The organism is Selenomonas sp. ND2010, from assembly GCF_000702005.1.
In the GTDB taxonomy this organism is placed as follows: domain Bacteria; phylum Bacillota; class Negativicutes; order Selenomonadales; family Selenomonadaceae; genus Selenomonas_A.
In genome coordinates, this window is record NZ_JNKI01000021.1 from 1 (window position 1) to 52766 (window position 52766).

General features: G+C 51.6%; 49 protein-coding genes, 1 rRNA gene and 1 riboswitch. Of the genes, 48 read left to right on the forward strand and 2 right to left on the reverse strand.

Going from position 1 to position 52766, the window contains the following annotated elements; translation table 11 throughout:
- The 6 genes from rrf to T504_RS0108780 all read left to right on the forward strand — a co-directional run.
- Window positions 1-93: ribosomal RNA gene (rrf, locus tag T504_RS13915) — 5S ribosomal RNA — on the forward strand; the annotation flags it as partial.
- 119 nt (window positions 94-212) lie between these two features.
- Window positions 213-1352 carry an HD-GYP domain-containing protein gene (locus T504_RS0108760; protein WP_033170704.1) on the forward strand — a complete coding sequence of 380 codons (1140 nt, stop codon included), beginning with the start codon at window positions 213-215 and terminating at the stop codon, window positions 1350-1352.
- Window positions 1353-1445: 93 nt separating this feature from the next.
- Window positions 1446-2759, forward strand: a complete 1314-nt coding sequence (locus T504_RS0108765) for an LCP family protein (RefSeq protein WP_033170705.1) — start codon at window positions 1446-1448, stop codon at window positions 2757-2759.
- A gap of 70 nt (window positions 2760-2829) precedes the next feature.
- Window positions 2830-4809 carry an ABC-F family ATP-binding cassette domain-containing protein gene (locus tag T504_RS0108770; protein ID WP_033170706.1) on the forward strand — a complete coding sequence of 660 codons (1980 nt, stop codon included), beginning with the start codon at window positions 2830-2832 and terminating at the stop codon, window positions 4807-4809.
- Window positions 4810-4827: 18 nt separating this feature from the next.
- Window positions 4828-7041, forward strand: a complete 2214-nt coding sequence (locus T504_RS0108775; RefSeq protein ID WP_051635298.1) for an SF1B family DNA helicase RecD2 — start codon at window positions 4828-4830, stop codon at window positions 7039-7041.
- Window positions 7042-7124: 83 nt separating this feature from the next.
- Window positions 7125-7931, forward strand: a complete 807-nt coding sequence (locus tag T504_RS0108780; protein ID WP_033170707.1) for a hypothetical protein — start codon at window positions 7125-7127, stop codon at window positions 7929-7931.
- Window positions 7932-8003: 72 nt separating this feature from the next.
- On the opposite strand, the gene T504_RS0108785 is transcribed toward T504_RS0108780, so the two are convergent.
- Window positions 8004-8198 (reverse strand): hypothetical protein, encoded by a 195-nt coding sequence (locus T504_RS0108785; RefSeq protein ID WP_156033511.1) that lies wholly within the window; start codon window positions 8196-8198, stop codon window positions 8004-8006.
- Between the two features lie 138 nt (window positions 8199-8336).
- Between T504_RS0108785 and T504_RS0108790 the strand changes: the two genes are divergently transcribed.
- From T504_RS0108790 to T504_RS0108845, 12 genes are all read left to right on the forward strand, one after another.
- Window positions 8337-9026, forward strand: a complete 690-nt coding sequence (locus tag T504_RS0108790) for a response regulator transcription factor (protein ID WP_033170709.1) — start codon at window positions 8337-8339, stop codon at window positions 9024-9026.
- Window positions 9023-10648, forward strand: a complete 1626-nt coding sequence (locus T504_RS14930) for a sensor histidine kinase (protein WP_051635299.1) — start codon at window positions 9023-9025, stop codon at window positions 10646-10648. Before T504_RS0108790 ends, T504_RS14930 begins: the two co-directional genes overlap by 4 nt.
- A 59-nt stretch (window positions 10649-10707) precedes the next feature.
- Window positions 10708-11673 (forward strand): type I phosphomannose isomerase catalytic subunit, encoded by a 966-nt coding sequence (locus T504_RS0108800; RefSeq protein WP_033170710.1) that lies wholly within the window; start codon window positions 10708-10710, stop codon window positions 11671-11673.
- A gap of 7 nt (window positions 11674-11680) precedes the next feature.
- Window positions 11681-13030 carry an MATE family efflux transporter gene (locus T504_RS0108805; RefSeq protein WP_033170711.1) on the forward strand — a complete coding sequence of 450 codons (1350 nt, stop codon included), beginning with the start codon at window positions 11681-11683 and terminating at the stop codon, window positions 13028-13030.
- A gap of 100 nt (window positions 13031-13130) precedes the next feature.
- Window positions 13131-14450 carry a Na+/H+ antiporter NhaC family protein gene (locus T504_RS0108810; RefSeq protein ID WP_033170712.1) on the forward strand — a complete coding sequence of 440 codons (1320 nt, stop codon included), beginning with the start codon at window positions 13131-13133 and terminating at the stop codon, window positions 14448-14450.
- Window positions 14451-14609: 159 nt separating this feature from the next.
- The gene (locus T504_RS0108815; RefSeq protein WP_033170713.1) at window positions 14610-15569 is read left to right on the forward strand and encodes an L-lactate dehydrogenase; all 960 of its coding nucleotides are present in this window, start codon (window positions 14610-14612) and stop codon (window positions 15567-15569) included.
- 136 nt (window positions 15570-15705) lie between these two features.
- Window positions 15706-16584: an aldose 1-epimerase family protein gene (locus tag T504_RS0108820; RefSeq protein WP_033170714.1), complete on the forward strand. Its 879-nt coding sequence runs from the start codon at window positions 15706-15708 to the stop codon at window positions 16582-16584.
- A 206-nt stretch (window positions 16585-16790) separates the two neighbouring features.
- Window positions 16791-17915: an ABC transporter ATP-binding protein gene (locus T504_RS0108825; protein ID WP_033170715.1), complete on the forward strand. Its 1125-nt coding sequence runs from the start codon at window positions 16791-16793 to the stop codon at window positions 17913-17915.
- Window positions 17908-19557, forward strand: a complete 1650-nt coding sequence (locus T504_RS0108830; protein ID WP_033170716.1) for an ABC transporter permease — start codon at window positions 17908-17910, stop codon at window positions 19555-19557. Before T504_RS0108825 ends, T504_RS0108830 begins: the two co-directional genes overlap by 8 nt.
- Before the next feature lie 41 nt (window positions 19558-19598).
- Window positions 19599-20645 carry an ABC transporter substrate-binding protein gene (locus T504_RS0108835; RefSeq protein WP_033170717.1) on the forward strand — a complete coding sequence of 349 codons (1047 nt, stop codon included), beginning with the start codon at window positions 19599-19601 and terminating at the stop codon, window positions 20643-20645.
- 129 nt (window positions 20646-20774) lie between these two features.
- Window positions 20775-22490: a sensor histidine kinase gene (locus T504_RS0108840; protein ID WP_033170718.1), complete on the forward strand. Its 1716-nt coding sequence runs from the start codon at window positions 20775-20777 to the stop codon at window positions 22488-22490.
- Window positions 22484-23278, forward strand: a complete 795-nt coding sequence (locus T504_RS0108845) for a response regulator transcription factor (RefSeq protein ID WP_033170719.1) — start codon at window positions 22484-22486, stop codon at window positions 23276-23278. The genes T504_RS0108840 and T504_RS0108845 overlap by 7 nt, the downstream gene beginning before the upstream one ends.
- Window positions 23279-23322: 44 nt before the next feature.
- Here the strand turns inward: T504_RS0108845 and T504_RS0108850 are convergent, their stop codons facing one another.
- Entirely contained in the window at window positions 23323-24666 is a 1344-nt protein-coding gene (locus T504_RS0108850; RefSeq protein ID WP_033170720.1) for an MFS transporter, read from the reverse strand.
- A gap of 204 nt (window positions 24667-24870) precedes the next feature.
- Between T504_RS0108850 and T504_RS0108855 the strand changes: the two genes are divergently transcribed.
- The 30 genes from T504_RS0108855 to T504_RS0109000 all read left to right on the forward strand — a co-directional run bounded on the left by T504_RS0108855 (window position 24871) and on the right by T504_RS0109000 (window position 52347).
- Complete coding sequence (locus tag T504_RS0108855) at window positions 24871-26283, forward strand: GDSL-type esterase/lipase family protein (protein ID WP_051635300.1); 1413 nt, start codon at window positions 24871-24873, stop codon at window positions 26281-26283.
- Window positions 26284-26368: 85 nt separating this feature from the next.
- A complete protein-coding gene (locus T504_RS0108860) occupies window positions 26369-27040 on the forward strand; it encodes a hypothetical protein (protein ID WP_033170721.1) in 672 nt (223 codons plus the stop codon).
- 108 nt (window positions 27041-27148) lie between these two features.
- Window positions 27149-27610, forward strand: a complete 462-nt coding sequence (locus T504_RS0108865; protein WP_033170722.1) for an MFS transporter — start codon at window positions 27149-27151, stop codon at window positions 27608-27610.
- A complete protein-coding gene (gene rbsK, locus T504_RS0108870) occupies window positions 27591-28571 on the forward strand; it encodes a ribokinase (RefSeq protein ID WP_231473886.1) in 981 nt (326 codons plus the stop codon). The genes T504_RS0108865 and rbsK overlap by 20 nt, the downstream gene beginning before the upstream one ends.
- A 188-nt stretch (window positions 28572-28759) precedes the next feature.
- Window positions 28760-30535, forward strand: a complete 1776-nt coding sequence (locus T504_RS0108875) for a methyl-accepting chemotaxis protein (RefSeq protein ID WP_033170723.1) — start codon at window positions 28760-28762, stop codon at window positions 30533-30535.
- Between the two features lie 332 nt (window positions 30536-30867).
- Window positions 30868-31215: a YezD family protein gene (locus tag T504_RS0108880; RefSeq protein ID WP_033170724.1), complete on the forward strand. Its 348-nt coding sequence runs from the start codon at window positions 30868-30870 to the stop codon at window positions 31213-31215.
- 246 nt (window positions 31216-31461) lie between these two features.
- Complete coding sequence (locus T504_RS0108885; RefSeq protein WP_033170725.1) at window positions 31462-32493, forward strand: sulfate ABC transporter substrate-binding protein; 1032 nt, start codon at window positions 31462-31464, stop codon at window positions 32491-32493.
- A 21-nt stretch (window positions 32494-32514) separates the two neighbouring features.
- The gene (cysT, locus tag T504_RS0108890; RefSeq protein ID WP_033170726.1) at window positions 32515-33345 is read left to right on the forward strand and encodes a sulfate ABC transporter permease subunit CysT; all 831 of its coding nucleotides are present in this window, start codon (window positions 32515-32517) and stop codon (window positions 33343-33345) included.
- A 9-nt stretch (window positions 33346-33354) separates the two neighbouring features.
- Entirely contained in the window at window positions 33355-34176 is an 822-nt protein-coding gene (gene cysW / locus T504_RS0108895) for a sulfate ABC transporter permease subunit CysW (RefSeq protein WP_156033514.1), read from the forward strand.
- Window positions 34166-35230 carry a sulfate/molybdate ABC transporter ATP-binding protein gene (locus T504_RS0108900; RefSeq protein WP_197018703.1) on the forward strand — a complete coding sequence of 355 codons (1065 nt, stop codon included), beginning with the start codon at window positions 34166-34168 and terminating at the stop codon, window positions 35228-35230. Before cysW ends, T504_RS0108900 begins: the two co-directional genes overlap by 11 nt.
- 19 nt (window positions 35231-35249) lie before the next feature.
- Window positions 35250-36938 carry an adenylyl-sulfate reductase subunit alpha gene (locus T504_RS0108905; RefSeq protein ID WP_033170728.1) on the forward strand — a complete coding sequence of 563 codons (1689 nt, stop codon included), beginning with the start codon at window positions 35250-35252 and terminating at the stop codon, window positions 36936-36938.
- Window positions 36922-37233, forward strand: coding sequence for an indolepyruvate ferredoxin oxidoreductase subunit alpha (locus T504_RS0108910; RefSeq protein WP_033170729.1), 312 nt, complete (start codon window positions 36922-36924; stop codon window positions 37231-37233). Before T504_RS0108905 ends, T504_RS0108910 begins: the two co-directional genes overlap by 17 nt.
- Before the next feature lie 24 nt (window positions 37234-37257).
- Window positions 37258-38058 (forward strand): sulfate adenylyltransferase subunit CysD, encoded by an 801-nt coding sequence (cysD, locus tag T504_RS0108915; protein WP_033170750.1) that lies wholly within the window; start codon window positions 37258-37260, stop codon window positions 38056-38058.
- Window positions 38058-39785 (forward strand): sulfate adenylyltransferase subunit 1, encoded by a 1728-nt coding sequence (locus tag T504_RS0108920; protein ID WP_033170730.1) that lies wholly within the window; start codon window positions 38058-38060, stop codon window positions 39783-39785. Before cysD ends, T504_RS0108920 begins: the two co-directional genes overlap by 1 nt.
- A gap of 46 nt (window positions 39786-39831) precedes the next feature.
- A riboswitch (TPP riboswitch) is annotated at window positions 39832-39952 on the forward strand.
- Between the two features lie 68 nt (window positions 39953-40020).
- Window positions 40021-40215 (forward strand): sulfur carrier protein ThiS, encoded by a 195-nt coding sequence (gene thiS / locus T504_RS0108925; RefSeq protein ID WP_033170731.1) that lies wholly within the window; start codon window positions 40021-40023, stop codon window positions 40213-40215.
- 43 nt (window positions 40216-40258) lie between these two features.
- The gene (locus T504_RS0108930; protein ID WP_033170732.1) at window positions 40259-41035 is read left to right on the forward strand and encodes a thiazole synthase; all 777 of its coding nucleotides are present in this window, start codon (window positions 40259-40261) and stop codon (window positions 41033-41035) included.
- An 11-nt stretch (window positions 41036-41046) separates the two neighbouring features.
- A complete protein-coding gene (gene thiH / locus T504_RS0108935; protein WP_033170733.1) occupies window positions 41047-42297 on the forward strand; it encodes a 2-iminoacetate synthase ThiH in 1251 nt (416 codons plus the stop codon).
- On the forward strand, window positions 42290-42934 hold the full coding sequence (locus T504_RS0108940) for a thiamine phosphate synthase (RefSeq protein ID WP_081823419.1): 645 nt from the start codon (window positions 42290-42292) through the stop codon (window positions 42932-42934). Before thiH ends, T504_RS0108940 begins: the two co-directional genes overlap by 8 nt.
- 226 nt (window positions 42935-43160) lie before the next feature.
- Complete coding sequence (gene thiS, locus T504_RS0108945; protein WP_033170735.1) at window positions 43161-43370, forward strand: sulfur carrier protein ThiS; 210 nt, start codon at window positions 43161-43163, stop codon at window positions 43368-43370.
- A complete protein-coding gene (locus tag T504_RS0108950) occupies window positions 43367-44188 on the forward strand; it encodes a HesA/MoeB/ThiF family protein (RefSeq protein ID WP_033170736.1) in 822 nt (273 codons plus the stop codon). The genes thiS (T504_RS0108945) and T504_RS0108950 overlap by 4 nt, the downstream gene beginning before the upstream one ends.
- Before the next feature lie 12 nt (window positions 44189-44200).
- A complete protein-coding gene (locus T504_RS0108955; RefSeq protein ID WP_081823420.1) occupies window positions 44201-44614 on the forward strand; it encodes a M67 family metallopeptidase in 414 nt (137 codons plus the stop codon).
- Between the two features lie 30 nt (window positions 44615-44644).
- Window positions 44645-45505, forward strand: coding sequence for a 4Fe-4S binding protein (locus tag T504_RS0108960; RefSeq protein WP_033170737.1), 861 nt, complete (start codon window positions 44645-44647; stop codon window positions 45503-45505).
- Window positions 45502-45756, forward strand: coding sequence for a sulfurtransferase TusA family protein (locus T504_RS0108965; RefSeq protein ID WP_033170738.1), 255 nt, complete (start codon window positions 45502-45504; stop codon window positions 45754-45756). Before T504_RS0108960 ends, T504_RS0108965 begins: the two co-directional genes overlap by 4 nt.
- Window positions 45753-46982: an O-acetylhomoserine aminocarboxypropyltransferase/cysteine synthase family protein gene (locus T504_RS0108970; protein WP_033170739.1), complete on the forward strand. Its 1230-nt coding sequence runs from the start codon at window positions 45753-45755 to the stop codon at window positions 46980-46982. Before T504_RS0108965 ends, T504_RS0108970 begins: the two co-directional genes overlap by 4 nt.
- Before the next feature lie 160 nt (window positions 46983-47142).
- The gene (locus T504_RS0108975) at window positions 47143-48099 is read left to right on the forward strand and encodes a serine O-acetyltransferase (RefSeq protein WP_033170740.1); all 957 of its coding nucleotides are present in this window, start codon (window positions 47143-47145) and stop codon (window positions 48097-48099) included.
- Between the two features lie 317 nt (window positions 48100-48416).
- Complete coding sequence (locus T504_RS0108980; protein WP_051635301.1) at window positions 48417-49901, forward strand: putative sulfate exporter family transporter; 1485 nt, start codon at window positions 48417-48419, stop codon at window positions 49899-49901.
- Between the two features lie 19 nt (window positions 49902-49920).
- A complete protein-coding gene (locus tag T504_RS0108985; protein ID WP_033170741.1) occupies window positions 49921-50109 on the forward strand; it encodes a hypothetical protein in 189 nt (62 codons plus the stop codon).
- Between the two features lie 345 nt (window positions 50110-50454).
- A complete protein-coding gene (locus T504_RS0108995; protein WP_033170743.1) occupies window positions 50455-51129 on the forward strand; it encodes a trimeric intracellular cation channel family protein in 675 nt (224 codons plus the stop codon).
- 89 nt (window positions 51130-51218) lie between these two features.
- Window positions 51219-51383, forward strand: coding sequence for a hypothetical protein (locus tag T504_RS14595; protein ID WP_156033512.1), 165 nt, complete (start codon window positions 51219-51221; stop codon window positions 51381-51383).
- 181 nt (window positions 51384-51564) lie between these two features.
- Entirely contained in the window at window positions 51565-52347 is a 783-nt protein-coding gene (locus T504_RS0109000) for a hypothetical protein (protein WP_033170744.1), read from the forward strand.
- The last annotated feature ends 419 nt before the right edge of the window (window positions 52348-52766 follow it).

Consider the following 52766-nt stretch of genomic DNA (forward strand, 5'->3'; position numbering starts at 1 on the left):
CCACCTGTTCCCATACCGAACACAGTAGTTAAGCACATATACGCCGAAAGTACTTGTCTGGAGACGGACTGGGAGGATAGGGAGTTGCCAGTTAAGTTAAGCATTCACGTTTGTGAATGCTTTTTTTGTACATTCCTTTTCATTTCCTTCGAAATACGTTATCATAATAATAGTGTAACTATGAATCTTTGGGGAGAAGGGATTGATAGATAATGCTACGCCTTTCGGTGAAAAATCTCAAGCAGGGTATGATAATTGCGCAGAGTATCTATAATCGACGTGGAGCTTGCTATTTGGTAAAGGGGCAGCCGATTACCAATGAATATATCCGACAGCTTGAGAAAATCGGTATTCCAACCGTAGCGGTTACTTCTGCGAATCCAAATTTTCAGTTGATGCCACCGGAGGATATTGTCCAGGAAAAAACACGCATCAATGCAATTGAGAAGGTTTATGATACCTTCCAAAGTGTCGAGAAGCAAGGTCAGCTGGATGTGGATGCTATGCAGGGAATTTCGGAAAATATCATTTTCGATATTATTGACCGCCGTGAGAATCTTGTCCAATTGACCGATATTCGCCTTCATGATACGTATACATTTGCCCACAGTGTTAATGTAGCAATTTTGTCGGCAATGCTGGGAATGCTTTGCCATTATACCAAAAAAGAGTTATTGCTATTGACGCTTGGAGCGCTTTTGCATGATTTAGGAAAAATCGATGTTCCCGTAGCGATCCTGACCAAGACGACGGGGCTTTCCGATGAGGAGTTTTCCGTTATTAAACGTCATCCTTTGGAGGGTGCGAAGCGTATTAAAGACATGGAACTTAGTCTGCCGTCTCCCGCAATTTTAGCGGCCATTGCATCGGAACATCACGAACATATTGATGGCAATGGTTATCCACGGGGAATTCGCGGAGATAAGATCCATCGCTATGCGAAAATCGTCGCGATTGCCGATGTGTATGATGCATTGACCAGTGAACGACCTTATAAGAAGGCGTATACTCCTAATATCGCCTATAATATCATGAAAACGGTCAATCAGGGACAGTTTGACCAGGATTTGCTCAAATTGTTCTTTAATAATGTGTCCCTCTATCCCACGGGAACGGTGCTGAAGACTATCTATGGTTATGGTATTGTCAAGGAGTGCAGCTTTGGCAAAACGCAGACCCCGACAATTGTTCTCTTTGCGGATGAGGAGGCAAATATTCTTAGTGTTCCCCATACGGTTGACTTGTCAAAAGATCCAGCGGGTAATCAGGCGATTCAATTAGTCATAAACGACAATGACCTGCGTCATTTCATACATGAAGTCAATATTGACCCATCGATTTATCTGGTTTGATGAAATCTTTCGAAAAGGCCGTTTCTGTTTGCGGAGAGGGCCTTTTTTTGTTATACTAATGGGGTTAAAATAAAAGCTAAGGAGCGCGATGGGATGCGGCAAAAGCGCAGACAGAAACGCAGTTATAAGCGCGTCAAGATAGTATTGATGCTGCTGCTCGTGATATTGGTTGCTGTCATGGGAGTCGTCTGGGGACAGCATGTAAAAGAACATAATCAGGCTGGTATTGATGCGGCGGTATCCGATGATGAGATTGTCCATGTGATGATTCTGGGTATCGACAGTCGACAGGGCGATACGGGCCGTAGTGATACTATGATGGTTACAGCTGTTGATACGGATAAGGGAAAGGCAGCTTTGATGTCGGTGCCGCGCGATACGCGTGTACCCATTGAGGGACATGGCTACGAAAAAATCAATCATGCTTATGCTTATGGTGGCCAGGAGCTTACACAGAAATCTGTCGAATCATTGCTCGGCGTGAAGATTGACCACTATGTATTGATCAATACCACGGCCTTTGAACGCATCATCGATGCATTAGGCGGTGTGGATATTGATGTGGAAAAGCGCATGCATTATGAGGACCCATGGGACGATAATGGCGGTTTGGTCATTGACCTTTACCCCGGGGAACAGCACATGGATGGCAAGAAGGCAATCCAGTATGTGCGTTACCGCGATGGTGAGGGGGATATCGGCCGCATCGGCCGTCAGCAGAAATTCGTCAAGGCATGTCTGGAAAAGATGATTTCGCCGCAGATGCTGCCGAGACTGCCGAAGCTGATAGAGGAAATCAATTCGGCGGTTACGACGGATATGTCGCTTACAGAATTGCTGCAGTTTGCCAAGCTCATGAAGAGTGTCCATGATAACGGCCTTACGGCACAAATGGTCCCGGGGCAGCCGGCTTATCTTCAGGATGTCAGTTATTGGATTCCGGATATCACAGATCTAAGACAGCTCATCATGGAGGAGTTAGGTCTTGAGTTATCGGATGAAGCGAAGGCCAAGGCTCAGGCAGATGAAGAAGAGTACATGAAGTCGTTGCCGAAGAATATGCAGATCCTGGCGGAGTCTAAGAATTCCTCAGGAAAGATTCAAGAGGAAGCTGTGGCGAAAGAGCAGGATAAAAAGCCGATGAAGCCGTCGCAGATTTCTGTTATGGTTATCAACGACAGCGGCATTAACGGGGCTGGCGCAGAAGTAGCAGGCATCCTGCAGCGTAAAGGGTTTATCATTTCGGGTGTGGAAACGGGGATCACTAGTTCCCGCACGCAGACGACTATTACCACGTCTACGCGTAATACCGATGTATTCTACGGTATGCCATTTAAGTGTGTAATCATGGATGGCGGTAGCTCGAATCAGGCGGTAGTACATATAGGTGTGGATTATCGAAAATAAGCAGAGGTTGACGGAGCTAGGCTCCGTCAACCTATATTAGACGAACAAATATTCTTGAGGTGAAATAATTTTGGGTATATTGAGAGTCAATGGGCTGGCCAAGGCCTTTGGCGTGGAAGAGTTATTCCATGATGTAAACTTCGAGGTGAGACGAGGGGAACGCGTCGGCTTTGTCGGTGCAAATGGTGCTGGCAAAAGTACCTTGATGAAAATTCTCATGGGGCAAGTGGAAGCAGATGGTGGTCAGATTCAGTTTGACAGTGCGGATACCATTGGATATGTAGAGCAGCAGTCTGATTTTGGCGAGGGCACGCTCTACGATGAGTTCCGCCGCGCCTTCGATGATATCATTGAATTGGGCGAGCGCAAGCGCGCTTTGGAAAAGAAGATTGCTGTAGTACATGATGAGGAAACTATGGCTGCGTATAGCAAAGTGGTCGAGCAGTTCGAACGACTCGAAGGCTATGATTATGAGAGCAGAATCCGCCGGATTGCTTTTGGCCTCGGCTTTACCGAAGAGGATTTTGCCAAGGATGTTCAGCATTTTTCTGGTGGACAGAAAACCCGTATCTGCTTGGTCAAAGCTTTGCTGCGGGAACCGGATTTCCTGTTCCTTGATGAGCCGACCAATCACTTGGACATTCATATGATCGAATGGCTGGAAGGCTTTCTCAAGAGCTATAATGGCGGGGTGCTGCTCATCTCGCACGACCGTTATTTCTTGGATAAAGTGGCGACTCGTATCATTGAACTCGAGAATAAAACGGTTACGAGTTATGAAGGCAATTATACGTATTTCATGAAGGTCAAGACGCAGCGCCGCGCAGCTTTGCAGTCCGCTTATGAAAAACAGCAGGAACATATTCGGAAAACTGAGGAATACATCCGAAAATACAAGGCGGGAATCAAATCCAAGCAGGCCCGTGGACGTCAGAGCCAGCTCAACCGTTTGGAACGGATTGTTCTTCCGCCAGAGGACGCTTCCTTTAATTATTTCGCGCTCAACACGCCACCGGAATGTGCGCAACGCGTAGCAGAGCTCGAAGATGTATCGATGTCATTTGGCGCGCGCGAAATCTTCCAGCATATTTCGCTGTTGATTCGCAATGGCGATGGCGTAGCGCTCGTAGGACCAAATGGTGCTGGCAAGACAACGCTCCTGCGTGTACTGGTAGGCGAACTGGAATCGCCTACTGGCCGCGTGAAAATTGGCAGCCGGGTAAAGATTGGTTATTTCTCGCAGCAGCATGAGGGACTTCATATGCAAAATACTGTACTTGATGAAATCATGTATGAGTATGGCATTGGCGAAGAGCAGGCGCGAAAATATCTGGGAGCATTCTTATTTCATGGCGATGAAGTACTTCGCCGTATTGGCGATTTGTCTGGTGGAGAACAGTCCCGGGTGGCTTTTTTGAAACTCATGTTAACGGGGGCGAATTTCTTGGTGCTCGATGAGCCGACAAACCATTTGGATATTCCGGCCCGGGAGGCAGTGGAGGAAGCACTCATGGCGTATCCGGGCACGTTCTTGGCCGTTTCTCATGACCGTTATTTCCTGGACAAGGTGGCAAACTGTACCTTGGAGTTGGAAAATGGTTCCATTACGGAATATATGGGCAATTACAGCTATTACCTGATGAAAAAGGAGTTGGCTGAAGCCGAGGCCGAGGAAGAACACCTGGAAGCGGAAAAAGCGGCGAAAATCCAAGAAGCACGAGAGAAAGAAAAACGTGCCAAGGCAAGGAAGAAAGCTGGCGAGACTGGTTCTTCTGCTAACGAAGACAAGGCTAAAGCAGAGGAGAAGGCTAAGGCAGAATTAGGGCGCATCCAGAGCATGAGCGATGCCAAGCGAACGGAAATGATCCAGCGGGCAGAGGCAGAAATCGCCATGGCTGAGGCAGAACTCAAGGGGCTGGAATATCAGATGAATGATCCAGCAGTTCAGGCCGATCCCGTGAAAAGCCAGGAGATTGCTGAGGCTTATGCGGCCAAAGAAGAGGAAATCGAGCAGCGCTATGCGAAGTGGGAACGTTTGACAGAAGCGTAACGAAAGGAGCAGCAGGCTATGGCAAATTCGGAGTATCAGCAGATATCACTGGGACTACAGGACGAAGAAGAATTGGAAGGTCTTGTGGACAGCATAATTTTTGCCAGTGATGATGGACAATTTGCTGTATTTCGCCTGCGCCCGACGCATCAAAACAGCCGTGTCAACGTGACAGTGGGCTGTGAGCCGCCACTGGTGGGGCAGCAGATACATCTCAAGGGGAGTTGGATTACCCATCCCAGATTTGGCCAACAGTTCAAGGCTCGCAGCATGCGGCTTGAAGCGCCGACCAGTGTAGAGGGAATCGAACGATTCTTGGGGTCGGGCGTGATTGACGGTGTAGGTCCGGCCATGGCCAAACGCATTGTAGCGAAGTTTGGGGCGGATACGCTTGATATCATCGAGAAAAAACCGCATCAGCTGGAATTGGTGGAAGGCATTGGGCATAAGACCGCCGAGAAAATCGTGGCCTCTTATATGGACCAGTCAGAGCTACGGGATATTATGGTTTGGCTGGAAAGCCATGGCGTTTCGGGGTCGTTTGCAGCACGTATCTATAAAAAATACAGTTCCTTTGCGCTGGATATGCTGGAGAGTCATCCCTATCAACTGGCGCAGGAAATCGAAGGCATTGGCTTTGCTACCGCAGATGCTATTGCGGCCAGCTTGGGGATGACAAGGGATAATGAAGATCGGATCGCTGCTGGCATTGATTATGCCTTGCAGCAAATCTCGCTGAATGGACATTGTTGTATTCCCGAGGGGCCATTGGTGGAGAAGGCAGCAAAGCTTTTGCAGGTGGAACGGGAAAGTGTCCGGATGGTGATGAAAAAACAGCTGGATATGCAGCGGCTTTCGGTGGAATACGTGGGGGCAGATGCCTTGATTTATCCGCCGTATCTCTATCGGGCAGAAAAGAAAGTGGCCAGAAAACTTTTATATTTGCAGAAATATGCCAATCCGCTTTCGGTAGCGGATCCGGATAAGCTCGTGACTGAATGGGAGACGATGACAGGACTCGATTTGGCGAATGAGCAGCGGGAAGCGATGGCAGCGGTACTCACCCATGGCATTTTCGTGCTGACTGGTGGTCCAGGTACCGGTAAGACTACCGTAGTTCGTGGCATGCTGGATATGCTGGAATTAGCAGGACTGGAAATCCTGTTGGGAGCTCCGACGGGAAGAGCGGCAAAGCGCTTGGCGGAGGCAACGGGACGTAAGACCATGACCATCCATCGCATGCTTGAAGCGCAAGGTGGACGCCAGGAAGATGGTGGATCCCTGTTTGCTAAGGATTCCGATGAGCAGCTAGAAGCCGATGCCATCATTCTCGATGAGGTCTCGATGATGGATATTGTGCTCATGCAGCATTTCTTAGAGGCTGTTCCGGATGGCTGCCATGTCATTTTGGTAGGAGATGTGGATCAGCTGCCGGCAGTTGGTCCTGGATCGGTACTAAAAGATATCCTGCGCTCGGGAACGATTCCCAGCGTGCGCTTGACGGAAGTATTCCGTCAAAACGAGGAAAGCACGATTGTGCTCAACGCGCATGCCATAAATGCGGGACGACTGCCCGAGTGCCGTCAGACCGGGGACTTTCAGTTTATTGAGTGCCAGGACGCACAGCAGACGGCAGAAGTAATCGTCCGTCTTTGTCAGGAAACGTTGCCGGATATGGGATATAATCCTTTGACGGATGCACAGGTATTGTCGCCGATGCATCGTCAGGAATGCGGAGTAGCGAACCTCAACAAGATGCTTCAAGAAGTGTTGAACCCCAAAAGTCCCCATAAGGCAGAATTTGTCAACAGTGTGCAGACTTTCCGGTATGGGGACAAGGTCATGCAGACGAAAAACAATTATACGAAGCAGGTATTCAATGGGGATATTGGTTTTATCACAGCAGTGGAGCCGAGCCATATCACTGTGAAATTCAGTGAAGAAATCAGCGCGGACTACGAAAAAAGTGAGCTTGGGGAATTGATGCTGGCCTATGCCATGAGTGTTCATAAGAGCCAGGGCAGTGAATATCCGGTTATCATCCTGCCGCTGACACCAGGGCATCACATCATGCTGCAGCGCAATTTACTCTACACGGCGGTGACCAGGGCCAAACGTCTCGTTATTTTGGTGGGAAGTAAGGCTGCTTTGTCGGTAGCCGTGGAAAATGACCGCACGCGCAAACGATACACATTACTGGCTGAACGATTGAGCCAAAAGCTGGAAAGTTGATTATTTTAAGCCATAGGTCCCATTTACCCAAAACTTTGTCAATGATAGAATAATAAGAGTGGTTCAATTCTAAGGGGGATACTATGTCGGTATTAACAATTATGTTGTTTTTGGCTTGTCCATTACTGGTTTTTGCAGTCGGAGGCATTTTCTTGCGCCGCCGCCGTTATCCGTTAGCTGCTCTGGCAGTTCTGCTCGGTGTGTCAGCTGCTGTTATCGGTGGTATCAACGGATTTCATGAGATGAAGGCACAAGTCGTTCACGAGTACAGCCAGGAATTGGATGGAGAATACAAGCAAGCTTTAGCAAAGAAATACCAGCAGGCGGTAAATATTTTGCAGGGGCTGTCGTTTACGAAACCGGACCCGGAACAGATTGATAAAGCGCTGGAACTGTTGCATGATTTTGATAGTGCACAAATTGCCGAAAAAATGGCCGATGACTGCCCGAATGCCGATGTGCTTATCACCTATGCCAAGGCGATGAAGCAGGTCAGCACCTATGGTGGTCATATGACGAATATAAACGTCAATGAGAACGCAGAGCTGCAGAAGCTCGTAGCTTCATTCCCCGACAATTACAATGGGGTTTTGCAGGATAAAATCATTCCGTTCAAGCGGCTGATTCTCGGCATGGAAAAGGAAGCCAAGAAACAGGCCAAGCTCGATGCGGAAAACGCAGCGTCTCACCAGCAGTCCATGAAGGAAGGGCAGTATGGAAACATTCGCCCTGGGGACCCGGAGGAAAAGATTCCGGCAGCGATGGGACAGCCAGACCATGTGAATTCCAGCAAGACCAGCGATGGGGAAATCAAGCAGTATGTGTTTAATCACAATGGCAAGAATTTTTATGTCTATACGAAAAATGGCGTTGTAACTGAAGTACGCTGAGAATCGGAAAATTATGAAGATAGTTTTGTGAAAAAAAGAGCCGTTGACTTTTAGTCAACGGCTCTTTTTCGGTTATTTGTCGTTGCGGAAGCATCCGTGGCCGTAGCGGCCATGATTTTTCCCGTCTGCATCGTTGCAGTAGTTGTGCTGGCGGCAGTAGCCAGGGCCATAGTCGGTTCCCTCTTTGCTGCTGGAAGCGGCAAAAGCCGGGACTGCTGTTAGGACCATAAGGCCGGTGAGAAGCGCTGCCAATTTCTTTTTCATCATGAATTCCTCCTGAACTATAAATTTCTTATCGTTTCTGACCTTAGTATAACAAGCAGTTGTGACAAAACTGTTACAGAAATATTTATTTTTTATTTTCAGAGAAAGATTTTATAATGGTCAAGGTGAGGAGGCGATGCTATGCGGCTTTTGATTGCAGACGATAACGATGCAATTCGCGATATATTGGATAATTTTGCGCGGGCGTCCGGTTATGAAACCGTTCTGGCGGTGGACGGACAGGATGTTCTCGCTAAATGGGAAGCAGGGGGAATTGATCTTATCCTGCTCGATGTGATGATGCCGAAGATTGATGGGTTTGAAATTTGCCGAAGAATCCGGCAGCAGTGCGAGGTGCCGATTATCATGATTACGGCACGTGGCGAGGATTATGACCGGATTATGGGACTGGAAATCGGCGCCGATGATTATGTGGTGAAACCTTTTTCGGCGCCGGAAGTCATGGCGCGAGTCAAAGCAGTTCTTCGGCGGCTGCAGATAAATCAGCAGGAAACGTCATCAATTCGTGGCCGCAAACTTGGAAATATGGTACTGAATGAGTCTCAAGGTGCGGTCGAGGTGGCGGGCAAGGGTGTCCGGCTGACACATAAGGAGTTTGATATCCTGAGGCTGCTGGCAGAATATCCTGGACAGTTATTTTCCCGGGATAAGTTGCTTGATTCCGTTTGGGGCTTTGATTACACGGGAGATATTCGTACGGTTGATACCCATATACGGCGCTTGCGGGCGAAGCTTGAGCAGGCAGGTCTTAAGGACTGTTCAATCGGTACGGTTTGGGGACGGGGATATCGTTTGGAGGTTCAGGCATGAGGAAAAAACGTCTGACCAAGCGATTGATTCTTTATTTTTCCGTGACGCTGATTCTGTTCGCACTCATAATGGGCGGCGTGTTTTCGTGGCTGTTTACCCATTATAATCAACATGTTCATGAAGAAGAAACCATGCAACGGGCTATGACGCTGGCGGCGGCTATTCCTGCCATGAAAGACAGCAGGCAGTTCTTGGAGGCAGCAGAAGCTGAATCCGCTGCTGACAGCGATGAAGGTATGCGGCCGATGATGCGCCATGGGCATCATGGCAGAATGGTGCACCAAGAGGCACGGGAAAATGGTGCGGTAAAGCGGGAGATGGACTGGTGCCGTCAGCAGTACAGCGTTCATGATTCTGCCGGCAGGGAATCGTCCCAGCAGGCTGGAGAATTTTTGCTGCAGTTGGATTCTTTAGCTCAGGGTAAAGTTTGGTTGGTAGCAGAGAAGAGTCATACCATTTTGGCGTATGGAGAAAATACTGGTGAGGAACGCGGACAACTGCCGTCACCCGTCAATGATGTGTTGCAACAGGTGCTCGCAGGGCAAACGGCGGTGAGTCATGATTTTGGTGCCTTGCTGGACGTGCCAGCGGTCACGGTGGGAGCACCAATCAAAGATGAGAATGACCGGGTGATTGGTGCGGTGTTAATTCATCGTCCGCTGGAAGATTTGCAAAATACAATAAACGGTGGTCTTCGGCTGTTGGCTCTTTCGGTAATGCTGGCATTGATTTTGGCGGGAATTTTGGCAGTACTGCTGGCTCGTCGGTTTATTCGCCCGCTTTATCGCATGCAGCATGTGTCTCAGGCGTTTGCGCAGGGGAATTACGACGAGCGGACAGGAATCTGCCAACAGGACGAGATTGGAATGCTCGCGGCGGATATCGATGTGCTGGGGGGAAAACTAGCGCAGGCAGAGCAGGAGCGGGCAGAGCTTTCCCGTCAGCGGCAGGAGTTTTTGGCCGCTGTTTCGCACGAGTTGCGGACGCCCTTGACGGTTCTTCGCGGGACCGTTGAGCTTTTGTTTTCCGGATTGGTAACCGAAAAGGCCGAGCGGAAGAAGTATCTGAACCAGGTAATGAATAATCTGTCGGCATTAGAACGGCTGGTGGGAGATTTGCTGGAACTCACACGGCTGCGGAATACAGGGTTCTCGGTGGGCAAAGAACCGTTAAATCTTTGCGATGCCTTTGAAGATGCTGTGGAACAAATGCGGACGGCGGCGGCGCAGAAAAATCTGCAGTTGCGCGTGGATTTTGATGGGCCGCTGCCTATTCAGGGAGATTATGGGCGGCTTCGCCAGCTCATGCTGATTCTTTTGGATAATGCCGTGAAGTTTTCCGATGATGGTGGTGCTATCCTTATTCAAGGGCGGCACCATGGGGAAAAATGGCAGGTCGTAGTGGAAGATCATGGCTGTGGGATTTCCCCTGCGGAATTGCCGCATATCTTTGACCGGTTCCGGACGAATCGAAACCGCAATGAACAGGGGACTGGCTTAGGGCTTGCCATTGCCCGGGAAATTGCTGGCCGACATGAAATGGAAATAACCTGTGAAAGCGAGGTTGCACAGGGCACGCGCTTTATCCTCTCAGGGATTTTTCCGCTGGTAAAGCCTGAATAATGGCGTTATAATTATTTATACTTATGGGAATGTGTAAGAAGATAAGGAGGGCTTCTTTGATGTTATATCCGATGAAGTTGGAAGCACCATTAAAAGATTATCTTTGGGGCGGTACGCGGCTCAAAGAGGAGTACGGAAAAGAAACAAAGCTTGAAAAGGTGGCCGAGAGTTGGGAGCTTTCCTGTCATAAAGATGGTGAAAGCATTATAAAAAATGGCGAGGCGGCAGGCCAGACGCTTTCTGTTTGGCTGAAAAAGGCGGGCAGCAGTGTCCTGGGCAGTAAAGCCGAAAAATTCCCGTATTTCCCGTTGCTCATCAAGCTTATCGATGCCAAGGGAAGCCTTTCGGTACAGGTTCATCCGGACAATGAATATGCCATGCGGGTAGAGGGCGAATACGGCAAGACTGAGATGTGGTATATCGTGGATTGTGAACCAGGCGCAAGTCTGCTTTACGGTTTTAATCGCGAGATTACCAAAGAAGAGTTCAAGCGGCGCATTGAGGATAATACCTTGCTTGAGGTATGCAACCGCGTTCCGGTTCATAAGGGGGATGTGTTCTTTATTGATTCGGGCACGTTGCATGCGATTGGCGAGGGAATTTTAATTTGTGAGATTCAGCAGAGTTCCAATTCGACGTATCGGATTTATGACTACGGCCGCGTGGGCAGCGATGGGAAACCGCGAGAACTTCACGTGGACAAAGCCCTTGATGTGACGAAACTAGAAGTACCGACGCGGGGGACAAAGCCGCTAGCTCATATTGATATCATCCCGGGTGCCAAGATGGACCTGCTAGCTGAGTGTGAGTATTTTACGGTTTATCATGGAGATTTGATGGATTTGTGCAGTTTAACCGTGGGACGCGATTCGTTTCAGTGTGTTACGGTCCTGCAGGGAAACATGCGGGTAGTAAAGGCTGGACACGAATTAGAGCTTGCTAAGGGAGAAACGGTATTTTTGCCGGCTGGTCTCGGTGATTATTCCCTGGTGGGCCAAGCAGAATTTATTTTGAGTAAGTTGTAATAGGAAAATGAGAGAAAAACATACAATTGACATGCTTCATGGGCCGTTGGTAAAACCTATGGTCCTTTTTGCCCTGCCACTGGCATTGACGGGGATTTTGCAGCAGTTATTCAATACTGCCGATGTGTTGGTGTTGGGGCAGTTTGTGGGTACTACTGCCTTAGCTGCCGTGGGCAATAACTCCCCCATTATTGGCCTCTTGGTCAATCTCTTCATGGGAGTGTCTTTGGGGGCAAATGTGGTTATTGCCCGGTTTATTGGCGCCCATAATTTAAAAGAAACGACACAGGCGGTGCATACGTCATTTTTGCTGGCTTTGATTTTAGGTGTGGCAATGGCTGTGTTGGGCGAGCTGATGGCCGCTCCTATGCTGCAGGCATTGGGAGTGCCATCAGAAGTTATGGCGCCGGCGGAATTATACCTTCGCGTATATCTCCTGGGGTTGCCTGCTATGGGACTTTATAACTTTGAGTCGGCAATTTTTCGGAGCCGTGGGGATACGCAAACGCCTCTCAAAGCGTTAGCGGTCGCCAGCGTCTTGAATATCGTGTTGAATCTGGCGGCAGTAGCTGTGCTGGATTGGGGGATTGCAGGCGTGGCTGCGGCTACGGCGATTTCCAGTTATGTAAGTGCCTGGATGCTTTACGATAATCTCTGCCATGCTCATGGAATCATCCGCATCGAACCCGGTGCTATCCGGATGATATCTTCTTATGCCAAAGAAATCCTGCGGATTGGCGTTCCGGCGGGAGTTCAGGGAATGGTGTTTTCCCTTTCAAATCTCGTCATCCAGGCGGCAATCAACAGTTTGGGCGCTGAAGTTATGGCGGCCTCAGCATCGGCCTTTATCATTGAAATCAATATTTATGTATTCCTCATCGCCTTTGGTCAGACTGTTACGACTTTTGTAAGCCAGAATTACGGTGCGGGTAATTTACCCCGCTGCCAGAAGGTTACTAGGGTAGGCATGCAGGTAGCTATGGTTGTCATCGTATTCTTGTCGGGGATTGCCTGCCTGTTTTCGGATGCGCTTTTATCGTTGTTCAATGAAGCAGCGGCGGTTATCGAGATTGGCCGCATCCGCGTATGGTATATTGTTGGCTTTTATTTTGTCTGCGTATTTATTGAGGGGCTTTCAGGAGCTATGCGTGGCTATGGCTATTCCCTGCCGCCAGCGCTGTTGATGCTCGCTACAGTTTGCGGCGTACGCATCGTATGGATTTATACGGTCTTTGTGGAAAATCACGATTTTAAGACCATTATGTTGTGCTATCCCATCAGCTGGACAATTACAGCGGTGATGCTGGTAGGTATCTATCGGTTCTATCGGAAACATATCAAGGTGATTCATTTATGAGAGGGTAAGGGGATTTTTTCCCGCACAGTCTTGCCTGAGTGAATCTTCCTGCGTATAATATTGAACGGTATAGTATAACGAGGTAAAGGAAGATGTAACTATGGAACAGAATACAAGCCAACCCAAAGCACGCGGGATTGCGCTGCTGCCAATTCTCGTTTTTCTGGTGCTTTATTTGGGTGCGGGTATTTGGTATGAGTATATTGCCCCCATTGAGGGGAAAATGGGCTTCTACGTGATGTCAGTTGTCGTGGCCTTTGGCGTGGCACTTATTGTGGCATTCCTGCAGAACCGGAAAAGACAATTTATTGGCAATATCCAGCTCTGCGCGAAGAGCATTGGAGATGTCAACATTACGATTATGCTCTTTATCTTTTTGATGGCTGGAGCATTTAGTGGCATCGCCAAAGCGGCCGGTGGGGTGGAGAGCACGGCGCATCTGCTGCTCAATCTGGTGCCGGCGGCATTTGCCGTTCCCGGGCTTTTTATCATTGCGTGTCTGATTTCCATGTCGATGGGAACCAGCGTAGGAACGATTACGGTTCTGGTTCCGATTGCTGCTTCGGTGGCCGAGAATGCTGGGTTCAGTTTGCCGCTTATCGTTGGCACGGTGGTGGGCGGAGCCATGTTTGGCGATAACCTTTCGTTTATCTCCGATACCACCATTGCGGCTACGCGTACGCAGGGAACTCGCATGCAGGATAAATTTTTTGCGAACCTGAAGGTGGCACTGCCGGCAGCAATGGTCACCTTGGTGGTACTCATGGTGGGGGCCTTCCATAGCAATGTTGCTGAGCTTGGAGCCTTTGATTATTCGCTGCTTTTGGCAATGCCGTACTTCGTCGTCTTGGTGCTGGCTATTACCGGAATGAATGTCTTCACCGTATTGGGAACGGGAATATGCCTGTTCTTGGTGCTGGGGATTGCCACGGGGGTTACGAATTTCTCGGAAGCGTTTTCGGCTATGGGCGTTGGTACCAATGGCATGTTTGAGACCATGATCGTCACGATTCTGGCGGCATCAATCAGCGCCATCATGCGTGATGGCGGCGGCTTTGAGGCGATTCTGTCCTTTATTCGCAGGAATTTTAAGGGCATCCGCGGTGGGCGGTTAGGAATTGGTCTCCTGACGGTGCTTATGGATATCGCTACGGCCAACAATACCGTAGCCATCGTAGTAGCTGGTCCGATTGCTAAGACCATCAGCGAAGAATATGGCATCGATCCGAAGGACAGCGCTTCGATTCTTGATACGTTTTCCTGCATTGCCCAGGGAATCATTCCTTATGGGGCGCAGCTCTTGATTGCTTCGGCGTTGGCAGGCATCACCAGTCTCAGTATTATCCCGTATCTCTTTTATCCGTTCTTCCTGGCTGCATCGGTCAGTCTTTGGATTCTGTTGTCAGCGCGGAAGGTATGAGGCGCATTTCCAAGGAGCTATGAAAACAAGTGGTTAATAAACCGTTGGTTTTCATGGCTCCTTTTTTGTCCATACGCAAAAGAATTTTCACAGATGCGGGTAAAATGTTTCTTTACAGAGGAATGTGTGTTACAATGTTTCTAAAGGAGATGTGTAAAGATGTTAAAAACGCACAAATTAGCAATTATTGGTCTGGGGCATGTTGGTTCGGCGGTACTAGCGAGGGCGATTGCCTGTCAGCTGGCTGCTGAGATTGTCTGCATCGATATCAATCCGAAGGTAGCACATGGTGAAGCAGTGGATGCAACGCATTCGATTGCTTGTGCCTTGACGCCGAACGTTCATGTATATTCTGGTGGTTTTGAGGAAGTAAAAGACGCCGATGTCATCATTTGTGCGGCTGGTCCAAGTATTCTGCCTGGCGGTGTTATGGACCGCCTGACGCTGGCCAAGGAGAACATCGCCGTTATCCGCAGCATCATGACAGAAGTTACGAAGTATACGCGCGAGGCGATTTTCATCATGATTACCAATCCACTCGATGTTACCACGCATGTGGCAGCTACGGAGTTTGGTTATCCCAAAGGAAAAATTTTCGGCACGGGCACGACGCTGGAGACTTTGCGTTTCAAGAGCATTTTGGGAGCACATTATCATGTGGACCCGGCGGATGTGCAGGGTTATATGCTCGGTGAGCATGGCAACTCGGCTTTCCCGGCTTGGAGTACCGTCAGCATCGGCGGCGTAGCGTTGGATAAACTCGACGAATTCTTCGACCATGAAGAGAGCTTTGACCGCGAGAAAGTCGGCGGTGAAGTTGTCAATACGGCGTACGATGTGCTGAATTCCAAGGGGTGGACCAATACGGGCATCGCCATGGGCGCCTGCCGTCTGGCCAAGGCCGTGCTCTATGATGAGCATGCGGTACTGCCGGTATCGATGCCGTTTTCCGGGGAATATGGCATTGCGGATGTATCGCTGTCGCTGCCAAGTGTCATTGGCAAGGAGGGCGTACTCAAACGCGTGCCGCTGCCACTGCCTGCCGAGGAAGAAGAAGCGCTCCGCAAGAGTGCCGAAAGTGTAAAAGCTGTCCTTCGTGGTAATGGCGTTATCGCTTGATGTTTCGTGAGCAAGATTTGGCGGGATAATTTGTCCCGTCAAATTTTTTTGGAAAAACGCAGGCAAAAATTGGAAACCTGCTACGGTTTTTTCATGGTAGAATAGATATAGCATAAAATGAAGGGAGTATTTTCGGATGCTTTATACACTGGAAAACAAAAAGCTCTGCGTGTTGGTACGCAGTCAGGGCGCAGAGCTGCGTTCTATCAAGGAACGCGAAGATGAGACGGAATATCTTTGGGATGGCAACCCGGAGTGGTGGAAATACAGCTCGCCGGTACTTTTTCCGATTGTCGGGAAACTGCTGGATGGCAAATATACGGTAGACGGTAAGGAATATAAACTGCCGGGACATGGGCTCGGGCGTATTTCGGAATTCGAGCTGATATCCCGAGAGGAGACACGCATCGAGTTCGCTTTGAAATGGACGAAAGAGACGCTAGCGGTCTATCCGTGGAAGTTTCAGCTAAACATTGCCTATGAGTTGGATGACAACCAGATTAAAGTCATTTGGAAGATACAGAATCTCGACGACAAGCATATGGTCTATTCCATTGGCTCTCATGGTGCATTCCGTTGTCCTATCGTGGCAGGGGAGCGCTTTGAAGATTGCTATCTCGAATTTAATGCCAGTGAGGATATGAAAAATCTGCCCATCGATAAAAAAGGACAGATACAGCATGAATATGGCGATCAGGCAGTCACGGGAACGAAACTGCCCCTTAATTATGAGATGTTCCAAAATGATGCCTTGGTCTACGATGCGCAGAAATCCGATACGGTCAGCATCTGCTCGACGAAGAGTGAGAAAAAGGTGACGGTTCAGGCCAAGGGATTCCCTTATTGGGGGTATTGGACGCCGGATCGGGGCGGTGCGCCATTCCTCTGCATTGAACCATGGCATGGTCATGCAGACTACGTGGACTTCCAGGGGGATTTCAAGGATCGGGAAGGCAGCGAGACGCTGGCTCCGGGCGAGCAGAACCAAATCAGCTACACGATAACGATTGGTTGATGGGGCAGCGATTCGCTCCCCTTTTCATTTTGACGATACAAACGCCGGCAGGTACGACCTGTCGGCGTTTTGTTTTTGCGGAAATTCGGTTCATTTTTTCGGATAATTATCCATTATTTTGGATTGTTAGCTATTTGTTTATTGGATAATATATAAATATGATAAAGAACAATAAGATACACGATGGATGAAACGGAGGATCCCCTATGAGTGTAGCGATAAATGTGGACAATGTGGTCAAGAAGTACGGCGATTTGACGATTATTCCCGGACTTACGGAGCACATCAAAAATGGAGAGTTCTTCACGCTTCTCGGGCCGTCGGGCTGTGGCAAGACGACGCTTCTTCGCATGATTGCAGGCTTCAACAGCATCGAGGGAGGTAAAATCAAGTTTAATGAACAGGTCATCAATGACATTCCTGCGCATAAGCGCAATATCGGTATGGTGTTCCAAAGCTATGCGATATTCCCGCATCTTACCGTACGGGAAAACGTCGAGTATGGTTTAAAACTTCGCAAGATGCCGAAGGATGAGATGAAGCAAAAGGTGGATAAGATTCTCGATGTGGTTCAAATTACCGAGTACCAGGATCGTCTGCCGGAGCGGTTGTCGGGCGGCCAGCAACAGCGTGTAGCACTGGCGCGTGCCATCGTCATTCATCCCAGTGTATTGTTGATGGATGAGCCTCTTTCCAATCTCGATGCCAAGCTGCGTGTGGAAATGCGGTCGGCAATTCGGGAGGTACAGAAGCAGGTGGGAATTACTACGGTCTATGTCACCCATGACCAGGAAGAAGCCCTTTCGATTTCGGATCGCATCGCGGTCATGAAGAAAGGTGTCATCCAGCAGACGGCTTCGCCCCATACGATTTACACCCGGCCGTATAACGTATTTGTCTCCACCTTTATCGGCCATTCCAATCTATTCAAGGGGCATATCGAGGCAGCCGCTGGCGAGAAGCTGGTGGTATTTGCCGATGGCTATCGGATGAAGATGACTACATTGAGCGAAGAAGCCGCCGATGGGCAGGAGGTGGTTATTTCGGTTCGGCCGGAAGAATTTTCTATTTGTACGGAGGGCGAAGGTGTCCGCTGTCAGGTAGCGACGAAAGTCTTTTTGGGCAAATATGTCAATTATAGTTTGGATTTCCCGGAAGAGATGCTGGTTCCTAATCAACCATCCATCGAATACAGCCAGGATCTTGGCCATGCCGAAAAACTTCTGGAAGTAGGTGATACGGTTTATCTGAAACCGAATGCCATGAAAATCAATATATTCGTAGCCGATGGCAGCCGCAGCTTGATGGAAGGTGTGGTGGAAAATGAATAAGCGATTTCAATGGGATTTTTGGGCATGGATTACCCTGCTCTCTATCGTGGTTTTTGGCCTGTTTTTGATTTATCCGTTATTTTCCTTGTTTGTCAGTGCGTTTCAGGATGCCGCAACGGGAAACTGGTCGATGCAGAATTTCGTGCACTTCTTTGAGCGCAAGTATTATTACCAGTCCATGATAAACAGTTTCACCGTAACGACTAGTGTTACGATACTGGCCGTGATAATCGGAACGGCATTAGCGTATTTTATGACGCTTTATCGTGTGCGCTGCAAAAGTGTCGTGGAAATCTGTATCATCATTTCATTGCTGTCCCCACCGTTTATCGGTGCGTATTCGTGGATTTTGATTGGCGGGCGCAGTGGTATCCTGACGCGTTGGCTGGCTGAGTATGGCATTGATTTTCCGTCGATTTACGGTTTTGCGGGCATTTTGCTGGTGCTGACCTTAAAGCTTTATCCGTTTATCTATCTCTACGTGGCAGGGGCTATGAAGAATATCGATTCTGCTCTTATCGAGGCTGCTGAGAGCCTTGGCTGCAGTGGCATCCGTAAGGTGGTAACGATTATCCTGCCGCTGATTACGCCGACGATTCTTGCGGGAGCCTTGATGGTATTCATGAATGCTATGGCTGATTTCGGTACGCCGATGCTCATTGGCGAAGGCTTCAACGTCATGCCAGTCATGATTTATTCCGAGTTCATCAATGAGGTCGGGGACCAGGCTAATTTTGCCGCTGCCATGGCGGCAATCATGGTACTTATCACCTCGACGATTTTCATGCTGCAGAAATACGTGGTAAATCGTAAATCGTTTACGATGAGTTCGCTGCGTCCCATGCAGACCGGAGAGCTTCATGGAGGGAAAAATGTGATAATGCATGCCTGCATTTATCTGCTGGTGGCTCTTTCGATGATTCCGCAGATGGTGGTCATCTACACTTCGTTCCTCAAGACAAACGGCTCGATTTTTGTGGATGGGTATTCGCTGGACAGTTACATCCGAATTTTCAATGAACTGGGCACGGCGATTTCCAATACGTATATTTTCAGTACGGCAGCTATGGCAGCGATTGTTTTTCTTGGCATGACGGTGGCCTATCTCACCACGCGCCGCAAGAGCTGGCTAACAGATATCATCGATACGCTTACGATGTTCCCCTACATCATCCCCGGGTCTGTCCTCGGTATCACCCTGCTCTTGGCTTTTAACGAAGAACCTATGCTGTTTTCGGGTACGGCGCTTATTATCATCATTTCGTTGGTCATTCGCCGCCTGCCCTATACGCTGCGCTCGAGTTCAGCCATTTTGTATCAGCTGAGTCCGAGCCTGGAAGAGGCGTCTATCAGCCTGGGGGCATCACCCGTAAAGACATTTTTTAAAGTCACGGCAGTCATGATGCTTCCCGGTGTTATGAGTGGTGCTATCATTTCTTGGATTACCGCCATCAACGAACTGAGTTCTTCGGTTATCTTGTTTACCGGCGCTACCAAGACGATGTCTGTTGCCATCTACACGGAAGTTATCCGTGCCAGCTACGGCACCGCAGCGGCACTGTCGACCATCCTGACGTTAACGACCATCACGGCCATGGTGATCTTCTTTAAGGTATCCGGCCGCCGGGATGTTACGTTATAAATCCGTATAAGAGGTTATAGGGAACAAAGGAGGAATTATTCATGAAACTCAAAAAGATTATTGCTACGCTCTTGGGCGCAGCAATGCTGACTACCTGCTTTGCCGGCTGTGGCGGTGACAAACAGGCCGCCAAGGGATCGGCAGGAAGTGGCGATGACGAAAACAAGATTGTCATTTACTGCCCGCATCCCCTGTCCTTTATCAATCCGCTCGTGGAAGAGTTTGAAAAGGAAAGCGGCGTCAAAGTGGAAGTCGTGGCAGCAGGTACCGGTGAGCTGTTAAAACGCGTGGAATCCGAGAAAGCCAATCCGCTGGCCGATATCTTCTGGGGCGGTTCCCTTTCGACGATGAAACCGAAGGCTGACCTTTTTGAGCAGTATAAATCGGTCAACGAAGACCACATCCAGCAGGCTTTCAAGAATGAAGAGGGTTCCATCACCCGCTTCACGGATATCCCGAGTGTAATCATGGTCAATACGGACCTTATAGGCGATATCAAGGTTGAGGGGTATGAAGACCTCCTGAATCCGGCGCTCAAGGGGAAAATCGCCATGGCTGATCCGTCAAAATCCTCGTCCTCCTATGAGCATCTCATCAACATGCTCTATGCCATGGGAAAAGGGAATCCGGATGATGGCTGGGATTACATCAAGAAATTCTGCGCCAACCTCGATGGAAAACTGCTTTCCGGTTCATCGGCAGTTTACAAAGGCGTAGCGGATGGTGAGTATGCCGTAGGCTGTACCTTTGAAGAAGGCGGTGCAAAATACGTAGCCGATGGTGCTCATGTAAAACTCGTCTACATGAAAGAAGGCGTTATCTCGAAACCAGATGGCATCTATATCATCAAAAATGCCAAACACATGGAAAATGCTAAGAAGTTTATCGATTTCATCACGAGCAAGAATGCACAGACCCTGATTACGCAGAAACTGCATCGCCGCAGTGTCCGCGATGACGTCCCGGCACCAGTTGGCCTCCTGGAAAAATCGCAGATCAACACGATTACGGACAATGAGGAAGTCGTCAACAAGAACAAGAAATCCTGGCTGGATAAATTCAAAGATATCTTTACTAGCGTACAGTAAAAAATAAGAATCAAAAAGATGGTGTTTTCATATCTTGGGATATGGAAACACCATCTTTAGATTCAAGGATGGTGTTGTCTGTATCAATAAGATATAATAAGAACAAAGATAAAATTAGGGGCGAGTGATATGCAGCATAGATTTCAAGATGAGGTCAGAGGAGCGCTGATAAAATATGCATTGGTTCCGGTCTTTGTTTTGGCTGTGGTGGGGGCGGTGTTGATGCTGTTTAGCTGGAAGCATTATGTAACCGATGCGAACCACGCGCAGCGCGAGATGGTAACCGATGTCATGCATGGTATTTTTTCCGATTATTGGCGTCGGACTGAGCAGGCAGTGGCAACATTGTCCGTGGAAGCAGACCTTAGAGAATGGCAGCTTAATCCAGGGAAGCGGGCGGAAATCTATCAGTATCTCTATCATGAGGTAAATATCGCTCATGATGGGACGCAGTTTTATCTGCTGGATACCCAGGGAAATATCTTGCTGGGCAGTCAGGAGACGCTGCCCATGGCGCTGCAGCCATTCCATCAGGAGTGGGGAATCCTGCATCGCATGAGCGAGCAGGAAAATGAGCCAGTGGCAGAATTTGTGAGCCGGGGAGATACCGGCCGGCACGATTTGCTTATTGGGCAGGCAGTCGTGCATCAAGGCAGGCAGGAGGGCTGGTTTTTTTTCTTGATTCCAGGAGATTATTTGGCGCGTAATATCGTGTCGGGCAATACGGATTTTATCCTGGCAGACGCCTTTGGCAATGCGCAAATCGTGACGGGAGCGGCTGCGGCCGTAAAGCTGGGAAAGGTGACAGAGCCTTTTGACTCAGCGGAAAAAGGCTTGGTGCAGGTGCGCAATCGGGAATATTATGTGACGTGCGAAACGGTACCTCCGGTTGAGTCCGTGCAGGGATACAAGGTTTACGCGATATCGCCGGTAACGGATTTGCTGCTGCGGTATGCTCTTGGTGTCGGTATCCTCCTGGGGATTGTGTTGATCATGGTGCCTATCATTCTCGTGAGTGCGCGGCGTGAGAGTTTTGCTCGTTCGCAAGCTGTGAATGATTTGGTGGATGCGTTTGCGGCGGTTAAGGAGGGGCGGCTGAACAATCGGCTTGAGGTTCATGCCGGCAGTGAGTTGGCAATTATCGAAGAGGAGTATAATCGCATGACGGAGAGCCTGCGAAAGCTTATCCGTCAGAATGAAGAGGAGACACGGGCCTCGGTTATCTCGGAAGTGCGTCAGCTCGAGTCGCAGTTCAATCCGCATTTCTTGTTCAATACGTTGGAAAATATCAAGTTTATGGTAACGATGGATAGTGATGCTGCGAGAAAGATGATTCACGCACTTTCCTCCTTGCTTCGGTATAGTCTTCATGAGGAAACCCGCCGGGTGGAGCTGGCAAAAGACATTGAGTATCTGCACAGTTATATGGAGATTCAGCATTATCGCTTTGGCGACAGGCTCCACTATAGTGAATTTATTGACGATACGGTAAGGGATTGTTTGATTCCCAAGCTGCTGTTTCAGCCTGTTTTGGAAAATGCCATCAAATATGGAGAAGATGATGATGGGCGGATTGAGGTGCGTTTGAGTGTTACGGCGATGGAAGGTGACCTTCTCGTCATTGTGGAGGATAAAGGACTCGGCATGTCGAAATCTGTATTTGAACATCTGCAGAAGCTTCTTCATGAAGGCGAGAACAATACGGTACATAAAGGTATCTACAATGTCCATCGCCGCATCCAGTTGATGTTTGGTGTGGCTTATGGGGTAAAACTCATCCAGCCACCTGCGGGGGGGACCCGAGTGGAGATGCGGCTGCCGAGACAGGAGGGGGTATCATGCTAAAACTCTATATTGCAGAGGATGAGGAAATCATTCGCCGGGGGCTCGTTTGCACGGTGGATTGGCTGCGCCTAGGCGTCAGGGTGGTAGGCGATGCTCCTGATGGCCGGACGGCACTTATGGGAATTCGGGAGACAAAACCTGATGTGGTGCTGACAGATATCAAAATGCCGCGCATGGATGGATTGACACTTGCCCGAGAACTGCAGGCGGAGCATAATCCTGCAAAAGTCGTTTTCCTGACCAGTTATGCCGATTTCGACTATGCACAGGAAGCGGTTCGTTTGCAGGCGGCCGATTACCTGTTAAAACCCATCGATGAGACGGAACTGGCAAGTGTATTGAAACGGCTGGAAAATGACAAGGACGAAACTCTGCCAGAGGATTCAGAACCCGTGGATGGGGTGGAAAAAGACTGGAGGAGTGAACTCATACGTGAATATTATAGTGGCAATCCCTATGTAAAACATGTATTGGCAGCGATCAAACAGGGATACCAAGGGAAGATGAGCATTGAGACACTAGCCGCTGAGCAAGGGGTGTCGATGAGTTACCTTTCGCGGAAAATCAAGGAAGAGACTGGCATGACATTTGGCAGTCTCTTAGCAAAGTATCGGCTGAAAAAGAGCTTGGAATTGCTGGCAGCTGGCACATGGCGCGTTTATGAAGTGGCTGAGCAGACTGGATTTGGTGATTATAAAAACTATTGCATCGTATTCAAAAAATATCTGCACACCACCCCAAAGGCTTTTATGCAGCAGGTAGCTGCTGGATTGAAGCTGGAGGAATAAAAAAAGACCAACCTGCAAGAGTTGGTCTTTTTTTTGCCAAAATATTAAGAATCAAGAACGGTTTCGAGTTCTTCCAGGGTTTTCTGCTTGCTTTCCTTGCCCAGGCCGATGACAATTGCCGATACGATGATGAGCACGGAGGCAAACATCATGAAAATAGTATTCATGCCCATAGCGCTTCCCAGCATAAGCCCGACGAGCATCGGTGCAAGCATACCGCCAATGCGGCCAAAACCTGCGGCCCAGCCGCTGCCAAGTGCGCGGATGGTAGTCGGATACTGTTCCGGCGTGTACGTGTAGATGACACCCCAGGCACCGAGGTTAAAGAAGCTCATGGCTGCCCCCCAGGCGAGAAGCGATGTGGCATCCGCTGCGCTGCCGAAGAAGAAACTGCAGATACCGGAGAGCAGCAGGAAAAGCGACAGCGTGTATTTGCGGCCGATGATATCAACGAGCCAGGCGGCAGCATAATATCCCGGCAGCTGGGCGAGCGTCATGATGAGTACATACTCGAACGTCTTGACGACGGCAAAGCCCTGAGCGTAGACGATGGACGGCAGCCACATGAAGATGCCGTAGTAGCTGTAGACGATGCCGAACCAGGCGAGCCATAGCATTGCGGTCCGCTTGCGGAATGGTTTGGTCCAAAGCGTGGCAAATTTTGGCGCAGCGGCAGCATTTTTGCCTTTTTCCGTATCGCTGAGTTCTGCCGCAAAAGGCTGACTGTTTACGTGCAGTTTTGCTTCAAGATCAAGGATAATCTGCTTGGCATCGTCGATGCGGTTTTGGGAAATCAGGTAACGAATGGATTCCGGCATGTGCAGGCGAATCAAAAAGACATAGAGCGCAGGGAGCGTGCCGATGGCAAAGGCGATTTTCCAGCCGAAGGCCGGAATCAATAAGTACGCGATGCAGGCAGCGACGAGCCAGCCAATGCCCCAGAAACTTTCAAGCAGGACGATAAAACGGCCGCGCAGATGTGATGGCGCGTATTCGCTCATGAGCGTAGCTGCTACGGGCAGTTCACCGCCGAGGCCAAAGCCAACCAGGAAGCGGAAGAACAACAGGGATTCATAGCTCCAGGAGAGTGCGCACATACCTGTCGAAAGGCTGTAAAGCAGTACCGTAATGGTAAAGACTTTTTTGCGGCCGATGCGGTCGGCAAGTGTTCCTGCCAGCACAGCACCGAGTGCCATGCCGATGAGTCCAATGGAACCAATCCAGCCAACCTGTGCAGGAGTAAGGCTCCATTCTTTGGTCAATACGGGCAGGACAAAGGCGATGAGTCCTGTATCCATAGAGTCGAAGAGCCAACCAAGGCCCGTGATGAACAGAAGCTTGTATTGGAAAGAACCTACGGGAAGTTTTTCCAAGCGTTCAAGTATCATGAGATAACCCCTCTTTCGTATAACATGTCAGTTTACTGCTGACAAGACAGTTGATGCTTTTGTATTATAAACTGTCTTGTCACATAGGGCAAGTATTTCGGTCAGAAAAGTTTTTGTCGTTGGCAAATTAGGAACAATGGCGTTATAATAATGGATGTTGTCAATGAAAAAGAAGATAGTTAGGATGGAGTTTTATACAATACCATGAAGATAAAGCTGAGTAAGAAAAAATGGCTGTTGATAGGGACGATTTGTCTGGCGGCTGGGCTAGTGGCAGAAACGACTGCGGCAGCTGCGACGACGAATTCGACGACGAGGCGTGTGATTCAAAAGTCGGCATCGATCCCAAGGGTGATTGCTTTTGGTAAAACGGACGAAAAGCAATCATCGGTGAAGACAGTGGATGAAACACAGGTGAAACCTATGGCGATGAGAATCGGTAAAATCCGTTTGATTTGGCCGGAGCGGCCAAGTGCGGTGCAGTATCAGGTGGTGGTATTGCGTTCTGAGCAGGATGTGGAATCCAATATCGCCATGACGAAGGAACAGATTTTTACCAATGGTGTGGATTTGGATTTGAGCCGTTTCGGGGAAGACGCGGGCAAATTCTATTGGAAGGTCTGCGCGCTGGATTATAATGGCAATCCGATTGGTCATTTTTCTAAGCCTAAGTCCATCTTGGAGGGCAGTGAGCGGAATCCCATCGCGCCGAAACCGACTACCCAGTTTGAGCAGATGGATTATGCACCGGTTTATCCGGTATATTCCTGGATTCCTACCGAAGGAGCAAAACATCATGAAGTTCAGGTGTACAGCACGTCGCCAGATGGCGATCGGCTGGTTCATTCCCTGCAGGCCGGAACGTATGATGTCTACGAAGACGGTGGCTATACGACGCCAGGGAAATATTATTGGCGGGTTCGTGCAGTAGATGCGTATGGCAATGGAATCAGTGAATGGTCTGGCAGGAAGTATTTTACCGTTACGGCTCCTACACCGATTGCTGCCCTTGGCGACAGCATTACCCATGGGGGAGGTGCGATGTCCGTGCCGCCGGGGTATTTGCTCTATAATTGGGAAACGTACTGCAGTGTGCCGGTAAAAAATATTGGGTTCAGTGGCAATACGACGGGAGATATGCTCGAACGTTTTGAGCGGGATGTATTGCCGTTTTCCCCGCGGGTGTTGGTCATCATGGGCGGCGTCAACGACTATCGCGCTGGTACCAACGGCTGGCATATTGTGCAAAATCTCAAGGCGATTAAAGAGAAATGCGATGCCTATGGAATCATTCCGGTATTTTTGACGCCGACGCCCATCAATCCGTCGCTTATGGTCAAACGGGCTCATATCGATCAGCCGCCTTATGATTGGAAGACACATCAGGATTATGTCAACGACTGGATTATGCAGCAGCCATACCATTTGGATATTGCCTCGATGTTGACGGACAGCAGTGGTTGGCTCAACGCCAGTTATACAACCGATGGACTTCATCCAGATTATTTTGGCAAAAAGTATATCGGGGAACAGGTAGGAATGTATCTGAAACAGCATTTCCCCTGGATTACCAATACGTTGACGAAAAAGCCGGTTCCGCAGTATATGGGGCATTGAGCCGTCGCTTATTGGACCAATTCATTTTTCTTACAGGCAGGCATGATAGAGTAGGGAAAAATGTGGGGATTGAGAGGAGGGTATCATGCGCAGAAAAAATATCCTGTTGATTCTATTGTTGCTGTTATTGGCAGCTGGCGGTGGTATCGGCTACACCTATCAAGCAGAACGGACGCCGGAATATGCTCTGGCGCAGTTGGTGGATGGTGTTAAATCGCGGGACTATGATAAAGTCAAAAAATATGCCGACGTGGACCGTCTTATTACGAGCACTTATGATGAGAGTACGGCTGTTTTGGCGGATAATATACAGGCTTTGCACGAGACCTATCCGCAGGATTGGTTCTTTCGCCATGATACGGCCTTTATGAAGAATTATATTGCTGAGCGCCGAAGTGATGATATCGTTTTTATTCAGCGCTCGTTGGAATTCTACATGGATCCTAAATTGATGCCCATTAGCCGCAGTGATGGACAGGCTAAATGGGTTTCTGATGAGATGGGAAAGTTCGAGGATAGTTATTCGGTAGAGCTAAAGTCCGTTCAGAAAAAGGACAAGAAGGCCATCGCGCTTTTTGCGATAACCGGTCATGAGGATTCCTATGGCAAGCTGGTTCCGCAGCTTTCTATCACAGCGGAACTGGAGCAACAGGAAGATGGCCATTGGCAGGTGGTTCATCTGGCGAATATCGAAGAGGTCTTTTATCCTGTGGTCAAGGGAATCGAAGCGTATTGGACCCTGCAGGGATGGCAGTGAATGGAATAAGAAAAAGCTGAGGCAAAACGGTGATGTTTTGTTTCAGCTTTTTTATACTAAAATCTTATATAAATTTTTAGATAAATATTTATATAAGATTTTAGTGTTTTGTCTTCCATTGGTTCTATCAGTGGGATTCTGCTGGGCAAGTATCTTATTTTCCAGGAAGGCGAATCGATGGCTTCCCAGTTGGCTGGCATGGATGCGGTACAGGCTGCTGCTTATAAAATGGAAATGCTGCAGCATACGCTGGAACCGTATCATGCGATGATTTATGTGTTATTAGCGATTTTTGCTTTGTTTGCTATTACGGCATATCCAAAGTGCAAGGTTAAGAGTACGTCAAAGGAAGGAATCCCCAGTATGGGCCGTGCGATTATTGTCATGTCCATTGTCGGCGGTGCTTTTGTTCCAGCTATCCAGGGCTATGTTTCGGATGTGACGGGCTCGATGCAGTTATCTTTTATCATTAATGTTCTTTGCTTTGCCTTTATCGGCTGGTATTTCCATAAAGAGCATAAGCTTGAGACGGAGGAGGAAGAACTGGTCGTTGCAAACCATAGCGCGTGATACCTTTTGGGGTACGGTGGATGATGTGGAGAAGCGAGGGGGTATCATGAAGAATGTTTTAGTGGTGGGCAGTCTGAATATGGATTTCGATGTCTATATGGAAAGACGCCCGTTAGCAGGCGAAACGGTAATGGCCAGAAATCTTAAATTGGTTCCAGGAGGTAAGGGGGCCAATCAGGCGTATGCGCTGGGAAAATTGGGCGTAACGACTGCGATGATTGGTGCCGTGGGAAAGGATTCTTTTGGTCAGCAAATGCTGGAAAATCTGCATAGTGTCAAGGTGGATACCTCTGGGATAAAGGTTTCAGAAGTTTTGGAGACAGGGAAGGCGTTTATTGAGATAGAAGATAACGGTCAGAACAGTATCAGTGTGATAGCTGGTGCAAATCACGAGGTGGATGGGACAATGATTCGTGCCAACCGTCATTTGTTTGACGCTGCGGATGTGGTTGTTATGCAGTTGGAAATTCCCATGCCGGCCGTAATCGAAGCAGCCCGATTGGCAAAAGAATGTGGGAAGATGGTCGTTATTGATCCCGCACCAGCAAGAGCGGATTTTCCAGAGGAATTGTATTCTCTTATCGATATCACCAAACCGAATGAAACCGAGTTGTCCGTTTTGACGGGCATGCCGACCGATACGGAAGAACAGGTAATTGCAGCAGCGCGAAGTCTCACGGCGAAGGGTGTGGGGGCTGTCCTAGTAACTCTAGGCGGCAATGGAACGATGTTGGTTACGAATGAACGGCTGCAGACGTTCCCTGCCTATAAAGTCAAAGCGGTGGATACAACAGCAGCTGGGGATTGTTTCTTGGCGGCGTTCCTTAGTGCTTTTACGGGAGAGAATTACGCGGATGCCATCGATTTTGCGGCGCGTGCATCCGCCATTGCCGTCACGCGCCGTGGGGCCCAAACCTCCATTCCGACTCGTGAGGAGATACAGGCGTTTCGCGTATCTTGACGTTGATTGCCCTTAAAGATTATTCGGCCCCCAACGAGGCAGGTAAAGCATCCTAGTGATGTTTTTCCTGCCTCGTTTTTGCGTGCGTAAATTAATAAAATTCTGTCAAAGCAGGATTACATGCGAGGGTGTCGAACAGATATAGCAGAAATTATCGTGGGAAAATAAGGATATAGGAGGAGATTATTATGTCGTTAAAGGGACGTTTTGTCATCATGGTTGTTGGTACAGCGATATTGACGACTGTGCTGGTCAGCGCATTGTTCATCACGAATCTTATCAGTGAGACCGATCGGCAGGTGGAGATGTTTCGCCAGACGTTGACGCAGGATGTGGAACGCGAACTCAAGATTGAGACGGAATCGGCGATTTCTATCATCAAACAGGTCTATGACCGCCAGCAGAAAGGGGAGCTGACGGAGGAACAGGCGAAGAAGGAAGCGGCAAACTTGATTCGTCAGATGCGTTATGATGATGGCAAGGGATACTTCTGGATTGATACTTATGATGGTGTCAATGTCGTTTTGCTTGGCCGTGATACCGAAGGAAAATCCCGTATTGATTTGGTTGACCCAGAGGGGCGGCATTTTATCAAGGAAATGATTGAGAATGGTCGCAAAGATGGCGGTGGTTACACGGATTTGATGTTTGCCAAACCGAATGAGACGACGCCGCTTCCCAAACGCAATTACACGGCATCGTTTGCTCCGTATCAGTGGGTGGTAGGTACTGGCGTTTGGATTGACTATATTGATACGAAGGTGGCTGAGGAGCGGGCTGAGGCAGATGGGACGTTCTGGGCCAGCCTCATGAAACTCGGTGGGATTATTGTCGTGCTGTTGGCCGTTTTTATCGGTTTAGGGATGTATGCAGCTGGGACAGTAGTTGGCCCGATTCATCTTGTTACGAATCGACTGGGAATTCTCGCTACGGGAGATTTTCGCAAGGATGAATCCCTTACGGAGGTCATGCATCGCAGCGACGAGATTGGTGAAATGAGTCAGGCGCTGCAGAAACTCCAGCAGCAGGTTCATGATATGATGCGTCAGGTGGCAGAGTCCAGCCAGCAGGTTTCTACTTCGTCGCAGCAGCTGACGAACAGCTCCGAGCAGTCGGCGGAGGTCAGCGGGCAGGTGGCTGACTCGATTGTCAATGTCGCTGGTTCGTGCAGTGAGCAGTTCACGGAGGTCGAGAATGCCAGCGAGCATATCAACAATCTGGCCATGAATATGGAGAAGTTTGAAAAGGCGCTTGACCATGCTGGTACGGTTGTCGGCTCTGCGAAAACGCAGGCGGATGCTGGCGAGCAGAAGGTCGCCAGTGCGGTGCAGCAGATGGAGCTTATTGAGCAGTCGGTCAGCGAGTCGGCCAAGGTCATTGAAGAGCTCGGTCACGAGTCGGATAAGATTGGCACGATTGTCGATGCGATTTCCGAGATTGCCGAGCAGACGAATCTTTTGGCACTCAATGCCGCCATCGAGGCAGCCCGGGCTGGTGAGCATGGCCGCGGCTTTGCGGTAGTTGCCGATGAAGTCCGCAAGTTGGCTGAGCAGTCAAGTGAGTCGGCCCGTGAAATTGCCGGCATCATTGGCTCCATTCAGTCGAAATCGAGAAGTGCGGTATCGGTTATGCAGGATGGTGTCAGCCAGGTACAGAATGGTGTTGGTGCTGTAAACGGTGCCGGCATGACCTTCAAGGATATTGCAGAGATGGTGGAAAAGGTAGTGGAAGAGACGCGGGAAATGGAGCGGATTGTTGTGACCCTTTCCACCAGTACCAATACGATATCCGGGGCAATTAGCAAGATTAGTGCTATGAGCCGCAGCGTGGCGGGTGAGGCCGAAACGGTATCAGCGGCCACGGAGGAGCAGACGGCGACGATGAATGAAATCGCCAGCTCGAGCCGTCAGTTAACGGAGATGGCACAGGATCTGGAAGCATCGGTGGAGAAGTTCAAGATCTGAGATATAAAAAACTCTGTTTGCGGAGGGAAATCCTCTGCAAACAGAGTTTTTTTGTCAGCCCAACAGGACGTCGCGATTGTCGAGGATGGTCTTGCCGGCGGTGCAGGCCGGGCAGAAGCAGGTGTCGCCGGCTTCCTTTCTGTCTGTGTTCAGATACTATGTCTATCAGGTCCAACATATCATTTCCCCGTTGACTTGTCAAATACTGTAAGTATGCTTGTTTACACTATTACATTATTTTTTCTGAAATGGGTTGACGAATGCAAAGAAAAGGTATATTATACAATATAAATTAAACATATCTGATAAGTATATTTTAGGGGGGCGGATGGATGGCCGGGAGAAAATTGTGTGTAGGAGAAGTTCCTGCTGGCGTCATGGCTGAGATCCTCAAGATTTTGCAGCTCATCAGCTACGGTGAAGTGGTTTTGGTCGCGCAGGATGGAATTTTGGTCCAGGTGGAGTGGAAGGAAAAACTGCGGATCGAAAATTTTGGCTGCCAGCGGGACGAGCAGGTATGGAGTGAAAAACAACGCCAGCATGTTGCCGAGCATATCCGGCAGGAATTCTGCCGTCTGCAGTATGGGCGGCTGGTCATCGTGGTGAAGCGTGGAAGCGTCGTGCAGATGGAGCGGACGGAGAAACAGCGCTTTACCGGATTGGATGGTGAGGGCATCTGAATGTTCTGCCAGGCAGTATGACAGACTTGACAAATGGCTTGAGCCGATATAGACTATTAACAATCGAAAGAAAGCATATATGATAAATATGATTAAACGGATAACCGCAGGTCATTCGAAAAACGAAAGCCTATGGAGCCGTACAGGAACCGCGAGGATAAGTCTGAGCGTTCTGTGCGTCCATAGGCTTTTTTCGTATATGTTTCTGATATAGGTCATTAGTATGAAGGATGAGGAGTGTTTGAAATGAAGGCGAAAAAATGGTTTGGACTTGCGGCAGGTTTGGTATTGGCCATGGGGGCGCTGACGGGGTGCGGCGGCAATGCAACGGCAGACAGCGGCAGCGCTGGCAAGGAGTTCCTCAATGTCTCCTATGACCCGACCCGTGAGCTCTTCGCGGAGTTCAATGCGAAGTTCAAGGAGGAATGGAAAAAAGAATCCGGCGAAGACGTGACCTTCTCCCAGTCTCATGGCGGTTCGGGCAAGCAGGCCCGGTCGGTGCGCGATGGGCTCGAGGCAGATGTGGTCACGCTGGCCTTGGCCTATGACGTGGATGAGATTGCCCAGGCAGGTCTCATCGACAAGGACTGGATCAAGAAATTCCCCGATAACTCGGCACCTTATACCTCGACGATCGTCTTCCTGGTGCGCAAGGGCAACCCGAAGAACATCCACGACTGGAACGACCTGGTGCGGGACGATGTGCAGATCGTGACGCCGAATCCGAAGACATCAGGCGGTGCCCGCTGGAACTATCTGGCAGCTTGGGAATATGCCAAGGAGCATAACAATGGCGATGAGGCCAAGATAAAGGATTTCCTCAAGGTACTGTTCAGCCATGTGGTGGCACTGGATTCCGGTGCCCGTGGTGCAACGACTTCCTTCGTCCAGCGCGGGCAGGGGGATGTCTTGATTGCCTGGGAGAATGAAGCCCTGCTGTCGGTGAAGGATGCACCGGACGATTATGAGATCGTAGTGCCGTCCATCAGCATCCTGGCGGAGCCGTCGGTGGCGGTAGTCGATGAAGTGGTGGAGCGCAAGGGCACGCGTAAGCTGGCCGAGGCCTACATCAACTTCCTCTACAGCAAAGAGGGCCAGGAAATCGCCGCTAAGAATTTCTACCGTCCCCGTGACAAAGAGGTGGCCGCTAAGTATGCCAAGGTATTCCTGCCCCTCAAGCTCGTGACGATCGATGAGGCTTTTGGCGGCTGGACAAAGGCCCAGAAGGAGCATTTCGCCGATGGCGGTACCTTTGACCAGATTTATGAGAAGAAATGACACGGTGAAGGAGGCAGGAAAGTGAGCAGTTTCAGCAATAAGAAAGTCATTCCGGGATATCGCTTTACCTGCGGCATCACATTCTTTTATCTCTCGCTTATCTTATTGATTCCGCTGGCCGCTTTTGTCCTGTATACCACAGGCATGGGCTGGGAGAAATTTTTTGCAGTGGTGCTGGATTACCGCGTATTCCATGCGTATTATATCAGCCTGCTGACGGCACTGGCGGCAGCGGTGATGAATGGTGTCTTCGGGTTGCTGCTGGCCTGGGTGCTCGTCCGCTATGAGTTCTTCGGCAAGGGGCTTCTCGATGGCCTTATCGATCTGCCCTTTGCCCTGCCCACGGCGGTGGCGGGCATTGCGCTTACGACGCTCTATGCGGAAAACGGCTGGCTGGGCCAGTACCTGTATGCACTGGGGATTCCCTCGGCCTTTTCGCCGCTGGGCATTACGTTAGCGATGGTCTTTGTGGGCCTGCCCTTTGTGGCCCGCAGCGTCCAGCCGGTGCTGCGGGACCTCGACCTGCAGGTGGAGGAGGCGGCATCTTTGCTGGGGGCAGGCGATTGGCTGACCTTTCGCCGTGTAATTTTTCCTGAGCTGGTATCGCCGCTGCTCACGGGTTTTTCTTTGGCCTTTGCCCGGGGGGTCGGCGAGTACGGCAGCGTGGTTTTCATTGCGGGCAATCTTCCCTATGAGACGGAAATCGCACCGCTCTTGATCATGGCTAAGCTGGAGCAGTTCGACTATCAGGCAGCGGCGGCCATTGCGCTGGTGCTGCTGCTCTTGTCCTTTGCCATCTTATTGGTCATCAATGGGTATCAGCGCTATCGCGTGCAGAAACAGGGGGTGTGAAAGTTGGCAGTGAAACCGCATAAATTCAGTCAATGGGGGCTTATCGGACTGGCTGCTGCCTTCCTGCTGGTCATGCTGGTGCTGCCGCTGGTCCTGGTGGCCAGCGAGGCGTTGGCCAAGGGCTGGCAGGCTTATCTGGCCGCTCTCGACGAGCCCTTTGCGCGCAAGGCGCTGTATCTGACCTTAGAGGCAACGGTGGCGGCGGTGCTTGGCAATACGGTATTTGGCCTGGCTTCGGCCTGGCTGCTCACGAAATATGATTTCCGCGGCAAGGCTTTTTGGAGTTCGCTGCTGGATCTGCCTTTTGCCATTTCTCCGGTGGTGGCCGGTTTGCTGTTTGTCATCCTGTTTGGCCGCATGAGTCCCCTCTATCCCTTCCTGCGGGCTGAGCACATCGCGATCATCTTCGCGGTGCCGGGCATCATCCTCGCCACGTTGTTCGTGACCTTTCCGTTCATCACCCGGGAGCTGGTGCCGGTCATGGAGGCCCAGGGGCGCAGCGAGGAGGAGGCTGCGGCGACGATGGGGGCCAGCGGCTGGACGATTTTCCGGCGGGTGACCCTGCCGAATATCAAGTGGGCGTTGCTCTATGGCGTGATACTTTGTACCGCCAGGGCCCTGGGGGAATTCGGTGCGGTGTCGGTAGTTTCGGGACATATCCGGGGCAAGACGAATACCCTGCCGCTGCATATCGAAATCCTCTATAACGAATACAATTTCACGGCGGCCTTTGCCGTGGCATCGATTCTGGTGATTCTGGCCGTCATCATCCTGATCCTGCGGAATCTGGTGGAATGGCGGGCGAAACGGGGGCTAAGAAATGGCAATTGAAGTAGAACTTAAACATATCCATAAGAATTTTGGCACGTTCAAGGCCTCAGATGACGTGAATCTGACGGTGGAAAAGGGAAAACTTATCGGCCTCTTGGGACCGTCGGGCAGTGGCAAGACCACCATCCTGCGCATGATTGCAGGCCTCGAGCATCCCGACAGCGGGGATATCTTCATTGCGGGCAAGCGGGTCAACGACCTGCCGGCGGGGAAGCGCGGCATTGGTTTTGTGTTCCAGAACTACGCGTTGTTCCGCCATATGACGGTATGGGAAAATATCGCCTTTGGGCTCAAGGTTCAGAAGGTGCCGCCAAAGGAAATTGCCGCGCGGGTGGATAAGCTTGTGGAGCTTATTGGGCTTAAAGAATTTGCCACCCGTTATCCGCAGCAGCTTTCAGGGGGCCAGCGGCAGCGGGTAGCCTTTGCACGGGCCTTGGCCCCAGAGCCGGAGCTTCTGTTATTGGATGAACCTTTTGCGGCCATCGATGCGAAGGTGCGCAAGGAACTGAGACAATGGCTGCGGGCCACCATCCATCAGCTGGGCATCACCAGTATCTTTGTCACCCATGACCAGGATGAGGCGGTGGAGGTGGCCGATGACATCATCATCACGAATCACGGCCATGTGGAGCAGGCTGGTTCGCCAGCTGCCATCTATCAGCATCCCGAGACGCCCTTTGTGGCGGATTTCATCGGTGAATCGGTGCATGTTCCCGACTATACGGTGTTCAAGGGATTTACGAATGGCGCAGGCAGCCATGAGGGCATCCTGCGGCCGGAATTCCTGGAGATTGCTGCCGAGGAGGAGGAAATCCTGATGCCCCTGGCGGCGGAACAGGGCACGGTCAGGGCCACCTATTTCCGGGGCAGCAGCCTGCAAGTGGTGGTGGAGGTCAAAGGCCAGCTCTTATATGGCTGGCGCAGCCTCGAAAAGAAACCCTTGCAGGAGGGGGACCGGGCGCTGGTTTTGATTCACCGCGTCTACAGTTTCGCCGGCGGGAAGACCCAGATCATTGAAAACCGGGCGAAACAGGAAGAGTCGGTAGTTATTTGATACAGGATGTGAAAGACGAATGGAAGTTTTGGATAAGACAGCCGATGTGCTGATTGTGGGCGGCGGTGCCGCTGGCTGCTATGCGGCCATTACCTTGGCCACAGACCATCCGGAGCTCAGGGTGCTGTTGGTGGATAAGGCCGGCATCAAGCGCAGCGGCTGTCTGGCCGCCGGGGTCAATGCCCTGAATGCCTATATCACGCCGGGGCACAGTCCCGAGGATTATGCCGATTACGCGGCGAAAGACGCGGCGGGCATTGTGCGCGATGACCTGCTGCTGACGATGTCCCAGGGGCTCAACGAAGTGACCCGTCATATGGAAGAGCTGGGACTTGTCATCCTGAAGGATGAGCGGGGCCAGTATGTTTCCCGTGGGTGGCGCAATCTCAAGATAAATGGTGAAAATATCAAGCCGCTGCTGGCGATGGCGGTGCGCAAGAGCAAAAATGTAGAAGTGCTGGAACATGTAAGTGTCGTCGACTATTTGCAGGCTGATGATGGCTCGGTGACTGGCGCCTGGGGCGTCGGCGTGCGGCAGGAGAAGTTGTATTTCCTGCAGGCCAAGGCCGTCATCTGTGCCACGGGCGGTGCGGCCGGGCTCTACCGGCCCAATCATCCGGGCCGTTCCCGCCACAAGATGTGGTACAGTCCCTTCAATACCGGGGCTGGCTATGCCATGGGCCTGCGGGCTGGCGCGGAGATGACGACCTTTGAGATGCGGTTCATCGCCCTGCGCTGCAAGGGGACCATTGCGCCGACGGGAACATTGGCCCAGGGCGTCGGCGCGGCTCAGGTCAACGCAGCGGGGGAGCGCTATCAGCATAGATACGGCAATACGACGTCAGAGCGCCTGTATGCCGTGGTCAGCGAGAATCTGGCCGGGCGGGGCCCCTGCTATCTGGAAACCGAGGGCATCACCGAGGTGCAGCAGGCTTCGCTGGAGCGGGCCTATCTCAACATGGCACCGGCCCAGACCATGAAGTGGCGCGAGACGGGGCTAGGCCCTGCCAGCGCCAATGTGGAGGTGGAGGGCTCCGAGCCCTATGTGGTGGGCGGCCATACGGCCAGCGGCTATTGGATCGATGCGGTGCGGGCGACGACGCTGCCGGGGCTGTTCGCAGCTGGCGACGTGGCTGGCGGCTGCCCGCAGAAATATGTGACCGGTGCCTTTGTGGAGGGAAAGATTGCCGCGGAAAGTGCCGCCGCCTATGCGGAAGGGCAGGGGCAGCCAGCCCTTCCCCCGGCGGTCCGCCAGAGGATTTTGGACCGGGTCACGGCACTGCTGAAGCCACCAGCAGCTAGTCCGCTGTTTACGGCGGCGGGGCTTGAGGAGGCCATGCAGCAGGTTATGGATGAGTATGCAGGGGGGATTACCACTGGCTATCGCTATACGGAAAGGCAGCTGGACCTGGCGGCCAAACACATCGGGCGGCTGACAAGGCTCAGTGAGGACTTGCGGGCGGCGGATGGCTATGAGCTGGTGCAGCTCTTTGAACTGCAGGAGCGGCTGCTCATCTGCCGCGTGCTCATCGAGCATCTGAAGGCCCGCCGGGAGACGCGTTGGCACTCCTTTGCCGAGAATCTTGACTATCCGGACAAAGATCCGGCACTGGAAAAATATGTCAATTCGCGGCTGGAGGAGGGAAAGGTGAAAATCATCTATCGAGATCTGGTCAAGCGGGGGGAACGGTATGAGCATCAGCATTGAACCGGAAAAGTGCGTGGGCTGCGGCCGCTGCACGGAGGTCTGTCCGGGAAATCTATTGGAAGTGACGGCGGGGAAAGCCGCCATCCGCGAGGTGCGGGACTGCTGGGGCTGCACGGCCTGCGTCAAGGAGTGCCCGCGGGATGCGATTTTCTACTATCTGAGCGCTGATCTTGGCGGTGCCGGCGGCCGGCTTTATGCCCATGATTCGGCGGCGTCGCTTACCTGGCAGCTAAGACTTCCCGATGGCAGCGAGCAGGAAATCATCGTAGCAAAAAATAAAGCAAATGCGTATTGAGGTTAGGAGACGATAACAATGGCAATGGATCATCTGGATCAACTGGAGGCGGAGAGTATCTACATCCTCCGGGAGGCGTATAAGAAATTGGGCAAGCTGGGCATGCTCTGGTCAATCGGCAAGGACTCGACGGTGCTGCTGTGGCTGGCCAAGAAAGCCTTTTACGGCCATGTACCCTTTCCCTTCATCCATGTGGATACGAAACACAAGATTCCCGAGATGATTGCCTACCGCGACCGCGTCGCCAAGGAACTCGGCCTTGACCTCATCGTGCATACGAATTGGGAGGCCATACATGCGGGCATCGGTCCCGACAAGGGGCGCCTGGCCTGCTGCAAGGCCCTCAAGACCGAAGGCCTCCGTCAGGTGGTGAAGCAGCACGGCTTTGACGGTCTTATCGTCGGGGTGCGCCGCGACGAGGAGGGCTCCCGCTCCAAGGAGCGGGTTTTCTCCGAGCGTACCCAAGATGATGGCTGGGACTACACCAACCAGCCGCCAGAGCTCTGGAATCAGTTCAAGACGGATTTCCCCAAGGGCAACCACATCCGCGTGCATCCGATTCTTGCTTGGAGTGAGCTGGATATCTGGGAATACATCCGCCGGGAGAATATTCCCATCATCGACTTGTATTTTGCCAAGAACGGCAAGCGTTACCGCAGCCTGGGCTGTGCTTGCTGCACGGGACAGATTGAGTCGGAGGCTGATACCCTTGACAAGATCATTGAAGAATTGAAACATACGAAGACTGGCGAGCGTGCCGGGCGCAAGCAGGACCAGGAAGATGCTTATGCGATGCAGAAACTGCGTAAAGAGGGGTATATGTAATGGATGAGAAATTGAAACAAGAAGGTCTGCATATCGTGGTGGTCGGTCATGTGGATCATGGCAAATCGACGGTCATCGGCCGTCTGCTCTACGATACGGATTCCCTGCCCCAGGGCGCAGTGGACAAGGTCAAGCGCATCGCCAGGGAAACGGGCAAGCCCTTTGAGTATGCCTATCTCCTCGATGCCTTTGAGGAAGAGCAGAAACAGGGCATCACGATTGATACGACCCAGATCCAGTTTGCGACGAAGAAACGGGAGTATGTCATCATCGATGCCCCGGGGCATAAGGAGTTCCTCAAGAATATGATTTCGGGGGCAGCCAATGCCAATGCGGCTCTCTTGATTGTTGATGCTAAACAGGGGGTGCAGGAGCAGTCCAAGCGCCATGGCTATATGCTGTCCCTGCTGGGCATCGAGAAGGTCTATGTGGTTGTCAACAAGATGGATTTGGTGGACTACTCCGAGGAAGTATTCCACAAGGTTGCTGACGATATGAAGGCGTTCCTGGAACCGCTGGGGGTAAAGCCTCTGCGTTATTTGCCGGTATCGGGGTATCAGGGCGACAATATCGCCGCCAAGTCGGCCAATATGCCTTGGTATGATGGCCCGGTGCTGCTGGATTCTCTCGATTTGCTCGAGGCCAGCAAAGAAATTCTCGACAAGGACCTGCGCCTGCCCATACAGGATGTGTTCAAATTCGACGACCGCCGCATCATTGCCGGACGCATCGAGGCCGGCAAGCTCGCCGTGGGCGATGAGATTGCCATCTACCCCTCGGGGCGCCGCACGGTCATCCAGTCCATTGCCTACTGGCAGGAGCGGGACAAGAAGGAGCGCGCCTTGGCCGGGGAATCCACGGGCATCATCGTCCGGGATGAGTTCTTCAACCAGCGTGGTGAGATCATCACGACGCCTGGGGCCAAGGCCCCCCACGTGTCCAACCGCCTGCGGGCCTCGATATTCTGGATGGGGCGCAATCCTCTGCGCAAGGGCAGTACCTACAAATTAAAGCTTGCCACCCAGGAGGTGGAGGCCGAGGTGGCTGACATCGTCAAGACCATCGATGCGGCCAATCTCGACAGCCGCGAGGGAGCCAAGGAACTGCGGCTGAACGATGTGGCAGAAGTCATCCTGAGCCTCAAGGAGGCCATTGCCTTTGATGTGTTCCAGGAGCATCAGGCAACGGGCCGGTTCGTGTTGGTGGATGGCTATGATGTGGCCGGCGGCGGTATCGTCGTCGCCGCCGAAAAGGCCGACGAGGGGGCAGGCTTCGCCTTTGTGAACGGCGGCATCCGCGCCCGGGGCGATGTCTTCGATGAATTCTACTACGATATCGAAAGCTACAACGTCACGAAGGTAGCCGCAGCCGTCAAGAAACCCTATCAGGTGGGGGATGAGATTCCCCGCCGGGGCATCAGCTACGAGTATCCGGCCGATTTTGACATCCTTATCCTGCGCGACCAGGTAGCGGTTTCGGTGCGGCAAGGCAGGATCGAATCTATCCTGCCGCTGGCGGACTATGAGTATTCGGGTCGGCCACTGATCAATGGCCGCGGCTTTGGCATCAAGGTCTATAAGGCCAAGGAGCTGAAGGAAATGCTGTCGGTCTATCGGGAACTGGCCTCGAGCCACGTGGAACCTCGCGTAAAAGCTGCGTTTGCTAACCGTTATTTCTTCCTGAACCAATACCGCCGCTTGCAGTTCTATTTTGACTACGTCATCTGAGCAATTTGCAATTTTGCGTAAGCTGACGTATAATAGTCAAAGACAATTGCACAGCAAGGGGAGCTTGCCGATGGGAACATCACAGCAGGCTGAGAGGGAGGTTACGACTCCGACCCATAACCTGATTTGGATAATGCCAACGTAGGGATGAGCGGTGAATGATACGTGTAAACCGAAGGGAACTTGCCAATCAGGCAGGTTCCCTTTTTCGTGCAGGTTTTACAGGAGGATGCAGATGGTCAGGATAAATGGTGAGGACAAAGCGGCAGCAGGCAAAAGCCTCTGTGATTACCTCCAGGAGGCGGGCTATGACAGCCGGGCGATTGCCGTGGAATACAATGAAGTCATCCTGCCGAAGGCGGACTATGAAACGACGGTGCTGCAAGACGGCGATGTGGTGGAGATTGTCTGCTTCATGGGCGGTGGCTGAGCGGTCAATGGGCCGGAAACAGCGTGGAGAGGAGTAATGACAGATGGAAAAACAGGAAGATTGTTTGGTGATTGGCGGGCATAGGTTCCACTCCCGCTTCATCCTTGGCTCGGGCAAATACTCGCTGCAGCTCATCGAGGCTGCCGTGCGGGATGCCGGGGCGGAAATCGTGACATTGGCCGTGCGCCGGGCCAATACGAAGGAGCAGGAAAATATCCTTGACTATATCCCAAAAGGCGTGACCCTTTTGCCCAATACCTCGGGGGCGCGCAACGCCGATGAGGCCGTGCGCATCGCGCATTTGGCCCGGGAGCTTGGCTGCGGGGACTTCGTCAAGATCGAGATCATGCGGGATTCGAAATACCTGCTGCCCGACAATGGGGAGACCATCAAGGCGACGGAACGGCTGGCCAAAGAAGGCTTTGTGGTCATGCCCTATATGTATCCGGACCTCAATGTGGCCCGGGACCTGGTGGAGGCAGGGGCGGCGGCCGTCATGCCGCTGGCGGCGCCAATCGGTTCCAATAAGGGGCTGGCCACGAAAGAGTTCATCCAGATCCTCATCGATGAGATCGACTTGCCGATCATCGTCGATGCCGGCATCGGCAAGCCCTCCGAGGCCTGTGCAGCCATGGAGATGGGGGCGGCCGCTATCATGGCCAATACGGCGCTGGCCACGGCAGGCAATCTGCCGCTGATGGCCGCAGCCTTCAAGGACGCCATAGCCGCTGGCCGCAAGGCATATCTGGCGGGACTGGGCCGCGTGCTGACCCGCGGGGCTGCTGCCTCGGACCCCCTTACTGGCTTTTTGCACGACTGAGGAGGCGCGTCATGGAAAATCAGTTTTTTGTCGACTCGGAAAAACTAAGCGAAGGGGCACTGGCCAAGAAGCATCAGCTGGAACAAGACCCAGCCAGCCGTAAGGACCCGCTGGAATACTTCCCCGATATGGAGCAGATCGATTCGCCAGTAAGGGCGCGGGTCATCGCGGCGATGGAGGCCTACGATTACGCTTCCTATACGGCTGCTGATGTGCGGCGGGCGCTCAATCATGACAGCTGCACGGTGGAGGATTTCAAGGCCTTGCTGTCGCCAGCGGCGCAGCCCTTCCTCGAGGAGATGGCCGCGCGGGCACGGCTGGAAACAAGCCGTCATTTCGGCAACACGGTCTATCTGTTCACGCCGCTCTACATCGCCAACTACTGTGAGAATTACTGCGTCTACTGCGGCTTCAACTGCTACAATGACATCAAGCGCTTGCAGCTCGATGCAGGGCAGATCGAGCATGAGATGCAGGTCATCGCTTCATCGGGCATGGAGGAAATCCTGCTGCTCACTGGGGAGAGCAAGACCAAATCCAATGTTTCCTATATTGGTGAGGCCTGCAAGCTGGCGCGCAAGTATTTCAAGAACGTGGGCCTGGAAATCTATCCCGTCAACACCGAGGATTACAGATACCTTCACGAATGCGGGGCCGATTATGTCACGGTGTTTCAGGAGACCTATGACCTCAAGAAATATGAGACGCTGCATCTTCTGGGCCATAAGCGCGTCTGGCCTTACCGCTTTGAGGCCCAGGAACGCGCCTTGCGCGGCGGGATGCGCGGCGTCGGCTTTTCGGCCCTCTTGGGCCTGTCGGATTTCCGCAAGGATGCACTGGCTACGGCACTGCATGTCTATTATCTGCAGCGCAAGTATCCCCAGGCGGAGTTTTCCCTTTCCTGTCCGCGCCTGAGGCCCATCATCAACAACGACAAGATCAATCCGCTGGACGTCGGCGAGCGGCAGCTCTGCCAGATCCTCTGCGCCTATCGCATCTTCCTGCCCTTTGCCGGCATAACGGTCTCCTCCCGGGAGAGTGCCGCCTTCCGCAACGGCATTGCCAAGATCTGCGCGACGAAGATTTCTGCGGGGGTGTCCACGGGCATTGGGGACCATGAGGAAAAATATACGGGCAAGGATGAAGCGCGCACCGGCGATGAGCAGTTTGAAATCTGCGATACCCGCAGTCTGGCGGCCATGTATGCGGATATGGCCGCCGAGGGCTTGCAGCCGGTGCTCAATGACTATCTCTATGTGTAGGGAAAAAAATGACAAGTCAATCTTTGACAAGTCAGGATTTGACCGGTCAACCATTGACTTGTCAAAAGTCATCGCCATTACGGACCGCAAACAATGTACCGGGGATTTTGACAGGCGGCTGGCTCGGATTGCTGCTCAGGGCCCCCGGGCCATCGTGCTGCGGGAAAAGGATCTGGCGGCAGAAGAGTATGCAAAACTCGCCCGGAAAGTCATGGGAATCGGCAGGCAGTACGGTGTGTCGGTCATCCTGCATGGACAGGCTGCTGTTGCCCAGGGGTTGAAGGCGGATGGCCTGCAGCTGCCGCTGCCTCAGCTGCGGCAGCTTTCACCAGCAGAGCGGTCAGCATGGCAAGTCCTTGGCACCTCCTGCCATTCCCTGGATGAGGTGGAGGAGGCCCAGCGCCTTGGCTGCTCCTATCTGGTGGTGGGGCATATCTATGAAACAGACTGCAAGCAGGGCCTTCCGGGACGGGGCTTGGATTTCTTGCAGGCGGCCTGCCAGGCGTCAGCACTCCCTGTCTATGCCATCGGCGGCATCACGCCGGCAAGGCTGGCGGCGGTGCTGGCCGCCGGGGCAGCTGGTGCCTGTGTGATGAGCGGATTGATGCAGGGTGAGACCTGGCTTTACAAAAAATAAAAAATAGTTGACATTTCGTAGGCGTTGTTGTAAGATATCACTATCGATTTGTAAAACATATCGGTTTAATATGATTGAACGGTATCACCGTAGGTCATTCGATAAACGGAAGCCTATGGGAAACGCTCAGGGCATGGAATACCACTGTGGAATCTTTTCACGAGGTGTATTTATGGATAACTTGGCGTTTCTCATAGGCTTTTTCTAGTACGTGGAGGTAGAGAAAATGAAACTGACGGTCAATGGCGAAGCTCTGGAAATCGAGAAATCCATCAATGTAAGAGAACTGCTGGTGGTGGCAAAGGCCGACCAGCCGGAATATGTAACGGTGCAGCTGAATGGGGAATTCGTGGATCATTCGGGTTTTGACAATACCTTTGTGGGAGATGGCGATACGGTGGAATTCCTGTACTTCATGGGAGGCGGTGCAAGATGAGTGTCAGCTTGACGAATGAACAGATTGAGCGCTATTCCCGCCATATCATCCTGCAGCAGGTGGGCGGCAAGGGCCAGGAAAAACTGCTGGGGGGCAAGGTGCTGGTCATCGGCACTGGCGGCCTTGGTGCCCCGGCGGCCATGTATCTGGCGGCAGCTGGCGTCGGCCAGATTGGCCTGGTCGATTTCGATGTGGTTGACCTTTCCAACTTGCAACGCCAGATTATCCATCAGACGAAGGATGTGGGCAAGCCCAAAATCCAGTCGGGCAAGGAGACCATCGCTGAGATGAATCCCGATGTAACGGTCCATACCTATAATGAACTGGTGACGTCGGCCAACATCCGCGACATCATCCGGGATCAGGATTACGATTTCATCATCGATGGCACGGATAATTTCCCGGCGAAGTTCTTGATCAACGATGCCTGCGTCATGGAACAGAAGGCTTACTCCCATGCAGGCATCATCCGGTTCCAGGGACAGCTCATGACTTATGTGCCGGGACAGGGGCCCTGCTATCGCTGCGTATTCCCGACGATGCCGCCGAAGGACGCGGTACCCACCTGCCGCCAGGCAGGCGTGCTCGGCGTCATGGGCGGTATCATCGGCACCTTGCAGGCAACGGAGGCCCTCAAGTATATCTTAGGCGTTGGCGATTTGCTCAATGGTTATCTGCTGACCTATGATGCGCTGACCATGACCTTCCGCAAGGTCAAGATTCCGCACAATCACGATTGCGCGGTCTGCGGCGATCATCCGACCATCACGGAGCTCGTCGACTATGAGCAGCCGGCCTGCGACCTGCGCAATCATTAAGGAGGGAGTGCGATGGTGATTGAACTGAAATTAACAGATTATCTGGAAATGGTGCGTCATGCCCGCGCCACAGCTCCTATTGAGGATTGCGGGCTGTTGGGCGGCCGGATTGAAGGCGATGTCAAGAAAGTGGAGAAGGTCTTTTATCTGACGAATACCGACCAAAGCGCAGAGCATTTTTCCCTGGACCCCAAGGAGCAGTTTGCGGCGGTCAAGGAACTGCGCGAGCAGGGCCTCGTGCTCCTGGGCAATTGGCACAGCCATCCAGCCAGTCCCTCCCGCCCTAGTGAGGAGGACAAGCGGCTGGCCTTCGATACCCAGGCAAGCTATTTTATTTTATCCCTAAATGGCGGTGAGCCGGTGCTCAACAGTTTCCAGGTCAGCCGCGATAAAGTGGTGACGAAGGAAGATTTGCGGATTCGCTGATGATATGTGTGATATTTAGGAGGAATTACGATGGCAGTGGATTATAAAGAGCTCAAAAAGGGCGGCTTCATGCGGCAGAGACAGAAGGATTGTTTTTCCATGCGCCTCAAGTCCGTGGGCGGTCACTTTACGGCGGCCCAGCTGGCCACCGTGCAGCAGGTGGCGGAGAAGTTCGGTCAGGGCTATGTGCATCTGACGAGCCGGCAGGGCATCGAAATCCCTTTCATCAACGTGCAGGATATTGATGACGTCAAGAAAGCCCTGAAAGCAGGCGGCGTGGAGGTAGGCGTCTGCGGCCCGCGCGTGCGCACGATTACGGCCTGCCAGGGAGCGGCTGTCTGCCCCTCCGGTCTCATCGATACGGTCAAGCTGGCCAATGAATTCGACAAGCGCTATGGCGGCCGCGAGCTGCCCCATAAATTTAAGTTCGGTTTCACGGGTTGCCACAACAACTGCCTGAAAGCCGAGGAAAACGATATGGGCATCAAGGGCGGCGTGCGTCCTGAGTGGAAATCGGATGCTTGTATCTACTGTGGTGTTTGTGGGGCTGTGTGTCCCGAGAAAGCCATCGAAGTGGATAAGGGGGGCAAGAAATTGACGCTGGCTTTAGAGAAATGCGTTTACTGCGGCAAGTGCATCAAGAGCTGCCCCACCGATGCCTGGACCGGGGAGAACGGCTTTGTGATTTCCTTCGGTGGTCTCTATGGCAACCGCATCGCTGTGGGCCGTCATTTCCTGCCGATTATCTTTGAGGAAGAGAAACTCTACGAGATTGTCGATGTCGCCTTGAAATTCTTTGAGGACAACGCGAAGCCCAGCGAGCGGTTTGCCAATTGCCTGGACCGCGTGGGTTGGGAGAAGTTTGAGCAGGCAGTGGAGGAAGTATTATGAGTGAAGCATGGAAGATTGATGATACGATTGACATCACCGATGTCGTTTGTCCGATTACGTTCGTGAAGGTCAAGATGGCCCTCGAAGATTTGGACGATGGGCAGATCCTGGGCGTTCATCTCAATGAAGGGGAGCCCATCCAGAACGTGCCGCGCAGCCTGAAAGATGAAGGGCATAAGGTCCTGTCGGTCAGCCAGGCCGCCGATGGCACCTATGACCTCGTTGTGCAAAAAGGTGGGCGGGAGTTATGAGATTCACGACCCGGCTGCTGCACGATTCTTTTGGCCCCGATAAGGCCACAGGAGCGGTGACGCAGCCCCTTTACCAGAGTACGGCCTTTTATCAGGAAACGGCCGAAGATATGGAAAAGATCTTTGCCGGGCGTAAGCCCGGTTTTGTCTACACCCGGGTGGGCAATCCGACCATTGCCAGCTTTGAGATGCGCATCCGCTCCCTGGAGGGCGGTGTCGGCGCTGTGGCCTGTGCTTCGGGTATGGCGGCGGTTTCTCAGGCAGTACTCAATGTCGTTTCTCAGGGGGATGAGATTGTGGCCTCGGGGGGCCTTTATGGCGGCACGAGTTCGATTTTCCGGGATCTTGCGGAATTTGGTATTAGGGTGCACTATGCCAAGGGGGATGCGCCGGCTGATTTTGCGGAGCTTATCACGGAGCGTACGCGGCTCCTCTATGTGGAGACCATCGGCAATCCAAAACTCAATGTGGTGGATATCGAGGCGCTGGCAAAGCTGGCACACAGCTATGATATTCCGCTGTTTGTGGACAACACCGTCACGACGCCCTATCTTTGCCAGCCACTTTCTTTAGGCGCCGATGTGGTGATCCATTCGACCTCGAAAGCCCTGAATGGCAATGGCAACTCCGTGGGGGGCATCATCATCAGCGGCGGCCGTTTCAAGTGGGACCCGGCGCGGTTTCCGAAGTTCCGCCAGTTCCAGTTCGGCCCCATGAGTTTCAGCGTGCGGCTGCGCATGCGCATGGTCACCGACTATGGCGGCTGTATGGCACCCTTCAATGCCTATCTGACGGGCATCGGCCTCGATACGCTGGCTTTGCGCCTGGATAGAGCCTGTACGAATGCGCGGGAACTGGCCAGGTTTTTGCAGGCCCAGGGACTGGCGGTCAATTATCCAGGCCTTGCCGATAGTCCCTGGCATGAGATTGCGGCCAAGCAGTTTGGCGGTCATTTCGGCACGCTTTTGACGGTGCGGCTTGGCAGCAAGGAACGAGCCTATCGATTCATCAACGCACTGCAGTATGCCCTCAATGTCTCCAATATCGGCGATGCCCGCACGCTGGTCGTCCATCCGGCTTCGACGATTTTTGCCCATGCCAGTGAGGCGGAAAAGGACTATGCCGGTGTCACCAGCGATCTGGTACGCATAAGCGTTGGTCTGGAGGATGCGGAGGATCTGCTGGCGGATTTTGGGCAGGCGCTGGCGAAGCTGGCTGAGTCATGAGGGGGCTATGAAACGGTTTTGATTGACAGATATACGTCTGTATGCTACCATGAAACAAGAATCCAATGCATGGACAAATCAAAGGGTTCCGAATCCTGTTTTGGTCAGGTTTTGGAACCTTTTTTGTATAGAAAACGATATTACCAGAAGAGGTACTGATATGAAGGAACTTATTTCAACGGAGATACATGACATTACCCGGGAAATCATTGCCGACTATGATAAGAAGCGGCATATTGACAAGCTGGACGTGTTCAACCAGCCCGATACCAAGGTTATCTATGAACTGATCCAGGAACTCGTACGGGTGGCCTATCCCGGATTTACGAAAGATAAGAGCTACCGCATTTACGACATCCGCAACAACCTTTCGATGGTCATCGAGGATATTGCTTTCCGCCTCAACAAGCAGATTGCCATTGCCCTGCGCTATGGGGAACATCCCGATGAGGAAAAACTGGAGGCGACGCGGCTGGAGGCCCAGAAAATCACGCTGGCATTCCTGCGCCGCATCCCGGAAATCCGCGAATATCTGGCCACTGATGTGGAGGCGGTCTTCGATGGCGATCCTGCGGCCGAAAGTGCCGATGAAATCATCTTTGCCTATCCGGGGCTCTACGCAATCACGATTTTCCGTTTTGCCCATGTGCTTTATGAGCTCGGCGTGCCGGTGATACCGCGCATCATGACGGAGCTGGCCCACAGCAAGACAGGCATCGATATCAACCCAGGGGCAAAGATTGGCAAATACTTCATGATCGACCATGGCACGGGCATCGTCATCGGCGAGACCACGGAAATCGGCGAACACGTCAAGGTCTACCAGGGGGTGACGCTGGGGGCGCTGTCGACTTCGGGGGGACGCAAGCTGTTCAACAAGAAGCGTCATCCGACCATCGAGGATCATGTGACGATCTACTCGGGAGCATCGATCCTCGGCGGCGATACAGTCATTGGCCGCGGTTCGGTTATCGGCGGCAATGTATTTTTGACGAAGTCCATTGCACCGGATACGAAGGTCAGTGTCAAGAATCAGGAGCTTCGCTACAATCAGGGGCGCCGGGAGATACAGGAAGTAGAAGCAGACCCCGATGCGGCTTGGTTCTATGTAATTTAAGAGGAAAAGCAACTCCGCTGGCTCGGTATGGGGCCAGCGGAGTTTATAGTTTTGGGGAGTGGGGGCGAGGCGTTGCCGCGAATTTGAATCCGCAAACTTCTTGCATAAATGAGAACAAAATATTCATATTATACATATTGACTATGTATGTATAATATGATATAGTATCAACAACGATAGGAACTGACCAAAAAATTGGAGGTTCCAAGGACATACAGCTTTGGGCTGGCTATGTCCTTGGAACCTCTTTTTTGTTTCTATTCGCACTTATCGTTATTATTTGTCAGGGTTAATTGGTAAGAAAGGAGCTGATTGGTATGACGGCAGAACCACATGAACTGCTCGTACAGAAGCCGGGCTTTTTCCAGAGTGAAGATTGGTGGGCCGTATGGCTGGGGCTTTTGATCGTTGCCTTGGGGGCAGGACAGGCAGCAGGTGTTGACCTTTTGGGATGGGTCGCCAAGTACAATGTCTGGTCGGATATCGGCAAGGCTGTGGCCCCAAATTCCAAGGATTTTGCTTTCCTTGGGGGCTTTGGTTCGATGCTGGCGACGTACTTGTTCCTGCTCATCCTCACCACAGCTGGCGCCTACTTCATGGGAAGTTCGGTCAAGCGCTTTGTGGCCGGTTTTACGATTCTCTACTGGGTAACAGTGGCTGCTAATACTGCGGGAAACTTTGCGTATCTGGCAGCTACGCCGAACAATCTGGAGAAGTTTGGCATCGGCTGGTCATTGGGGCTCGGTGAGCTCGGCTTTGTCATTGCCTTGGTGCTTGGCCTTATCATCGGGAATTTCTTTCCGAAGGCTGCGGCTTTCCTGTCCACAGCTGCCAAGCCGGAGTGGTATATCAAAACAGGTATCGTTATCTTAGGCATGACAATTGCCATCAAGACAGTCGGTGCGATGGGGCTGGCGAGTACCGTTATTTTCCGCGGTATCTGCGCGGTAGTTGAAGCGTATCTGATTTACTGGCCAGTCGTTTATATCATTGCCCGCAAGTTCTTCAAGTTTACGCCGGAATGGGCGGCACCGATGGCTTCGGGGATTTCCATCTGTGGTGTGGCCGCTGCGATTGCCACGGGCAGTGCCATTCGGGCCAGAGCAATCGTGCCGACGGTGCTTTCTTCGGTCATTATCGTATTCGTAGCGGTGGAGCTATTGATCCTGCCGTGGATTGCCACCACGTTTTTTGCGGATGATCCGCTGGTGGCTGGCGCCTGGATGGGCCTGGCCGTCAAGAGTGATGGCGGTGCCATTGCCTCTGGGGCCATCACCGATTCGCTGATCCGCGCTAAAGCCTTGGCTGAGTATGGCGTGAACTATCAGGAGGGCTGGACGCTGATGGCGGCCACTACGGCGAAGGTGTTCATCGATGTGTTTATCGGTATTTGGGCCTTCGTGCTGGCTGTGGTCTGGTCTGTCTATCAGATCGGTACCAAACGCAGCGAAGGCAAATCCTACCAGGTTTCCTTCCGCGAGATTGGCGACCGTTTCCCGAAATTCCTGATTGGTTTTCTCGTGGTATTTGGTGGTGTGTTCCTCTGGGGGATCACGAATCCCGATATCGTAAAAGCCGCTGGGGCTGGTGCCGGACAGGCAAACCTCTTGCGCAGTATCTTCTTTGGCCTTTGCTTCTTTTCCATTGGCCTCATTACCAATGTGCGCAAGCTTTGGGCCGAAGGACTTGGCCGCATCGTCGGTGTCTATGCCCTTGCGCTATTCGGCTTTATCCTCTGGGTAGGCCTTGGCATTTCGTATCTGTTCTACCATGGCATCCTGCCGCCGGTGGTTGCTTCGTAAATAGAAAGGATGAAATATCATGAGTGATCTTGCCATCAAAAACAGGGCTGCAGATTTGGAAGTCCGCGGTTATGAAGAACATCCGGAACTTATCCAGCAGAATGCAGAATGGACGGATCTTTCGCCCGTTGAGGTGAAACTCTGCGGGATATCGCTGGGATTAGGCCTGATTTTATTAGGCGTGTTCCTGTATGTCTTCCGGGGCTGATAGCGGTTGAGGACACAAAGAGGGGACTGTTGCATGCAACAGTCCCCTCTTTGTGTATTATCCCATTCATTGGATATGGCGGGGGGATTTTGACCGGTTAAAAATAAATATGGGACAGGTCAAGCAGCCCGTCTTTGAGCAGATGGGTAAATTCCGGTTCATGATAGCCGGAGATTTCTGGCAGATACAGCGGGGGAAAACCGGCGGCCTTGGATGCCTCGCGGACGTAATATAATAGTTGATAAAGTCAATATTTTTATCGTGGACATTATAAGATTTGTTTGTGGTTGACGGTTTTTTCTGGCTATTGTACGATAGGGGCACAGGGATAAAGGAGTTTTTGCTATGGATAGTTTGACTTGGGTGGTTTTTGATATTATGGGCACGGTAGCCTTTGCGGTGTCGGGGGCGATGGTAGCCATCGACAAGCGGATGGATGTGTTTGGCGTAATCGTGTTGGCAGCGCTCACCGCTGTCGGCGGCGGCATGGTGCGCGATGTGCTCGCCGGCATAACGCCGCCGATGGCTTTATGCGATATTACGGATTTTATGCTGGCAATTCTGACGGCATTGTTTATTTCCTGGGGATATACCAGATGGTCGATATCGCATCGCAATCTGCAGCGCTTTTTACTGCTCTACAATATCTGTGATACCATTGGGCTGGCCTCTTTTACGATTACGGGCATGTTGACTGGATTGGGGCGCGAGTATGGCAATCCGTATGTTTTGCCGGTATTACTGGGGGTTATCACGGCTGTAGGCGGTGGCGTATTGCGCGATGTCATGGCGCGGCGCATGCCCGTTGTCCTGTACAAAGATATTTACGCTACGGCATCTTTGGTGGGGGCGTTGGTGTCGTGTCTGCTTTATCCGTATATTGGAATCCTGGCGATGTCCTGGCTGTGCTTCGCGCTCGTTATCCTTTTGCGGGTTGGTGCGCTTCGCTATGATTGGCATCTGTTCCATCCGCGTCCCGGGAAAAAAATTGGTGCGGAAAAGAACCCGAAGCAGCCATAGCGTTCTTGATTTTGAGATAAAAGATATACTATAATATGATTAGAATTAAGAATCAGCAATTGTAAACAATCCGAAAGCGGGGCGGCTTTATGGAACAAGATTTGTTGTCAAGTTATGCGTTACTCTATGCCAAATTAGTTCAGCTCAGAGAAGAAGTGGAGTCGTTACAGGAAGAAGAGGCGCTTTTCCAGGAGGAAATGAATAGTAAAGCCGATGAATGGGACGAGTCTTGTTTTTCGATGAATCGTTTATGATATTGCCAGAAAAGAAAACTGCCTGCCACTGACCGGTCCATTGGATTGGTCAGTGGCAGGCAGTTTTTGTCATTTGCCGTCAGTCGCTTGACGATTTCCTTTTGGGTGCGTATGATGTAGTAGGAGAATTCATATGGATTGATTGAACCGGTCTGTATTGTGATAGGAGGCAAGCGAAAGATTGCTGGAGAAACTGACTTTTTTGATGGAGGAATACTCGCTGAAGGTTGAACTGGTGTTCAAAGATCGTCAGCTGTATTATCGCGTGAGCAAGGGCAGTGAAGAGGAAAAAGCACCGATGCAGGTGCTGGAAGGCGGCCGCCGTTGGCTGCGCCGACTGGAAAAGCTTCATCTGCCTTCCTGGCGGGCAAGCTATCAGCCGGAGACGCCACCGGAAGTGCATCACCTTTGGCGGTTGGCATTTAAAGATTCGAAAGTTGGTATGCGCCGCATTGTGGGGGATCAGGCCTATCCGGGAAGCTGGGCAGCTTTTATCGATTTGATGAACGACATTCCCGGGGTAGAACTCCATCGGGTAAAACAGCTGGAGCAGGTATCGTTGATCCTTCAGGATACGATGGAAAATCAGGGCGGCAATATCTATTTGCCGAAGCAAAAGCAGCTGGCCCTTACGGAGAAACTCATCATCAACCGTGGCAAGCATATTTTGGTATTCACGCGTCATAAACAGGGCGTGGGGACAGAGCGCCATGCTTTTGATTCGGCGCGCAATGTGCCGCTGTTGTTGGAACGAATTGCAGCTCAAGCGGCTAGGTTCGGCATTCAGTCGGATACGATTGCGGATGATTTCCTGCCGCAGGTAGAGTGGAAACTGGTTTGGCATGATGGCACTGAGGACAGCGGCAGTTATACGATGCGCGGCGAAGATATGCCAGAAGCCTGGAAAGAATTTATGCACGAGATTGAATTGTTTACCGGAAATGTTCGTGGCAGGATTTTTTAAGGCCCAATATAAAGGGGCTTAAAAAATCCCTTTATATTGACATAAAATATAGAAGCCTCCATAAGATTGGTTAATCTATCTTATGGAGGCTTCTATGAATTTATTCACGTACTTTTTACAAATTACAGTTTGTAGGGGAGTAGTACCGAGTTCGTGTTCGAGGTAAGTCGCCGGCGGCGGGGGCCCCAGTACCAACGCTCCACCGGTGACAACCCGCTACAAGAAATTTTTGCCTTTTAATTAAGAGTTGGAAAACAGTTAAACGCGCTTCGCTTGGACGAAACTGCTTTTCCAACGAGAACGCAGGCAAAAATTTCTTGCTTCACGCGGAACGTCAAGGCTACGCTTATGGTACTGGGGCCCCCGCCGCCTCGGTTAGAGCCGTCACGAATTGCTGCGCCCTCGGAGGGATTAGCCCT

What these genes read in the sequence shown, in the direction of transcription:
- T504_RS0108815 (WP_033170713.1), top strand. Translation starts at nt 14,610, where the DNA reads ATGTTAAAAACGCACAAATTAGCAATTATTGGTCTGGGGCATGTTGGT.
- T504_RS0108910 (WP_033170729.1), top strand. Translation starts at nt 36,922, where the DNA reads ATGAGCATCAGCATTGAACCGGAAAAGTGCGTGGGCTGCGGCCGCTGC.
- T504_RS0108820 (WP_033170714.1), top strand. Translation starts at nt 15,706, where the DNA reads ATGCTTTATACACTGGAAAACAAAAAGCTCTGCGTGTTGGTACGCAGT.
- T504_RS0108905 (WP_033170728.1), top strand. Translation starts at nt 35,250, where the DNA reads ATGGAAGTTTTGGATAAGACAGCCGATGTGCTGATTGTGGGCGGCGGT.
- T504_RS14595 (WP_156033512.1), top strand. Translation starts at nt 51,219, where the DNA reads ATGGAACAAGATTTGTTGTCAAGTTATGCGTTACTCTATGCCAAATTA.
- T504_RS0108855 (WP_051635300.1), top strand. Translation starts at nt 24,871, where the DNA reads ATGAAGATAAAGCTGAGTAAGAAAAAATGGCTGTTGATAGGGACGATT.
- thiS (WP_033170731.1), top strand. Translation starts at nt 40,021, where the DNA reads ATGGTCAGGATAAATGGTGAGGACAAAGCGGCAGCAGGCAAAAGCCTC.
- T504_RS0108985 (WP_033170741.1), top strand. Translation starts at nt 49,921, where the DNA reads ATGAGTGATCTTGCCATCAAAAACAGGGCTGCAGATTTGGAAGTCCGC.
- T504_RS0108785 (WP_156033511.1), bottom strand. Translation starts at nt 8,198, where the DNA reads ATGATGAAAAAGAAATTGGCAGCGCTTCTCACCGGCCTTATGGTCCTA.
- T504_RS0108805 (WP_033170711.1), top strand. Translation starts at nt 11,681, where the DNA reads ATGAGAGAAAAACATACAATTGACATGCTTCATGGGCCGTTGGTAAAA.
- T504_RS0108790 (WP_033170709.1), top strand. Translation starts at nt 8,337, where the DNA reads ATGCGGCTTTTGATTGCAGACGATAACGATGCAATTCGCGATATATTG.
- T504_RS0108955 (WP_081823420.1), top strand. Translation starts at nt 44,201, where the DNA reads ATGGTGATTGAACTGAAATTAACAGATTATCTGGAAATGGTGCGTCAT.
- T504_RS0108970 (WP_033170739.1), top strand. Translation starts at nt 45,753, where the DNA reads ATGAGATTCACGACCCGGCTGCTGCACGATTCTTTTGGCCCCGATAAG.
- T504_RS0108765 (WP_033170705.1), top strand. Translation starts at nt 1,446, where the DNA reads ATGCGGCAAAAGCGCAGACAGAAACGCAGTTATAAGCGCGTCAAGATA.
- cysD (WP_033170750.1), top strand. Translation starts at nt 37,258, where the DNA reads ATGGATCATCTGGATCAACTGGAGGCGGAGAGTATCTACATCCTCCGG.
- T504_RS0108965 (WP_033170738.1), top strand. Translation starts at nt 45,502, where the DNA reads ATGAGTGAAGCATGGAAGATTGATGATACGATTGACATCACCGATGTC.
- T504_RS0108835 (WP_033170717.1), top strand. Translation starts at nt 19,599, where the DNA reads ATGAAACTCAAAAAGATTATTGCTACGCTCTTGGGCGCAGCAATGCTG.
- T504_RS0108940 (WP_081823419.1), top strand. Translation starts at nt 42,290, where the DNA reads ATGTGTAGGGAAAAAAATGACAAGTCAATCTTTGACAAGTCAGGATTT.
- T504_RS0108775 (WP_051635298.1), top strand. Translation starts at nt 4,828, where the DNA reads ATGGCAAATTCGGAGTATCAGCAGATATCACTGGGACTACAGGACGAA.
- T504_RS0108885 (WP_033170725.1), top strand. Translation starts at nt 31,462, where the DNA reads ATGAAGGCGAAAAAATGGTTTGGACTTGCGGCAGGTTTGGTATTGGCC.
- thiH (WP_033170733.1), top strand. Translation starts at nt 41,047, where the DNA reads ATGGAAAATCAGTTTTTTGTCGACTCGGAAAAACTAAGCGAAGGGGCA.
- T504_RS0108850 (WP_033170720.1), bottom strand. Translation starts at nt 24,666, where the DNA reads ATGATACTTGAACGCTTGGAAAAACTTCCCGTAGGTTCTTTCCAATAC.
- T504_RS0108800 (WP_033170710.1), top strand. Translation starts at nt 10,708, where the DNA reads ATGTTATATCCGATGAAGTTGGAAGCACCATTAAAAGATTATCTTTGG.
- thiS (WP_033170735.1), top strand. Translation starts at nt 43,161, where the DNA reads ATGAAACTGACGGTCAATGGCGAAGCTCTGGAAATCGAGAAATCCATC.
- T504_RS0108810 (WP_033170712.1), top strand. Translation starts at nt 13,131, where the DNA reads ATGGAACAGAATACAAGCCAACCCAAAGCACGCGGGATTGCGCTGCTG.
- T504_RS0108980 (WP_051635301.1), top strand. Translation starts at nt 48,417, where the DNA reads ATGACGGCAGAACCACATGAACTGCTCGTACAGAAGCCGGGCTTTTTC.
- T504_RS0108825 (WP_033170715.1), top strand. Translation starts at nt 16,791, where the DNA reads ATGAGTGTAGCGATAAATGTGGACAATGTGGTCAAGAAGTACGGCGAT.
- T504_RS0108875 (WP_033170723.1), top strand. Translation starts at nt 28,760, where the DNA reads ATGTCGTTAAAGGGACGTTTTGTCATCATGGTTGTTGGTACAGCGATA.
- T504_RS0108860 (WP_033170721.1), top strand. Translation starts at nt 26,369, where the DNA reads ATGCGCAGAAAAAATATCCTGTTGATTCTATTGTTGCTGTTATTGGCA.
- T504_RS0108830 (WP_033170716.1), top strand. Translation starts at nt 17,908, where the DNA reads ATGAATAAGCGATTTCAATGGGATTTTTGGGCATGGATTACCCTGCTC.
- T504_RS0108975 (WP_033170740.1), top strand. Translation starts at nt 47,143, where the DNA reads ATGAAGGAACTTATTTCAACGGAGATACATGACATTACCCGGGAAATC.
- T504_RS14930 (WP_051635299.1), top strand. Translation starts at nt 9,023, where the DNA reads ATGAGGAAAAAACGTCTGACCAAGCGATTGATTCTTTATTTTTCCGTG.
- T504_RS0108880 (WP_033170724.1), top strand. Translation starts at nt 30,868, where the DNA reads ATGGCCGGGAGAAAATTGTGTGTAGGAGAAGTTCCTGCTGGCGTCATG.
- T504_RS0108845 (WP_033170719.1), top strand. Translation starts at nt 22,484, where the DNA reads ATGCTAAAACTCTATATTGCAGAGGATGAGGAAATCATTCGCCGGGGG.
- T504_RS0108995 (WP_033170743.1), top strand. Translation starts at nt 50,455, where the DNA reads ATGGATAGTTTGACTTGGGTGGTTTTTGATATTATGGGCACGGTAGCC.
- T504_RS0108920 (WP_033170730.1), top strand. Translation starts at nt 38,058, where the DNA reads ATGGATGAGAAATTGAAACAAGAAGGTCTGCATATCGTGGTGGTCGGT.
- T504_RS0108760 (WP_033170704.1), top strand. Translation starts at nt 213, where the DNA reads ATGCTACGCCTTTCGGTGAAAAATCTCAAGCAGGGTATGATAATTGCG.
- T504_RS0108840 (WP_033170718.1), top strand. Translation starts at nt 20,775, where the DNA reads ATGCAGCATAGATTTCAAGATGAGGTCAGAGGAGCGCTGATAAAATAT.
- T504_RS0108930 (WP_033170732.1), top strand. Translation starts at nt 40,259, where the DNA reads ATGGAAAAACAGGAAGATTGTTTGGTGATTGGCGGGCATAGGTTCCAC.
- T504_RS0108780 (WP_033170707.1), top strand. Translation starts at nt 7,125, where the DNA reads ATGTCGGTATTAACAATTATGTTGTTTTTGGCTTGTCCATTACTGGTT.
- T504_RS0108960 (WP_033170737.1), top strand. Translation starts at nt 44,645, where the DNA reads ATGGCAGTGGATTATAAAGAGCTCAAAAAGGGCGGCTTCATGCGGCAG.
- T504_RS0108900 (WP_197018703.1), top strand. Translation starts at nt 34,166, where the DNA reads ATGGCAATTGAAGTAGAACTTAAACATATCCATAAGAATTTTGGCACG.
- T504_RS0108950 (WP_033170736.1), top strand. Translation starts at nt 43,367, where the DNA reads ATGAGTGTCAGCTTGACGAATGAACAGATTGAGCGCTATTCCCGCCAT.